This is a genomic window from Thioclava sp. F1Mire-8, assembly GCF_002213165.1.
In the GTDB taxonomy this organism is placed as follows: domain Bacteria; phylum Pseudomonadota; class Alphaproteobacteria; order Rhodobacterales; family Rhodobacteraceae; genus Thioclava; species Thioclava nitratireducens.
In genome coordinates this window covers 331,608-386,922 of sequence record NZ_NBNY01000003.1, presented here as the reverse complement: position 1 = coordinate 386,922, position 55,315 = coordinate 331,608, and the positions used below count along the sequence as shown (strand labels likewise).

Genomic DNA, 55,315 nt, shown 5'->3' with positions numbered 1-55,315 from the left:
CCCTCGCCGTGATGGGCAAATCCGGAGTTGCCGCCGCATGAATTCGGAAGCCGCGAAAGCGGCAGACGACGAGCACTACAGTGATCACGCCCCGTTCCGAGCCAGGAAACGGGGCGTCATTCCGTTTTTCGACGGGCTTGGCGTGCGCCTCGCCTTCATGTTGGCGGTTGCTCTCTTCCCTCTGCTGATCATCGCCGTGCTGCAATCGACCTCGGTCGTGCGCGAAGCGCAGGCGCGGTCCGAAGCCGCCCTCATGGGCGAGACGATGCGCGCCGTCGCCGGTGAGACGCGGGTGATCCAGCACGCGCAGGACGCCGCGCGCGTCCTCGCCAGCACGGTCCAGCCGCTCGTGGGCAATGCCGAGGCCTGCTCGAACTGGATGCGGCAGATCTCAGGGGCCTTTCCGGAGTTCTCGCTCGTCTCCTTCATCCCAGACAGCGGCAAGATGACCTGCTCGAATTCGGGCAAGAGTTACGACTTCAAGAACCAGGACGTCTTCGAGAAGATGCTGACTGCGGACCGCACCAGCTTCTACGTCAACCGCGATGCGCCGGTGTCGGGTACCTCCGTGCTCGGCGTGGCCCATCCGGTCTACAACGCGGCGGGCGATCATATCGGGATCATCGCGATCTCGATGAGCCACTCCTCGCTCTCGCTGGCCAAGGATGGACCGAAGCTCGCCGATGACCGGCCGCTGGTGATCATGACCTTCGACCGCGAAGGCACGATCCTGACCTCCTCGGACGGGCTATCGAACACCCAGTCGCACCTGCCGGTGGACCGCTCTCTGAAACTGCTGGCGGGCAATGGCGCGGTGACTTTCTCGGGGGACTCCAACCTCGGAATAGAACGGGTCTATTCCGTCGTCGAACTGGTGCCCAACCAGCTCTACGCGCTTGGCAGCTGGCCTGCACAGGCGGCCTCGGCGCTTAGTCCCTTCGCTGATATTTCGCCTGTGCTGTTCCCAGCCCTGATGTGGATGGCGAGCCTGCTGGTCGCCTACTTCGCAATGCAGAAGCTGGTGATCGGCCATGTCCGCAAACTGTCGAGTGCGATCTCCAGCTTCGCCACCGGCAGCCGGATCGTGGGCAATCTCAACCTGTCGACCGCACCGTCAGAAATCCGCGACCTCGCCGAGGCCTATGACCGGATGACAGAAACCATCCTGCATGACGAGGCCGAGCTCGAGGACATGGTGCACCACAAGGAAGTGCTGCTCCGCGAGGTCCACCATCGGGTGAAGAACAACCTCCAACTCATCGCCTCGATCATCAACATGCAGATGCGGCAGGCGCGCACGCCCGAAGCCAAGGGGCTTATGAAATCGCTCCAGGAGCGGGTCATCTCGCTCGCCACGATCCACCGCGGCCTCTACCAGACCTCAGGCCTCACCGACATTCAGGCGCAGGAACTGCTGCCCGACATCGTGCGCCAGATCACCCGGCTCGCGACCGGGCCGGGCCGCCATATCGCGGTCGATTGCAATATCGACGACATCCACCTGACCCCCGATCAGGCTGTGCCCCTCTCGCTTCTGCTGACCGAAGCGATGACAAACGCGATGAAATACGCCTCTGCCCGCGATGGCAAACCGCAGCTCGACATCTCGCTGCGCAGACTCGAAGGGATGCAGGCGCGGCTCTGCGTGCGCAATACCGTCGATAGGGATGCCCCGCCGCTGGAGGCCGTCGAAGGCACCGGGCTCGGTTCGCAACTGCTGAACGCCTTCGTGCAGCAGCTGGGCGGCTCGATCGAGATTCAGACCGACGAAGACGAGTATATGCTCAGCGCCGCGTTCGCACTGCGCCCCCTCGTCGAGAGCGAATTGCGTCACGAAGAACGCTTGAAATCCGAGACGCCCGAAACAGTTTCTGATGAGAGCCATTGAATGAGATACCAGCCGCGGCGACCACAGGTCACCCTCGCGGCCGTTCAACCCAACGAGCCGCATGGAACGTCTTAAACAAGCCGGAGTTCACGCCGAGAGCCGCGTAAAGCTGCTTTTGACCGCAGCAGAGGCCTATCCCGTACTCGAGGATGCCTTTCTCGACGCGCGTCATTCCATTCATTGCTCCTTCCGCGTCTTCGATCTCAACACCACACTGAAATCCGACCGCGGGCGCGCGATCGGCAAGACATGGTTCGACCTGATCATTCACATGCTGAAGCGCGGCGTGAGGATACAGATCGACCTGACCGATTTCGATCCCTGCGCAAAGCCGGATCTTCACCGGATGACATGGTCGTCGATCCGCATGTTCTGCGCCGCGCGCGAACTGGCGGGCGGTCCCAAGGCGAAGCTGAAATTGCGCGCGCTGATGCACCCGGCACAATCGGGCATCGTGCCGCGTACGATCTTCTGGCCCTATGTCTATCACAAGCTCGGGCAGCACACGTCGTGGCTCAACGACATGGACGAGGCCAAGCGGCTGACCGCGATGCGCGACATGCCGGGGCTGCGGGAATATCTTGAGGCCGGATCGGATTGCAAAATCCGCCGCAAGTTCGTCGCGACGCCGCCGAAGCTGTTCCCGGCGACACACCACCAGAAGCTCGCCGTGTTCGACGACAAGAAGCTCTATATCGGCGGGCTGGATCTCGACAACCGGCGCTTCGACACCCCCGTGCACGAGCGCGACGGCGAGATGACATGGCACGATGTGCAGCTCATGATGACCGGCCCCGTCGTCGCCGAGGCGAAGGCCCATCTCGAGAGCTTCCACGAAAGCTGCTCCGGCGAAAACCGCGCCAAGCCGCCGCGTCGCCTGCTGCGCACCCTGTCGCAGCGGCGCAAATTCGCGACCTTCCGCATCGGGCCGAAATTCTATCGGACCGAGATCGAGAACGCGCATGAGATGCTGATCGCGCGGGCGCAGAAGCTGATCTATCTCGAGAGCCAGTTCTTCCGCTCGCGCACTCTGGCGCACCACCTGGCCCGGGCGGCGCGGGAGAACCCCAATCTCAACCTGATCCTGATCCTGCCCGCCGCGCCCGAAACGCTGATGCTGGCCGATCGCCCGACCAGCGACGTGCGCTATGGCGAATATCTTCAGGTGCGCGCGCTGGATACGCTCCGCGAAGCCTTCGGCAATCGCCTGTTCATCGGCTGCCCGGCAGAGCCCTGCCTTGCCGACCCCGGTGATGAGGGGGCGCTGCGCACCGGCGGCGCGCCGCTGATCTACGTCCATGCGAAGGTCTCGATTTTCGACGAGGACGCCGCGCTGATCACCTCCGCCAATCTCAACGCGCGGTCGCTGCATTGGGACAGCGAGGCGGGTGTCTATCTACGCCGCAACGACGGCATCCCGGCCATGCGTCGCCGCCTGATGCGCCATTGGCTGCCGCCCGCGCCCGAAGAGGCTTTCTTCGACCCGACGCGGGCAGTCTCTGCCTGGGCGGAGCTGGCCCGCGCGAATGCCACGAAAGCCCCCGAGGATCGCGAGGGCTTCGTGCTCCCCTATGACGTGGAGGCCGCGCGCAAGATCGCGCGCAAACTGCCGTTCATTCCGGAAGAAATGGTCTGATCCGTCGCCGCGACCCGCCGGTTCAGTCGGCTTCGAGCTTCTGCTCCGGCTCGGATTTCGGGTCGGGCAAGCTGTTCGTCAGCACCAGCGCCCAAAGCAGCAGCGGGATCGCCACGATCCCGCCCAGCGGCCCCCAGAGCCAGATCCCGAAGGTCAGCGACAGGAACACCAGAAGCGGATTGAGGCGCATCTGCCGCCCGATCGCGGCAGGGGTCACGAACTGGGCTTCGGTCGCGTTCAGCACGATATAGATCAGCGGCGGCAGGATCACGCGCACCCCGTCGAACGTGGCCACGCCTGCGAATCCTAGCGCGATGATGAGCGCCGCGGGGCCGAGATAAAGGATGTAGTTGATGAGGAAGGCCACAAGCCCCCAAAGCGGCGCGTTCGGGAGCCCGATCAGCTGCATCGCGACGCCGACCGCCAGCCCGAGACCGCCATTGACCACTGTGATCGTGAGGAAGTAGCGCGACACCCGTGTCTCCGCCTTGCGCAACCGTGCAGCCGTAGCGCCGCGGCTCGAAGGCTCCGCGAGGTGCTTCGCGATCCAGTTGTAGATCTCGCCGCGCGAAAGCTGGAAGAAGAACAGCGCCCCGACATAGATCAGCGCCTGTGCGATGATGGACGGCGCCAGCATCACGAGATCCTTGGCATCCGGCACGGCGCTCTTGTCGCCATTGCCGCCGCCATCCTTGGCGCCATCCGTCGCCGGCGTGATCGCGTCGCTGACCTCTTTCGAGGCGTCCTGGATGCCTTGGAACATGTGGCGCATATGAATGATGGTGGAGCGCATGTCGTCCATCACCTTCGGCGCCTGTCGCATCAGTTCGGAGACGACCGGCTGGATCACGAGGACCAGCAGCACGGCGATCATCAGCGAGATCACGAGCGAGGTAAGCGCCCCCCAGACAGGCGACAGACCTCTTTTCTCCCATGCATCGGAAATCGGTGAAAGCACGATCCCCACGACGAGCGCGAGCACGACGGGCGCGAGTAGGCTTTCCACCTGGCTCAACGCAGCCACGACAGCGATTACAGCGATCACGATCATGGCGATGCGCGACAGGGTCTCCAGGCGATGCATTTCGAGAATTACTTCCCTCTTGGTTTCGCGATCTAACGCCGTCGGACGATAGCGGGTTCCCTGTTTTTGTGCTGCCGTGCAGAGGAACATCGCCCCCGGCGAAACGTTGATGAAAGACGCCTGAACCCGCGTCTTCATCTTGAAAGGAGCGACGCCATGAATTGGGATCAAATAAAAGGCAACTGGAACGAAATGAAGGGCAAGGCCCGCGAGAACTGGGGCGAATTGACCGACGACGAACTTCAGGAGGCCGCAGGTCATCGCGAGCAGATGGTCGGCCTGATCCAGAAGAAATACGGCAAGACCAAGGAAGACGCCGAGCGCGAAGTCGACACCTGGTCCAGCTCGATCTGATCTTCAGAAACAGACCCTGTTTCAGCGTAAAACATGCAAACCGGCGCCGTAGAGATCGCGGCGCCGGTTTTCTTTTGGGTGTCGGTCTCGCATCCCCACCGATAACCGCGCAAAGAAAAAGGCCGGGCGCGATGCCCGGCCTTTCTGCATACTGCCCCACCGTTCAGTGGGTGGCCTTCGAACTCGACGACGACGCGCTGCCCCCGCCGGTCGAGCCGGCGCCGGACGAGCCGGAACCAGTCGACGAGGTGCTCGACGAAGAGGACGAAGAATGGTTCGCCTTCACCTTCTCGGCCGCTTCGTGGGTCTTCGCCTCGGCCTTGGACGCCACATCCTCGGCTTTTGCCCGCGCGGCATCCTTGGCTTCTTGGGCTCCGGCGCGGACCTCGTCTTCGCCTTTCTGCAGCGACTGACCGACATCGCGCAGCGCGCGATTGGCTTCCTCCGCCAACTGGCGCGAGAGGCGGTCGATCAGCTGCTCTCCGGCAGCCATCGCCTGATCGCCGAAATCGCGTGCGGCGCTGCGCGCCTCGTCACCGGCCGAGCTCATCACCGAGCGGGCGGTCCGCTTCAGTTCATCGGTGAACTGGTCGGCCACCTTGCCCGCACGACGCTTCTCGTCGCGGTACAGACGCTCTGCCTCGTTGAACAGGCGGTTGGCGCGCGGCCCGAAGCTGCGGCGGCTGACATTGACGTCCGGCTTGGGCACCGCGTTGAAGATCGCGGCCCCGACGGCGAAGCCGATGGCGGCAGCGATCAGCGGGTGATCCTTGACCATCTGCTTGCTGGTCGACCCGGCATGGGTCGCCCCGTCCTGCAGGCGAATCCGGGCGGAATAGGCTCTTTCGCGGGCCCGCACCACGCGATCGCGCGCATCCTCGTTGAGGTCGCTCAGACCCGAGGACAGCGTGTTGCGCAGGTCGCTCGCGAATTTCTGCATCACCTCGGAGCGCTCCTTGACGAAGTCGCGCGCCTTGTCGGTCGAGCTGCGCTGCTCGGCTTCGAGATCTTCGAGACGGACCGAGGCGTCATGGCGCAGCGTGTCGATCTCGTCGATCCAGCCGTCGGCACCCGCGTCGCTCGGCATCACGAGCGGATCGGCATCGGCCACCAGATCTTCTTCCTCGATGCTCTCCGAGTTGCGCTGGCGCAGCAGGAACCATGCGATACCGGCGCCGGCGAGGGCGAAGGCCACCGGATTCTTGCGCACGGCCTGTTCGGCGCTGCGGGCGGCAGGCGCGGCGTAATCGCGCACGGCCTGCGACACCTGCTCGGAGAGGTAATCCGGCGCGATACGCGCGGTCAGGTCGCCGAGCGTCGATGCGAGATCGGCGCGGTCTTGGCGCAGTCGGTTCTCGATGTCCTGAATGGTTCTCTTCTCGGTCATTTGAAGCTCTCCTTTAGCGCCTGCGCGTCAGCAGACAGGTTTTCCTTGAGACGGGTGGGCGGGCTCGACACTTTGCGCAGCTTCGACGCGGCGATCAGCGCCGCGAGGATGGCGAGGATCAGTAGCACCGCGCCGACGATCAGCGTCGCGGGGCCCCGATCGAGGCCGGCCCATTCCAGCCCGTAGATGGCGGATTGCGTCAGGGGGAAGATCGCGCCGAGGGCGAAAACCAGGGCGACCCCACCGAGAATCGCGGCATTGCGTGCCAGACCAGCCCGGTGGGCCGCTTCAGCGCGCACCAATTCCGCTTCGGTCCGTGCGATCTCGCGCGTTTGCTCGATCACGCGGTTCAGCAAATCGCTCACCGTCCCGCGGCCCTCGTGGCCGTCAGAATTCTCGGTATCGTGGTAATTCATCGACCTCTCCCAAACATGTCGCGACTTCTCGCCGCGATTTCTGTGGTTCCAACGCGGGTTGCGGAATGCGGTTCCGTGACGGCCGCTGCCTCCACCACCCCCGATTTCGTCATTTCGAAGCGCGCGGCCCGGCCACCAGCCAGATCAGGAAACCGATCAGAGGCAGGAAGAAGACAAGAAGCGCCCAGAGCACTTTCTTCCCGGTGCTGGAATTCGACCCGATGATCGAAACGAGCGCCCAGATATCGAGTGCCAGTAGGACGATACCCCAAAAGCCACCGAGGCCAGTCATATTCATTTCCATGTCGCCATCTCCCTTTTTCGTGAGCTCATGAATCGCGCCCCAAACGCCGGAAAGCGTTGGATGTTCCTCGGAATCACTGACCCAGGGTAATGGAACTTTCGTGAAATGCGCACGTTTGGATGCCATGAAGGCGCAGCACTCAGCGCTAATGTACGCAACATCCGAAGGAGAATACCCATGCTTGGTTGGGCTCTGACTTTTCTCGTTATTGCGCTGATTGCCGCAGCGCTCGGTTTTGGCGGCATCGCAGGCGCATCTGCCGGGATCGCACAGATCCTCTTCGTGGTTTTCCTGATCCTGTTCGTGGTGGCCATGGTCGCCCGTGCGGTAAAAGGCAAACCGCCGGTGTAAGTGCGAAGACGCTAGGAATATTTCAGGCCGCTCCCACCGGGGGCGGCCTTTTTCATGCGCCGGGCGCCGCGCTCGCGCGCGCCTGCGTCAGCATCGCATCGAGATTGTCGGCGATGACGCGGCATATCTGCGCGGTTTCCGATTCGCCAATCTCCGTCCAGCCCATCTTTCGGCGCACGATTTCCGCGCCGAGCCGGAAATAGAGGACCTGACCACTCATCGCAAGAACCCTGAGCGCTGCGTCAGCGAGGCCCCGAAAAAGCAAGCCGCACGGGCGACCCATGCGGCTTGGCTTCTCGTGACTCGTAGGAAGCTTTGTCCCGATCAGAAGGGATCCGATCAGAACGGGAACGTCACCCGACGGGTCAGCATCAGCGAGACCGAGCTCTGTTCGCGCGAGCCCTGCTGCACGATCGGGCTGTTCGCCGCATCGCCCTGCAGGCGGTCGTAGTTCAGCTTGCCTTCCACCGCCCAATTATTGCCGAGCTGATAGGTCGCCGACAGTTCCAGACCGGTCGAGACGAGGCCGCCATCGGGCGAATAGGCTGCCAGACCGCTCGCCGTCGATTCCGACGGGCTGATGCCGAAATAGGTGCGGTTGTAGAGCCCGGAGCCATAAAAGATGCGCGGGCCGATGCTCAGCTTGAAATTGTCGGTCTTGATCGGCTTCCAATCGGCGCCGATTTCCGCGACGACGGCGTTATGCCCGACCACGCCGTAGCGCATATCCGCGAAAGCGCCCCATTGCGGCGCCTGGTAGCCAAGCCCGAGACCCAGTTCGAGCGAGGTGTCGACATCGTCGAGACCCGCGATTTCGGAATAATCGCTGGAATTGCGCCCGCCAACGAGCCGGAAGGAGCCATGCACGTTCGGGCCCAGCTTTTCGTAATTCGGATCGTCCGAGCCGAAGCGCATCCCCTGCAGCCTGAAGCTGTTAAGCTTCACCTTCGCGGTGGGCTTGGTGTCGTAGTGATCCGCGCCGAAATAGGACGGCGCATAGCGCGCGCCCGCACCGATGGTGAAGGTCACGCCACTTTCTGCCTGCGCGCTCGCCGCGGTGCAGACAGCAGCGACCGCGATGGCGGCGCTTGCGGAAAGTTGGCGGATGACTTTTGCCATGGTGGCGCTCCCGAAAAAATTTCCCGATTTGTGCGAACACTGCCAATTGACGGCGAAAAACGCAATCGGCCGGCGCAGATTGCTGCCGATTAGCGGCGCTTATACCACGGCTGGGCGATTTCCTCGATGCCTGTCGGCTGATCCTGCTCCACTTCGCGCCAGACCGTGCCGTCGACCGGGGCGATGGTCGCATCGCGGCCTTGGGTGAAACTCTGGTCGCGCACGATCATCCGGTAGGCTGCGTTCAGCGCATCGGCACGCTCCGGCGAAGGCAGGATCAGCGGGCCGATATCCTCGGCCAAGGCCGCCTCTTTCTCGGGCGGCAACTTGCCCGCTTTCAGCCACGCCTCGATCACTTCGGCATTGGCGCGGAACTCGTCCCCTGCCCCGTTGGTGCGCAGGTAATGGGCGTAATCGCCGCTGCCGTCGGCGCGCGCCCGGTCGGGGGTACCCGCGAGTCCCTTCTGCGTCCAGTGATACCAGCCGCCGCGATAGGCCTCCTTGCCCAGCTTGCGGGCGAAGGCAAAGGTGGAGTCGTCGTTCACGCCCAGCGTGCCGTGACAGCCGACGCAGAACACGGTCTCCTCGAAGCTCTGCGGGCGCAGATCGCCCGTCGCATCCTCGATGAAGCCCTGCAGCCGCCAGCCGAACGTGTTGGGCACGCCGGTCTCGGAACTGCCGAAGAACTGCTTGGTGCGATCCGGAAAGGCGTTGTCTTCCTTCAGCTCGGCCAACGCGGTCTCTTCCAGATCGGCATAGGTTTCCCAATCCGTCTTGACCATGTAGCGGAGCTCTTTCAGCCGCGCGGCCATCTGGATGCCCTCGGGGGTCGGGTCGATATAGCGCACGGAATGCACGAATTCGGTGCCCTCCGGGTAAAGCCCGGCGGCAAGCTCGGCGCCGTCCACGCCCGCGCGCCCCGCCCAATGCATCGTGATCCCGTCGAGCGGCGCGAAGGCGAATTTCACCACCTCCGCCTGCCCCATCACCCCGTCGCGGTCCAGATCGACGCCCATCGCGGCCTCATCTGACGGCTCGATCGCGACATCGGCACGGGTGATGAGCGCCTGCACGATCGCGAGGTTGGTCTTGTAGGTGGCAATATCCTCGACCCCGTCGGCATTCTGACGGAACGCCTCCGGCAGACGGATCATCACGTCGTCTGTCGAGCCATTGGTCGGCCAGAACGTGCCGGGCAGCGGCTGATAGGCGAAGGCGCGCCAGCCGGTCAGGCTACCGTCGGGCCTGCGGTCAAAGCCCTCGTCGTCGAAGGCGAATTGCACGTCGGGGATATAGCCGTCCCACGCCCCGTTGCCGTTCACGTCCCAATCCGCGGGCGGATCGGCGAGCTTGGCGGCCAGGGCGATCCCGCCCGCCGCATCGTGATAATTGTCCTGCCGCACATAGGCGCGGATTTCCGCGCTGTTCGTCGCGGCCACCTCGGCGCGGCGATCCACGAAGAGGTTGCGCCACGGGTTCTCGAGCGCCGGGCCCGGAAACGCATATTCGGTCTGCAGATCGGCATCGCGCACGTAATTCGGATGGCGCGGATAGGTGTGACAGGTCTGGCACGGGTTATGCACCTCGCCCGCCGTGTCTTCCGTCTTGGTATAGCATTGCGGAGGAATATAGGCCGTCGGATTGTCCAGCACTGTGGTCTTCAGATCGACCGCCCCCGCCATCGTCGTCATGCTCAACAGCGCCAGTATCGAAATCCGCAGCATCCGTCAGTCCTCAGTCTTGAAAGAAAGGCGAGGCCCGGGTGCCGCCGGGCCTCGCCAGAAGTGTCTCGCGAGCGCCCGTTACTGGGTCTTCACGGTGTCATCCATTTGCGGGAACGGGCCGACGTAACCCACATAGGCACGCGCCTGCGCCGGGTCGGTCAGCTTGTCTTCGTCGCTCTCGCCGTAGGGGTGCTGGATCACCGCCATCAGGTAGCCGTGGCCGTTGACGTTCGGGTACCAGTAGGTGGAGGTGGTTTCCGAACCGTAGGGCGTCGACAGGATGCGGGTAAGCTCCTTGGTGTCGGTGTTCATTGCCCAGATCACGTCGTTCTGGTGGCCCGAGCCGGTGTCCTCACCGATGATCAGCGTGTTGTAGCCCGGCATGTAGGTGATGTTGTCCGGGTTCGCGATGCCGTCGATATCGCAGCTGTTGTTCTCGGTCTTCTTCGGCATGCCCGAGATGAAGCCCGAGATTTTCGTCGCGTCGTAGTTGTCGTCGAGCGACAGCGCGTAGACCGTGCCGCACTTGTTCTGCGGCAGGCGGATCGCGTTCATCCCGCCCATGTCCTGCTTGGCGCCATCTTCCATGCCTTTCTCGACCGAGGACATCGAGAGGTACATCTGGTGCTTGTCGGAGTCGTAGGTGATGCCTTCCATCTTCCGGAACTCGGTCGTGGCACCCTTCATCGAGGCGTAGCGACGGGTTTCCAGACGCGAGGCGATCGCATCCATACCGTCCTTGACCTTCAGGCACTCGGCATTGCCTTCGGCGTTCGCGGCCGAGAAGCCCGCCGGGCAGGAGCCGTCATCACCGATTTCGGCGGTCTCGAAGAGGTCCGAGAACCGGGTGCCGGCTTCGATCGCCTTCTGGATCGTCGCATCGTCGGCATGGCCCAGATCGACCCATTCCAGATCGGCAGCGCCGCCATCCTGATCCGAGGTCTGGTTCCACTTGGCCGCGTAGAGCGTACCGGCGCTCAGGTCGCCTGCCTTGTCGGCTTCAAAGCGGAACAGGCCGACATTGGTGCCGTCATCCGAGATGTAGGCGGTTTTCTGGTCGGGCATGACATAGGCCAGCTCGACAGCCACGCGGCCCATTGCGAAATGCTTGTCGGCCTTGGCCGACCCGTCTTCCGAGACGGTGATCTCGGTCGGATAGCCGTAGCGATAGGGCTTGTAGGCGTCGCGGAACTGCTCGAGCGACATGCCCTCGGGGTTCACGCCCGCATAGCGCACCATCGGGAAATCGTAGTCGTCGATTTCGTCGAGCGAGGTCGCCGCTTCGATCGCGCGTGCATCGGCCGGGTATTCTTCCGAACCCAGATGCGTCTCCCACGGCGTCACCGAACCCGCGCAGGGCACCCAGAGACCGTGATATTCAGAGAAGTCGATCGGCTTGGTGGAGACCAGCTTCAGGTTGCCATCGGCATCCTGGCTGACTTCGCTGAGATACATCGCACCGGGGCGCGACTCGAAATGCGTCACCGAGTAGAGCTTGTCGCCCTGACGGATGAGCGAGGTGAAATCGGCGGATTCGGAGATGTGCTCGGAGCCGTCGGCCGACTTGACCGGCTTGCCGTCCTTGTCGGTCAGCAGCGCGAAGGTGTTGTCACCGATCTTGTCGCCCGAGCGCGCCATCACGTGATAACCGATCTTGTAGTCCTTGCCGTTGACGGTGACCGTGTCGGAGGCGATCGCCTCACGCTTGGCCGCGTCGTCCGTGGCGAAAGGAACGGACGAGAAGGAGATATCGCCGGCATGCGCCGCGAGCGGCAGCACGGCAATTGCGGTGGCTTGGAGGAGGGTGGTGCGAAGCGACATGGCTGATCCCTTGGCTAGTTGCGTTCACGACGCTCCTAACGGCGAAGTGATTCCCTTTTGTGACAATGTCGCGTTTGCGTGAACGGGCGCGCCGCCATTCGCCGGGGGCGCGCGGGGCGCCAGCAGCACCGGCGGCCCCTGCTCCAAAACAGACCCTATTCCACCCTGTTTTCCGCATTTCGCCTCCCCCTCGCCCTAGGCATGCCCCGCCCGCCCGACGCCAAGCGCCTGTGGCGCAACAGCTTTCAGCAAAGCGCGGGCCGCGCGTTGCGATCACGCGGGGCTTGCGCGATGGTGGGTGAAACGAGGAGTGGCGCGTGAGAGAAACGGCGAAATTCGCGGTCAGCCTGTTCGGGCGGCTATTCGAGTCGAATATCACCCTCGTCTCGGCGGGGGTCGCCTTTTATTCCATGCTCGCGATCTTCCCCGGCATCTCCGCAACGATCGCATTGTGGAGCGCCTTTGCCGATCCGACGGTAATCCGCACCTACCTAAACGTGGCCGACGATTTCATACCGCCCGAAGCCTATGGGCTGCTCAACGAGCAGATCCAGAGTTGGCTGATCGGGCCGCGTGCATCAATCGGATTGGGCGTCGTGCTCTCGGCCGCCGTGACCCTGTTCTCCGCCCGCGCGGGCGTCGCGGCTTTGGTGCTTTCGCTCAACGTGATCCACGGCACGCGGCCCCGCGCGACGATCTGGAGCTTCATCATGGGCTACCTGATGACGATCGCGCTTGTCGGCGTGATGCTGGCCGCGATGGCAACGGTCGTCGTCGTGCCCATCGTCATCAATTTCCTGCCGTTCCACGAATATTCAAAGATCCTGCTCTCGGGCTTGCCCTGGGCGGCGATGCTTTTGCTGATGCTCACAGCGCTTGGCATCCTCTATCGCTACGGTCCCAATACGGTGGGCAAGCGCGATCCGATCCTGACGCTCGGCGCGGTGTTGGCAACGGCGCTCTGGGGGCTGAGTTCGATCGGGCTGACCTTCTACCTGTCGAATTTCGGCAATTACAACAAGATCTACGGCTCGATCGGGGCGGTGATCGCCTTGCTCATCTGGCTCTATCTGAGCGCTTTTTCGGTGCTGATGGGGGCTGCGCTGAACGCCGAACTCGCCGCCTTCCGCAAGCGCCGCACGCAGGAAAAATTGCGCGACGCGATCGAAGGCGACGCCGAGCCCGGGGGCGAGTAGTCATGGGTTTCACTTATTTCCCGGGGCGGAAATGAAGCGAAACTTATCGCTCAGTAGTTCTTCTCGAAATAGAGGCCGATCCCGCTCTTGCCGTCGGAGCCGACGGTGCCGCGCGCGGTGAGGCTTTTGGTGACATCGAGATTCAGGTTGATCTGCGAGGAGCCGTCGCCGCCCACCGTGACATCGGTATAGATATTGTCCGACAGGTATTTCCCGACCTTGAGCTGGGTATTGCCCTGCGCATCGGTCGAGACGTCGAAATCGTCCAGCCCGAAATTCTTCCGCAGCTTGCCGATGATCCCCTCGCCACCCTTGCCGGCGAGCGTCGCGACCGCCGAGGCCAGCTGCGCCGCCTGCAGAGGCGAGAGATTGTCGATCGAGCGTCCGAAGATAAGCCGTGCCAGAACCTCGTCCTGCGGCAGCTCCGGAGAGGAGGTGAAGGTCACCTTCGGCTCGTTCGCCTGTCCCTGAATGTTGATCGAGATCGTGTAGTCGTTCTGCGTCGTGGTCGCGGTGAAGTCGATATAGGGCACCAGCGCGCCCTGCAGCGCGATCCGGCCCTGATCGAGCGTGAAGCGTTGCCCGAGAATGTCGAGCCGTCCGCGCACGAGCGAGAACTGCCCGATCGGGATCACGTTCGACGTGGTGCCCGAGACCCGCAGCGAGCCGCCAAGTTCCGCATCCAGACCGCGGCCGCGCACGAAGATGCCGCGCTCCGAGGCGATGGTGACGTCGAGCGGATAGGACGGGCCCGAAGCCTTGGCGCCGCCGCTCGCATCGCTCTGGCCGTTGTTCAGCAGGTTGGCGCGCTTGAGCGTCTGGCGCACCGCGCCGCTTTCGCCGACATGCTCGATCCCGGCGGGGACCGAGGCGCCGCCGCCGACGCCCGAAGACGGCACCCGCAATTCGGTATCGCTCAGCGTGATGCGCCCGGCGATCTTCGCACCGCCCGCAAGCGGCCCGTCCATCGTGATCGTGCCCGAAGCGCGCGTGTCGTAAAGCTCCGGATCCTTCAACCGCGCGCGGTCGAAACGGATCGTCAGGTTGCCGTTGTAGGGCGCCGACAGGTTGATCGGCCCGTTGACCGTGATCTGCCCGCCCGTGCCGAGCCGCCCGGTCAAACCGAGCTGCGCGGCGCCGTTCGACAGCTGCACCTGGGTATTCACATCTTCCAGCACCATCCCGAGGTTCGGTGCAACGACCTTCGTGCCATTCGCCGAGACCGTGCCCGACAGCGCCGACAGCCCCGGCTTGCCGTTCAGCCGCAGATCGAAGCTGAGCGGGCCCTGCACCGAGCGCGGCTCGATGAAGCTGTTGGCGAGCGCGGTCTGTGCCTGTCCAGTTATCGAAAGATCGGCATCGCCGAAATTCGACGCCACGCGGCCGGAGACTTTCGCATCGGTGCCACCCGGGCCGGTGCCCGAAAGGTTCAGCTGATAGCCGCTGCCGTCATCGACCACCGTGCCCGACACCGTCACCGGCCCCGGAAAGCCCGGCGCGAACAGGGCCGCATTCGCCAGACGTGCGTTCAGGTCGATCTTGCGCGACCTCTCGCCCGCCGTCCCTTTCGCCGAGACGTCGAGCTGCGGGTTGCTCAGTTTGAGGCTTTGCACCTCGACCGCGCCGTTGGCGTAGCTCGCCTGCAGGTCGAGATTGGTGGTGCCGGCCAGAAGCTTGTCGGCCTCGGGCTGCCCGATCGCGAGGGATTTGCCGGTGCCCTTCAGCTTCACCCCGTAGCGCTCTCCGTTCAGCGTCACCGTCGCATCGGCCGCCAGCGCGCCGCGATAGCCGCCGCCCAGCACCGAAAGATCGTTGGTGTCGAGCGTGGCGGTCAGCTTGCCATCCTGGCTCGCCAGCGTGCCCTGCGCCTGAAGCGTGCCCGCCCGCGTCTGCACGTTAAGCGAATCCAGCGTCACCCCGGTCTCGTCGCGCTTGGCCGAGATCGCGATCTCCGACCGACCCGCCAGCGCACGATCCGCCTGCGGCTGGTCGATCGAGACGTCCTGACCGACGAGGTTGAGATTGGCGTCGAAGGCGCCGCTGAGGACGGTGTATTTCCCCGCGACCGTCATCCGCGCCGAACCGCCGAGCTTGCGCCCCGCCAGATCGGACAGCATCGCGAGGTTGGAATGGTCGATCTGCGCCGCGCCCTCGACGGTGATACCTTCGCTGATATTGTCGATCGTCAGGTTCGAATTCAGGCTGTAACCGGTGCCTTTCAGCGCCAGTTGCGACAAGCGCAGAGGCTTGTCCTGCTGCCACGAGAACACGGTGCGCAGGGTTACGGCGCTGCCGGCCGCCGCGCTCAGCTTCGGGTCGGAAAGCTCCAGCCCGTTGATTCCCAGCAGAACCGTGCCACCGACCGAGGGTGGCGAGGCCTGCCGGATACGGCCCGAGCCCGAGAGATTCGCGGTCAGCATCTTTGTGCCATCTTCGCGGCGCAGCTGGTTCAGGCGGCCCGAGAGTTTCCAGCCGTCGCCCTCTGCCTTGTCATAGCCGAGGTCCAGCTTGCCCGATTGCACGTAGGTTTTCGGCCCCGAGATCGGAAGCAGCACTTCCTGCCCGTTGCCCAGTCCGAGGTCAGCCTTCAGGTCGAATTTCACCGGCATGTTGGTCGCGCCGATCTGCGCCGAGCCGTTCAGCTGCAGCGCGCGCGATTTAAGATCGAGCGTGTTGAGGGTGGTCTGCCCCGAAGCCGTGCGGGTGCCATCCGCGACCAGCGCAACCTCGTTGCCGAAGAACTCGTGGTAATCGGGTGGCAGAAGCGGGCGGATATCGCCGCCCAGCGCGACGGAGAATGTCGTGACCGGCGGACTGCCCGCCGGAGCGCCGTCGGGCGTTTTGCTGCCTATGGAGACCTGCCCCGCCAGACGCTGCTGGCCATCGGTGCTCAGCACGATGTCGGAGGTGAAATCGTCGAGCGGCCCGCTTCCGGACACTGCAAGCGTCATCGCCGGATTGCCCGGCAGGCCGATCTTCTGGACGATGATGCCGTTCTTGCCCTCATCCACCAGCAGATCGAGGCCTAGATCGCGGGTGCCGTTGTCGTAAGACGCGGTGAGGGAGAACTTGCCCTTCTTGGTGTCGATCCGGGTGATATCGAGCTTCGCCTTGCCTTCGCCGCCTGCGAGCGACATCGACCCGGTGACTTTCACCGTCGCCTCCTGCCCGAGAATCGGCTCGCCGAGGATCACCTTCTGCGCGTCGATCTTGCCGATCTTCACCGAGACCGGGAGGTCGGGAAGCTGGAAGGGCTTGGCCTCCGGGCTGGGGGCGGTCGAACTGCTCTGGGATGTCGGCAGGCGTGGCAGGTCGATCTCGGCGGCGGAGAGCTCATCGATCTCGATCTTGCCGGTCAGCAGCGCCGAGCGGTTCCATTGGATCGCGCCATCCTTGATCGTGATCCATGCGCCATCCTTGTCGGAAATCGTCAACTGATCGAAGGTCGCGCGCGAACTCAACGCGCCCGAAAACCCGTCGAGCCGCACGGTGCGCCCCGCGCCCGAGAGGTTATCCTCGATCAGCCCCGTCAGGTAAGAGCGGTCGCGCTGCGTCTGCTGTTCTGTCGCGGCCCCTGCCCCGTCCGCAGCTTGCGGCGAGTTGTCCTGCGCCGCAGCCATCAGAGGCGTCAGGCAGAAAGCGAGAAGGATGGCGAAACGTTTCATCAGAAGGCCTGCCCAATACCGATATAGAGTTGCGCCCCCGATCCGGTGCCGCCCGAGACCGGGAAGCCGACGTCGAGACGGATCGGGCCGATGCCCGTCTTGTAGCGCAGGCCGAGACCTGCGCCTGCCTGCGAGCCCGATTGCCCGCCGCCTGCGACATAGCCGTAGTCATAGAAGGCGACCGCGCCAATCTTGTCGGTGATGCCGATGCGCGCTTCACCCTGGAAACCCACGAATTCGGTGCCGCCGGTTTTCAGCGTACCGCCTTCGAGCACTTCAACGCCGAGCGACTGGTAGGGCTGGCCGCGCACGGTGCCGCCGCCGCCCGAGTAGAAAAGGTAGTCGCGCGGGGTGTTTTCGAGGTTCGAGCCGTAGACGCCGCCCAGTTGCACGCGGCCCGCCAACACGAAGCGATCGTTCTGCCCGAAGCCCTTATAGGCGCGCAGATCGCCCGTGACCTGTGCCCCGGTGCCGGTATCGCCGCCGATCCCCACGAAAGGCGTCACCCCGGCCTGAATGTAATAGCCTTTGGTCGGGTCGAGCGCGTTGTCGCGATCGTCCCAGGTGAGTTTTGTCGGCAGATAGACCTGCCGGAAATAGGTCTCGCCGGAATCGTCGGTCACCTTGGACCAGCCGTAATTGATCGAGACGTCGCCAGTCAGCTTGTCGTTGAATATCCGTGTCAGACCGAAGCCGATATCGAAGGCGTTCTCGGTGTAATCCTCTTCGTTCTTCTGGCTGATCTCGGTGGTGATGTAGGCGCTGGTTTCCGGGTTGAAGGTGGCCGGGCGGTCGATCCGCGCGCCGATCGAGTAATCCGTGCCGCCCGTCGCGCCGCCGATGCCCGAAATGCCCGCATCCACGCGAAAGCGCTCGCCGCCGCCGAAGAGGTTTCGATGCAGCCAGTAGCCGTTGAGGCCGAGCCCGTCGCTGGAGCTGAGTTCCGCGCCGAGGCCGATCTTGCGCTTCTTCTGCTCGACCACGGCGAGATTCACGTCGAGACTGTCATCGGGGTTGAGCGTCTTCGCCTCGGTAATCGCGACAGAGGAGAAAATCCCGGTGCGCTGCAGCCGCGACTGGACCTGATCGAGCTTCTTCGGATCATAGACCTCGCCCTTGGGGAAGCCCGCTATCTCGCGCAGGCGTTTCGTGCGCAGGCGCTTGTTGCCGGAGGTCTCGAGCCGGCCGAAGGTTACCAGCGGCCCCGGAGCCAGGCGCACATCGGAGGCCAACTGATTGGCACGGTGATCCGCGACGATGTTCTGATAGGAGACTTCGGCCTTCGCGTGACCCGCATCGCGCCAGCCGGTCGTGGCGGCGCTCGCGGCATCGACGATCACGCCCGATTTCGCGACCTTGCCGACCTTGTAGCCCTCGGGCAGATCGGTTTTCGGCGCGACCGGCGCGATATCGGCGCGCGAGAAGGTGAATTCGGGGCCGGGCGTCACGGTTACGACGACGTTGTTCACCGTAGAAGGCGCATCGAGCGGCGGGATCGAGGCCGCCTCGCGCCCGTCAAGCTTGATCGACACGGTGCCGGAATAGCGCCCCTCGCCGAACAGCGCCGAAACGATACGGTTGTAGTCGGCCCGCGCCTCGGCAAGCACGTCCTGCGCGTCCTTGCTCTTGTCGTCTGCGGATTGCGCCAGAAGCGACGCGCCCTGGATCGTGTTGCGCAGATCGTCGGATGCGCCGGGAGTATTGAACTTCAATGAATATGCGAGTGCCGGGGTCGCGAGGATCGCAAGCGCCGCCACGCTCAGATGAAATACTCGGATGGTCTTCGGTCCCATTACTCATGCCCCCGCCCAATCGGAAGCAGAGTTACAGGTAAGCGAAGTGAAAGCTAGGGCAAGCGCGGAATTCCGCGTAGCATCTGAAGGTGATCGGCAGAAATCCCCGCCGCTCAGCAGATCAGTGCGGGCAGAATGCGGGAGACATGTTCTTGCATGTAGAACCGCAGCCAGCGCGAGAACCGCTCGGGATAGCGTTTCACCTCCGCACCGAGATCGTAAAGGCTTAGCCAGCGAGTCTCCGAGACAAGCTCTGGATCGGGGGTCACGGTAAGGCCACGCTGCGCATAGGCGATGTAGATGTCGGTCACCTCGTGCTCGATCAGGCCGTCGCCGATATCCATGCGGTATTCGATACGATCTGCATGAGCGGGATAGAGCCCATCGATGCCCAATTCCTCGCGCAGCCGCCGCCGCGCGCAGGTTTCGGGGCGCTCCCCCCAATCGGGATGGCTGCAGCAGGTATTCGACCAGAGACCGGGGGCTTGCAGGCAATGCGTCGAGCGCTTCTGCAGAAGAAGCTTTTCGCCATCCATGACAAAAATGGAGACCGCCCGGTGGCGGAGCCCCTCGCGATGTGCGTCCATCGCGTCGACGGGGGCGAGCGCGCCCCCGATCCATGCCTGAATCTGGCCCATGAGTCCTCTTTTGCATCCGGTGATCCCGCCCGGCTTGCAGGCGGGTCACGCAGTGCAAAATGGAGCCGTGACCGGACAGAGTCACGGCGTCAGCTTGTCCCTGAGGCACGATGCCGCGCCCCGGGCCCGCTTGACGGATCAGGCCGTCGTCGGCGCCTCGGTCTGCTGACGGCGCGCCAGTTCGTTGCGATAAAGCGCGACGAAATCGACGATCTCGAGGTTGAAGGGCGGGAAGCCACCATCGCGCGTCACGTCCGAGACGATCCGGCGCACGAAGGGGAACAGCTGGCGCGGGCATTCGATCAGCAGGAAGGGATGCAACTGATCTTCCGGCACGCCCTCGACGTGGAAAATGCCGCCGTAATCAAGCTCGAGCAGGTAAAGCGTCGCCCCGTCGGATTTGTTGTTCGCCGTGATCTTGAACTTGGTGATCACCTCGTACTGGTTCTCGACGCTGCGCTTCTTGGCGTCGAGCGAAACCTGCACCTGCATCTCGGGCTGGATGTCGCTGGTTTGCACGCCCTTGGTGGCGACATTGTTCTCGAATGACAGGTCGCGCGTAAATTGCGCGAGGATGTTCATGCGGAGCCCTTGTTGCTCTTGCTGCGGATCCGCGGCGCCGTTGGTCTCGCCATTTGCTTCGTCAGTCATCGACCTCTCCCAAAATTAATTGTGCGAGGTTTAGCACCGGCTGGGAGAAGCCTCAATTCTCAATGACGCGTCCAGCCGGACGGCCCGTCGGAGGGCTTGCCGTTCGGGTGGTCGCGATGGGTCATTTCCTCGACCTCGTCAGCGTCGAGGATCTCCGGATCGCGCGGACGGCGCGGCGCATCGCGGCGGGGGTCGTACTGGTTGGACCGGTAGGCGCCGCCCATCTCGAAGCGCTGCACCTTCACCCGGCTGCCCACGGCCTTCATCAGCGCGTCGCGAATGCCAGGGATCAGCAGCAGGATACCGACCGTATCGGTGAAGAAGCCCGGCGTCAGCAGCAGCACCCCGGCAACGAGAATCATCGCACCATGCGCCAGCGGCCGCGAAGGATCGCGCAATTCATTGAGCGAGCTGCGCAGATCGTCGAGCGCCCGCGCGCCTTCCCGACGCACCAGCGACGTACCGACGATCGCGGTCAGCAACACGATCCCCAGCGTCGGCCAAAGGCCGATCAGCCCACCCACTTGAATGAACAGACCGATCTCGATCAGCGGCACGGCCACAAAGGCCAGAAAGATCCACATGGCATCCTCTTTTATCGCGTCTTCCGGCAAGCTGCGCCGGTGGACTTGAACTGGTTGACGCCTTACATAAGTAGCGATTGACCTAGAAACAAACACGAAGCCAAACACAGGGGTCTCGATGTCCGGTGCCGTCATTCAGCTTATCGTCCTCGCGGCGATTGCGATCTTCCTGATTTTCAAGCTGAAAAGCGTGCTCGGGACCCGTGAAGGCTATGAAAAGCCGATCGCGCCGGAAACGCCCGCGACGCCCGCACCGAAGCGTGACTTCGACGTGATCGAGGGCGGGCCTGATCACGACATCATCGATCATGTTCCCGAAGGCTCGACCTCCGCCGTGGCGCTGGCCGCGATGAAGCGCGTCGAGCCCAGCTTCTCGGTGTCGCAGTTCCTGCAAGGCGCACGTGGCGCCTATGAGATGATCCTGATGGCCTTCGAGACCGGCGATCTGGAAAAGGTGCGCCCCTTCCTGTCGCCCGAAGTCTACGAGGCCTTCGAAGGTGCCGTGGAAGCGCGCAAGGAGAAGGGCCTCGACGTTCAGGCAGAATTCCTCGGCCTGCGCGAACTGGTGCTGAGCAATGCCGATTTCGACCATTCCACGAACGAGGCAGAGGTGACCGTGCGCTTCGGCGCAGAAATCATTTCGGTGGCGCGCGATGCCTCGGGTGAGGTCGTCGAGGGCGATCCCAAGACGCCGCGCAAGCAGCGCGACATCTGGACATTCGCGCGCAAGATGGGTGCGAAAGACCCGAACTGGCAGCTCGTCGCCACGGGCGGCTGAGGCTAGTGCTGTCCTTCGAAGATATTCCCGGCTGGGCCCGGGACGATCACGCCGCCGCTTGGGCGGCGTTTTGCGTTACGGCCGATCTCTACGGGATGGACACCGCCGGGCTGGACGACGCCCGAGCCGCTTTCGAGACCTATTTCGCCCCCTATGAAATAGCGCCAGAGGGCGCTGCCCATTTCACTGGGTATTACGAACCCGAACTGCCCGGCGCGCGCGAGAAATCCGACCGCTTCGCCTGGCCGCTTTATGCGAAACCGGCTGAAATAGGGTCTAATTCGCCTTGGTACACCCGCGCCGAGATCGCCGCGGGCGATCTGCTGGCGGGGCGCGAGCTGGTCTGGCTCGAGAGCCCGATCGAGGCCTATCTCGCGCAGGTGCAAGGCTCGCTGCGGGTGCGGTTTGCGGATGGCGACAGCCTGCGGCTCGGCTTCGACGGCAAGAACGGGCATCCCTACCGCTCCATCGGCAAGGAGCTGATCGCGCGCGGCGCGGCCCCGGCCCAGGAGATGACGCCCGAGTTCATCCGACGCTGGGCCGCCGAGAACCCCGATCAGTTGCAGGAGCTGCTGAACCACAATCCGTCTTTCGTGTTCTTCCGGGTGCTGGATATCCCGGGTGATACCGGCCCCCTGGGCGCGATGGGGCGTCCGGTGAGCGCAAGACGCAGCCTCGCCGTGGACCCCGAGGTCGTGCCGCTGGGCAGCCCGGTCTGGATCGACTGCCCTGGCTTCGGGCAGCGGTTGATGGTGGCGCAGGATGTGGGCTCTGCGATCAAGGGCGCGGGACGCGGTGATCTCTTCATCGGCACCGGCGCGGATGCCGGGCGCATCGCAGGCGCGATCAACACCAAGGGCCGGATGATCGGCTTGCGGAGGCGCGCATGAGCCGCAAACGCAAACTCAGCCCCGAGGAGCGCGCGCTTTGGGATCGCGTTGCGGCGACCACCGAGAATTACCGCCCCAAAAAGGTCGATCGAGCCGAACTAGAGTCTTTTCTTGCGCCCAAACCCAAGCCGAAACCGAAGGCCGAAGGTCTACGCAGCTTCGAGCTGGGTCAGCACGCAAAGCCTTCGTCCAGCCGTCACGATCTGGCCCCGGAGCCGGGCGAGCATCTTGCGCGCCAACCGGTCACGATGGACCGCAAGGCGCATAAGGCGATGACCCGCGGCAAGCTGAAACCCGAAGGGGTGCTCGACCTGCACGGGCTGACTCTGGCCGAAGCGCATCCCGAACTGATCCGCTTCATCCTGAATTCGCAAAGCCACGGCAAGCGGCTGGTGCTTGTGATCACGGGCAAGGGCAAGCGGGGCGACGATGACGGCCCGATCCCGCGGCGGGTGGGGGTTCTGCGCCATCAGGTGCCGCACTGGTTGCGGATGATGCCGCTCGCGCCCGCTGTCATGCAGATCAGCGAGGCGCATCTGAAACATGGCGGCGCGGGCGCCTATTACGTCTATCTGCGCCGGATCCGCTAACCGCCCGAGATCGGCGCGAGGATGATCTGCGTCGTGTTCTCGACCGTCAGCACCACCGCATCGCCCAGCCCCGTGCGTCCCAGCTGTTCCACCTCGAGCACCTGCGCCACCTGCTGCGCGCTGTCGAGCAGCCGGATCAACGCGGGCGACGTGACGACGTTGAAATGGCCGTCCCCGGTATTGAAGGCCGAGACGTTGATCACCGTCACCCTGTAGCGTGCGATGCGGGAGACATCTTCTAGATTGCCGAGCCGGTCACGCTTGCCCGTCAGCCGTGCCGACAGCTGCAGCGCTCTGTCCTTCGAGGAGGTGAAGATTATGAACGGCGTCGGCAACGTGCCGATCGCGTCGGCCTGCGTCTTGAACACATCCACCGCAATGTCGGGCGAGATCAGGACCACCCCGGAAATCGTCGAAAATCGACCCTGTTTATGCGCAATCGCCTCCTGACGCAGCACCTCCATCACCAATTCCGAGCCCAGAGAATGCGCTACGATCAGGATGCGTTTCGCCCCCGCCGCGTTCAGATCGTCGATCAATTCCTCCAGCCCGTCGCGCGCGAAGAGCACCGAGTCCCGGTCGTAGGCATAGCCCAGCACATTCGCCCGCGACGGCCAGGAGTAATGCACCATCACGCCGGGCAGATCGAAATCCGCGCCCATCTGCGCCATCCGGTACAGGCCTTCGGCGAAGGAGTTGTTGAAACCGTGGACGAACAGCACCGCCTGTCCGTCATGTTTGCGCAGCGCCGTGCGCAGCTCCGACTGGAAGGCGGATCGAGGCATATCGATCTCGGATTGCGAGACGAGGAACTGCTTGTCAGGGTCGACCGGCGAGGTGTCGGTCATCGGATAGGCGATCTCGGCCACCTTGCGATCCGGCGGTGTGGCGACATCGAACCGCGCGAGCCGCAGATGCTGACTGCGCGCGGTGCCGAAGGGCTTGCCGGTCTGCAGGTCAGGCGCCCGTGTCGAGCCCACGAAAATAGACCGCGCATCGGCGACCGGGCGATCGAGATAGGCAAGCCGCCCGCGCGGTGCGCAGGCGGCCAAGCTCAGCATCAAGATTATGATTAGAAACCGCGCCATCGCCCGTGCCTTGCATCATCCCGCAGGAGGATACCAGAGCGCGCGCGGGGTGCCAGTGCCCTAGAGGACGTAGCGGCTCAGATCGGTGTCGCGGGTCAGATCGCCGAGCTCTTTCTCGACGAAACCCGCGTCGACGGTGACGCTTTGTCCGCCACGGTCGGGCGCGGTGAAGGACAGCTCCTCGAACACGCGTTCCATGACGGTATAGAGCCTTCTGGCGCCGATATTCTCGACCGAGCGATTGACCTCTGCCGCGATCCGGGCGAGCGCCGCGATACCGTCCTCCGTGAAGGCGACCTCGACCTCTTCGGTCTTCATCAGCGCCTGATACTGCCGGGTCAGCGCGTTGTCGGTCTCCGACAGGATGCGCGTGAAGTCCTGCTCGGTCAGCGCCTGCAACTCCACGCGGATCGGCAGACGACCCTGCAATTCAGGCAGTAGGTCGGACGGCTTTGCGATATGGAACGCGCCCGAGGCGATGAACAGGATATGGTCGGTCTTCACCGGGCCGAGCTTGGTCGAAACGGTCGTCCCTTCGATCAGCGGCAGCAGGTCGCGCTGCACGCCTTCGCGCGAGACATCGGCCCCACGCGCATCCGAGCGCGCCGTGACCTTGTCGATCTCGTCGATGAAGACCATGCCGGAATGCTGAACGGCTTCGAGTGCCGCGGTCTTCACCGTCTCGTCGTCCAGAAGCTTGTCGGCCTCTTCCGAGATCAGCACCTCGTAGCTTTCCGAGACGGTCATCTTGCGCCGCGTGGTGCGATTGCCGCCGAAGGCTTTGAACAGGTCCTGAAGCCCCTGCATCTGCTGCTCCATGCCCGGCTGACCGCCCATCATCCCGAGCGGCATGCCGCCGGACTGATCTGCCACATCGAGCTCGATGATCTTGTCGTCGAGCTCGCCATCGCGCAGCTTCTTGCGGAACATCTCGCGGGTGCTTTCGCGCGCATCGGTGCCGGCGAGCGCGGCGATCACGCGATCCTCGGCGGCCTGATGCGCCTTCGCCTTCACCTCTTCGCGCATATACTCGCGGGTCTGGACCATCGCGACATCGGCCAGATCGCGGATGATCTGCTCCACGTCCCGGCCGACATAGCCCACTTCGGTGAACTTCGTCGCTTCGACCTTCAGGAACGGCGCGCGGGCCAGTTTCGCCAGACGGCGCGAGATCTCGGTCTTGCCGACGCCGGTCGGGCCGATCATCAGGATGTTCTTCGGATAGACCTCTTCGCGCAGATCGTCGGGCAGTTGCTGACGGCGCCAACGGTTGCGCAGCGCAACGGCGACGGCGCGCTTGGCGTCCTTCTGGCCGATGATGAAACGGTCGAGTTCCGAGACGATTTCGCGGGGGGTCAGATCGGTCATGGATTACTCCGTGGCATAGGGCGGCAGGCGATGCTTGCCGGGGAAATTGGGAAGCGCGCGCATCAGGCGCGTGCGCAGCTCGGTCCAGAACGAGCCGAGCGCGGTGAGAAAGAGGCCGATCAGGATCAGCGTGATCCACCAGCTGCGCGGATCGGTGGCATTGCCGAAGGCATAGAAGCTGAGAAAGATCATGTAGCCGATCCCGGCCGTGAAGAAGGAGCGCCGGTCGATGATCAGCGCCAACGCGGCGAACACGGCCAGCGTGGCGAGCAGCAGCACATAGCCCGTCCCCGGCCCCATCTTGTAGAAGGTCAGCGCGAGCGTGTTGACCAGCGCGGGGGCCGCCAGAACGTGCAGCCAGAAGCCCGAGGCCGATTGCCGACCCAGCCGATGCGGGTCGCGCATGTCGAACCAGATGCCACCTGCGAGCGCCAAGAGCCCGAAGACCAGCATCGCCAGCGACAGCGCCGAGCCGTTGGACAGATCGAACAGGTCGACCGTTTTTGAGATCGGCGCCTCGGGGTCGAAGCCCTTCGCGAAGGACAGCAGCAGGCCCAGCCCGCAAAGCCCCACGAGGAACATCGAGAACGGCACCCGGTAGCGCAGGAACCACGCGATCAGCGCCACGGCGGTCGCGACCAGTGCGAGATCGAAGTTCGGGTCTTGGGTGACAAAGCGCATCCCGAGGATTGGAATCCCGAGGAAGCTCGCCAGAACTGCCCCGCCCAGCGTGAGCGTCAGCAGGATCGAGGGCAGCACCATCCGGCGCTTGCGGGTGAAATATTCCCCCAGCAACGCAATCAACGGGATCAGCATCGCGTAACCCAGCTTGCCGCCCGCGAAGAGTAGGAAGCCGAACGACCCGAAGATCAGGATGCCGAGGCCGACGGTCACGAAGATTTCGGCAAAGCCTTTGAACAGCTCGAAGGGTTCGTCCTCTGCGGGAAGGGCCGCGCGACCGGCGAGGCGGTTGCTCGCCAGCGCCATCACCGAGGCGGCCTGCGCCTCGCTGATATGGCCAGCCGCGACCGCCGCACGCAGATCGTCGCGCGTCAGCTCAGCCACCGATGCTCTCCACCGTCAGGTTGCCATTGGTGTAGACGCAAATGTCCGACGCGATCTCCATCGCCTTGCGGGCCACCGCCTCGGCGTCGAGATCGGTTTCCATCAGCCCGCGGGCCGCGGCGAGGGCGAAGTTGCCGCCCGAGCCGATCGCGGCGATGCCGTGTTCCGGCTCCAGCACGTCACCCGCGCCGGTCAGGACGTAAAGATCCTTGCCATCGGTCACGATCAGCATCGCTTCGAGATTGCGCAGATATTTGTCCGTGCGCCAATCCTTCGCGAGTTCAACGCAGCCGCGCATCAGTTGACCGGGCGAAGCCTCGAGCTTCTTCTCGAGCCGCTCCAGTAGGGTGAACGCATCCGCGGTCGAGCCTGCGAAGCCCGCGACGATGTCGTGACCGCCGGGGCTCAGGCGGCGCACCTTGCGCGCCGAGCCCTTGATGACGGTCTGGCCAAGGCTGACCTGCCCGTCGCCCGCGACCACCACTTTACCACCCTTGCGGATGCCGATGATCGTCGTGCCGTGCCAGCCCGGGAATTTCTCTTCGGCCATAATAGTCCTCCGTTTGCGCCAAAGATATGTAACCCGCAGGCCGGGGCTGCAACCCCGCTTGCCGGTGCGGGAGCCTGCGGCTAGCGTCACCGCATGAGCGCGCAGCACCTTTCGATCTATCTCGATGACTGGATTCTGGAGCAGGTCCGGGCTGGCGAACACAATTTCTTCAAGCGGCTGATCGGGGCGGTGGAGGCGGCGGATTGGACCGTCAGCCTGCATCGGACCGGCCCCGAGGCGCGCGCTGCGGCCCCCGCGTGCGAGGGCTATGCGCTCTACCGGATGGAGCCGCCGACCCATGCGCGGGCGCTGACCTGCCGACGGACCTATGTGGGGGCGTTCTGGCATGTCGAGGGGGCGGCGGAACGGTGGGATTGGCCGGTCGCTCAGGCGGCGTTCGATGCCGATGAGGTGGATGGAGACGCCGCCGCGCAATTCTTCTTTTCCACGCGAAATAGGCTCTATCCCGGCGCAAAACCGTCCGATAAGGAGGATCTGGCCTTCATTCCGCTGCAAGGGCGACTGCTGGACCACCGCTCGTTCCAGTCGGTGAGCCCGGTGCAGATGATCGAGGAGGTGCTGGCCCGTCATTCCGGCCCGGTCGTGGCCACGCTGCACCCGAACGAGGATTACACAGCGCGCGAAATCGAGGCGCTGGAGGCGATCGCGGCCCGTCACCCACGCTTTCGCTTCCAGTCAGGCGGTTCCCCCGAACTGCTCCGCCGCTGCCGCTTCGTCGCCACCCAGAATAGCGCGCTCGCGCTGGAAGGGTTCTTCCTGCGCAAACCGGCGATCCTGTTCGGCCTGTCGGATTTCCACCACATCGCCGGATCGGTGCCGCGCGACGGGATCGAGGCCGCTTTCGAGAAACTGCGCGAGACGCCGCCGGTGGCGCGATACCTCTACTGGTTCCTGCAACTCCAATCGCTCAACGCAGGCCGCCCCGAATTCGAGGACCGTCTGCGCGCAAGGCTGCGCCATTTCGGCTGGCCGATATGAAAAAAGGCGCCCGAGGGCGCCCTTTTCCGTCAAACCTGATCCGCAGATCAGATCGATTCGTTGATCCAGCTTTGCAGCGCCGCTTTCGGGGCTGCGCCGATCTTGTTCGAGACGACCTCGCCATCCTTGAACAGGAACAGGGCGGGGATGCCGCGAACACCCAGCGTCGCCGGGCTGTCGGGGTTCTCGTCGACGTTCACTTTCACGACCTTGATCTTGCCGGACATTTCCTCGGCAATCTCTTCGAGCGACGGGCCGATCATGCGGCAGGGGCCGCACCATTCAGCCCAGAAATCCACCACGACGGGAACGTCGGACTTACGCACTTCCTGATCGAAAGTGGCGTCGGTAACAGCAACGGTAGCCATGTCAGCCTCCTGAATATTGGGTCGGCAAGGAAGGTAAGTTCCGCCCCCGGCGGCGTCAAGATACAGTGGGCGTGCGCAAGCTCCCGTCTAGCTGTGCATCTGCGAGCGGCATGATCGTTCCGTCCTGTGTCCACAGGATCGCGCAGGTGACGGTGCGTCCGGGGTGAATCTGCCGCAATGCCGCGCGATAGGCGGCCATCTGTCGCACGATCCCTTCGGGCACCTGATCGGGCGACGCGGGGACAGCGCGATTGGATTTGTAATCGAGAATGTGAACCCCTTCGGCATCAATCCGCAGACGGTCGAGGAAACCGTGAATTCGCTGGCCGCCGAATTCCTCCAGCGCGGCGGTGATCTCGACCTCCGCCAGACAGTCCGGCCCCAGCCAGGCCGCCATGCCCGGCGCTTCGAGCACGCGAACAGCTTCGGCCAAAACAGGCTCTATTTCACCCGGAAGCAGCGCATCCTCGCCCTCGGACAGCAAGAGTTCGGCAAGGTCTTCCCACTGGTCGCGCGGCCGTTCCGGCAGATGCTCGAGAAGCCGGTGCAGGTTGCGCCCGTGCCGCAGCGCCTCGTCTTCGTCCATCGTCTCGCCATCACTGAACAGAGCCTTGGCTCCGCCCAGATCGGAGGGCGAAAGCGGGCGCGGCGGGGGCTCGATGGCAGCTGCCGGCGTTAGGCTCCATGCGGGTAGATCCAGTCGCGTGACCTCCTCCGCGGCTGCTGGCGCCGCAGCGTTTTCGGGCCATGTGCCGGTCGCGTGGCGAGGGAACTCGCCCAGTTCTTGCAGCGGTTTGGAAAGGCCCGTGACGTCCTCGGTCCCGGCAGCTTCGAGGCCCGATTTCATCCGGCTATACCAGGTCTCGTCGCCCTCGCCGACCTCGCCCGCTGCGGCCACGATCAGCCATTTCTCCGCCCGCGTCATCGCGACGTAGAGAAGTCGCTGCGCCTCTTCCGCGCGGGCGGTCGTCTCTTTTCCCGCGGCGGAAAGCTGGGCCTCCGGCGCGTCCGGTGCGGGCTGCCGCAGCCCCGCGACGCCATTGTCCAAACGCAGGATTTTAGGCGGATTAGGCTCTTTTTTCTTCGCCGTATCGGGCAGGATGACGATCGGCGCCTCGAGCCCTTTCGAGCCGTGGACCGTCATCACCCGGATCGCGCGCCCTGCCCCGTCTAGCTGCCGCTTCACCTGCACGTCATCCGCATCGAGCCAGCCGAGGAAGCCGGTCAGGCTCGGCACTTCATTGCGCTCGAACGCCAGAGCCTGCGAGATCAGCTCGTCGATCCCGTCCTCCGCCTCGGGGCCAAGCCGCGCCAGAAGCCGCTCGCGCCCGCCATGCCGGGTGAGCAAGCGCTCTATCAGCTCGAATGGCCGCAGGAAATCCGAGTGATCGCGCAGATCTTTCAGCATCTCCTGCGTATCGGGCCGCATCTCGCCACGGCGGAGCGCCTCCCAGAGATAGCCCTTCCGGGGCTGCGCGAGTTGGTAAAGCTCCTGCTCGGACCAGTTCAGCAGCGGCGAGCGCAACGCCTCCGCCAGCGACAGATCGTCCTCCGGCGTCGCGAGGAAGCTCAGTAGCGAGCGGATGTCACGCACCGCAAGCTCCGCACCGAGCTTCAGGCGATCCGCCCCCGCGACCGCGAGCCCGATCGACTTGCAGGCGCGAATGATCTCGGAAAACAGTTCCGAGCGGCGCCGCACGAGGATCAGAAAATCGCCCTCATGCACCGGGCGGGCGCCGCCGGACGCCTCGTGATCCGGGATTTGCACACCTTGCGCGATCATCGCGGAAATCTCGGCGGCGATCATGCGCGACAGCTGCGAAATCGCAGATTCCGCGCTGGTCAGATCGACAGGACTCTCCCAATCGTCCTCGTCATCGGTCTTTACCGACTCGATCGCGGGCCACAGATCGACGCGGCCCGGAAGCGCCTCATGGAAGGCGATATGCGAGGGCGCCCCGCCCAGGCCCTGCTCGGCCCCGCGCGCGAATGCTAGGTCCACGGAACGCAGCACAGCGGCGGATGATCGGAAGGAATGTTCCAGCTCCAGCGGCGCGAGCGCGCGCCCGATATCCGCGAATTTTCGGGCAAAATGGGCGCGCATTTCCTCGAATTGCTGAAGATCGGCCCCTTGGAAGGAATAGATCGACTGCTTGCGGTCGCCCACCACAAACAGCGTGCGCTCGCCCTTATGCGCGCCTTCGCCGGAGGTGAATTCCTCGGCGATCCGCTCGATCACCCGCCACTGTCGGGGGCTGGTATCCTGCGCCTCGTCGACGAGGATATGGTCGATCCCGCCATCGAGGCGGAACAGCACCCATTGCGCCACCGACGGCTCATCCAGGAGCGCCGCCGCGCGGTCGATCAGGTCGTCGAAATCGAGCCAGCCGCGCGCGGCCTTATAGGCGTCGAGCCGCGGCAGGAAGACCTGCGCAAAACGGTGCAACGCATGGGCGCGCTTGGCCGCGACAAAAGCGAGACGGCGGGGACGGTTCTCGGAGACCCGCTCGGACAGATCGGACAGCGCCGCCATCGTGCCGTCGCCCAGCGATTTCGCAAGCGCCTTGGTGGCGACCTTGTCGAGCTTGGGCTGATAGGGCGGGCCCTCCTTCGGTTTCTTGACGCAAAGCACGTCTTCCAGCGCCTGCACAGCGTCCAGATCGCGGGTACGCGCCGCCGCCAACCCCGCGCCGACGCGCTGATCGTTCTTTGAACTCGCGAGGAACGCGGGCGCGACGTCGCCGATCATTTTCAGATCGCCGTCGTCGAAGACCTCGGACAGCAGCGCCTCTTCGGTCATATCCCGCGGCAGATCGTAGGCTTCCAGCAGATCGGGCAAGCCCAGATCGCCTGCAAAACCGACCCTATTCCGGCTTATTTCGGCTGCGAGGGTGGTCAGGTCCTCACCGGAATAGACGCCCAGCAACGCATCGAGCCGGTCGCAATCCGGGCCGGTCGCGATCTCCTCGAGGATATCCTCGCGCATCAATTCCCCGGCGCGGTCGTCCATCTCCGAGAATCCGGGCGAGACTTTCGCCTCGAGCGGGAAGCGACGCAGAAGCCCGGCGCAGAAGGCGTGGATGGTCTGGATCTTCAGGCCGCCCGGCGTCTCGATCGCCTTGGCGAACAGCCGCCGCGCTTTCGCCAGATCCTCGGCCGACAGCGCCTCGTCGGCACCCAGCGCCCGCAGCTTCTCGCGCAGCTTCGCCTCGTCCATCATCGCCCAGCCGCCCAGCAAACCGAGCAGACGGTTCTGCATCTCCGCCGCGGCGGCCTTGGTGTAGGTCAGGCACAGGATGCGCTGAGGCTCTGTTCCGGCCAAAAGCATGCGCGCGACGCGGTCGGTCAGCACCTTGGTCTTGCCCGAGCCCGCATTCGCGGCAAGCCAGACCGAGCTGTCCGGTTGCGACGCCTGATGCTGTCTTAGGCTGGCCGGATGGGTCATGACACGTCCTCCCCCTCGGCCTCATCGGTGACATCCCATTCCCCGAAGCGCGAAACCTGATCGTAATCGGAGCGCGCCCGGGCCTTCTGCGGAGCGCGCCGCGCGGTGAAGCCCTGCGTCGGCTCGAAATAGCGCGCGATCAGCTTGCGGAATTTCTCCCAGCTCTCCTCGGGCGTCTCGCTGCGATCCCCGGATTTGCCCTTGATCTGCGTGGTGGCGCCGTCGCCGCCCAGCCGCACATAGGACATGCCCGCGACCTCGCGCGGTCCGATCGCCTCGAAGGCCCCGCGCCCGACCATCGCCGCCTCCAGAAGCATCTGTTTGTTGAAGGCCATCACCTCTCGCTCGGAAGGTGGCGTGCCGGTTTTGTAGTCGTAGATCCACGCGCGCCCGTCCTCGAGAATGTCGATCCGGTCGGGCTTCGCGGTCAGAGTGAAAATCGGCTTTTGCAGTGAAACAGAGCCTTTTTTTTCTATCACCATGGGCGCGCCTTGCGCGCGCCGCTCGGCCTCGGCCCGGCAAAAAGTCTCTGCGATTCCCCGGACCCTTGCGAGCCAGATGCGCTGCGCACTGGGCCACGGAATGTCTCGGGTCATCACCTCCTCGGCGATCTCCATCAGACGCGCCTGCGCCGCCTCTATCGTGGCCGCCTCGTCATAGGTCTTCACGAAGGTTTCGACGATCTGGTGCAGCACCTGTCCCCGCAGCAAGGCATCGGGCTCGGGGCGCAGCGGATCGAGCACTCGCAGCTTCAGGATGCGCTTCGCGTAAATGTCGTAGGGGTCGCGGATCAGGGTGTCGATCGCGGTGACAGGCAACTCGCGCGGGCGCACGTCGACCGGCGGACGTGGCGACGGGCGTTTGGCAGGCTGCAGCGTGATCCGCGGCGTCTCGAGCGCGTCCGCCAGGTCGAGCCAGCGCTTGCCGCGCCCGCGCATCTCGGCCAGCGCCTCGGTGCCGCCTTGATCGGGCAGGCCGTCGACTAGGTTCAAAAGTCGGTTGAGCCAGCGTGACGGGATCGTCTGCGCCTCCGCATCCCGCGCGCATCTCGACAGGATTACTTGCGGCCCGGCGACCGCTTGCTGGAAGTCGTGCGCGGACAGGCCGACCTGCCTTTCGGGCAGCAATAGACCCGATTCCAGCCGCATTTGCCGGCTGAACCATGGATCGGGAGCTGGCGCCTCCGGCCAGCTTCCCTCGTTCAGCCCGCCACAGATCACCAGTTCGGCCCCCTGCGCGCGCGCTTCCAGCGTCCCCCAGATCGCGATCAGCGGGTGCGCGGCGAGCGTCTGGCGCACGAGCCCGCTCTGAAGGTGCCGGTTGACAAGATCGGCGTAATCGAGCGCGCCGAGATGCCCGCCGAAGCCGGACTGGCTACGCAGGTCTTCCATCAGGCGGCGCGCCTCGCGCCCTGCGGCCTCGCGCCACAGCTCGCTGATCTCGGTCGCGGCACTCGGGCCGGCCGCGATCCGTTCAGCGAGACGGAAATGCTGCTCCACATGATCGGACAGCGCGGCCGCAGAAGGTGCGGCGAAATCCTCGAGAATATCGCAGAGCCAATGCGCCCAGGATTCCCGTGAGTTGGGGTCTTTTTCTGCCCATTTCGTGAGACTGTCCCGATCCGGAAAAGCGGGCCCGTAGCGGCGCAGGCGAAGCTCCAGTTCGCGCGTGTTGCGCAAGTGCGGCCCGCGTTCCGCGTCACCGGTCGCGGTCAACGGATGTTTCAGCAGCGCGATCAGATCGGCGATCCCGACGGGACGCGCCCGCATCGCCGCGACCTGACGCAGGAAGCGCCCCGCCGCTGTCTGCTGCAGTGGCTGACCCGCACTGTCGTCGGGCACCAGGCCCCATCGGTCGAGCGCCGCCGCCACGCGGCGCGCCAGAAGACGGTCCGGCGTGATCAGGGCCGAACTGACACCACGCTCGACCGCATCTCGCAGCGCGAGCGCAATCGACAGCGCCTCATGGCGCGGATCGCGTGCTTCGATCAGCGACAGCCCCTGACAGGCTGGAACGAGCGGCCCCAGCCCGGCGCCTTCGCGCCGCCATTGGTCGGTAACCGGCGCCGGTCGCAGCGCCAGCGAAAGGAGGCGATTGCGGTCCGGGTCCGGCGCGGAGATCTCGTCCCAATCGACGACGTCCTCCGCCGAGAGCCCGAGCTTATCGAGCAAGCTGCGATAGCGGAACTGCGGGTGGTCCTCGAGCGGAAATGGGCCGGAATAGAGACTATCCCACGCCGCCTGCGTCATGTCGCGGTCGAAGCCGGGGAGCACGATCGACCCGTTTTCCAACCGCACGACCGCCTGCATGAAGAGCGAGGTCGCCCCGTGCGAACCGGTCGATCCCGCGACGATCACCGGATCGGCAGGCGGGCTTTCGCGCCAACGCTCGATTACTGCCTCGACGACCATCCGCTGACGGCTCTCGCGGTCCAGTTCGACTTCGTTTTCGAAATAGCGCGCAATGATCCGGATGAAGCGCAGGCTCTCCTGCCAGTGCCGGGCATGGGTCTCAGTCAGTTCGAGCTGGTCGAGATCGTCGATATGGACGCCCTCGCTCTTCATCTCTGCGAGGAGAGAATAGAGGCTCTCGGCCAGCGCGAACTGGCTCGCGCCGGCTTCGAATTCAGGCATGGCGCGGGTGAGTTGCTCGACGAACTGGGCCAGTTCCAACTTGCGGCGCAGCGGGGGCACGGGCAGCGGCAGACCCGCGAGCGGATCTGCCCCGAGATCGCTCACCAATAGCAGCCGCGGCAGGTAGAGCGCGCCGCTTTCGAGGAAGACCTCCCGCACACGGCGGCGCATCCGTCCGGAGTTCAGATAGAGCGTGACACGCGCCAGTGCCTCGGGCGGCTTGTCGGCGAAGCGCGCTCGTAGGCCCGCTACCAGCGCACGGGGGAAATCGACGCCGGGCGGGAGGGCGTAGACGGAGGCAGCGCCGTCACTCATCGAGCATCGCCTCGGCCAGCGGAATAGACTCGGGTCGTCCGACATCGCACCACCCCCCGTCATGCACGAGCCCGAAGACACGCCCCGCCGCGATCATCTCATCCCAAAGGAGGTTCAGCGAGAATTTCTGCTCGGAGATAGACCCTATTCCAGCAGGATTCAGCATCTGCGCGCCGGTATAGACATAGCCCGGCCCGCGTCTCAGCCGGCCGGTTTCATCCATTGCGAAATCGCCCGCACCCGCATGGCCGCGGGCATTCTCTGGCCGCACCAGCATCAGAAGCGCCGACATGTCCTCTGGTTGCCAGGCTTCGCGCAGCCGGGCCACGGGGTTCTCGCCGGTCCAGACCGCATCTGTATTTAATGTCATCACCGGCCCTTCGCCCAGCAGCGGCAGCGCCTTGCGCAGCCCGCCGCCGGTTTCCAGAATCTCGTCGCGCTCATCCGAGATCGCGACGTCCTGACCGGCCAGATGCGCGATCACCTGATCAGCAAGGTAATGGACATTGGCCACGAGCCGCCGCGCCCCGCCTGCCCGCGCAAGGTCGAGCGCGTGATCGATCAAGGGACGCCCCGCGACTTCGACCATCGGTTTCGGCCGGTTTTGCGTCAGCGCGCCCATGCGCGTGCCGAAACCGGCGGCAAAGAGCATCAAGGCGTCTGGCTGGTCGGGCATTTTCGTCTCAAATCAGCAATCAAATTCGGGTCGGGCGCAGGATAGGCGGCGTGGAAGAGCTCTGCCAGATCCGCAAGAGCCGGACTGGAGAGGTTACGCGAGATATAGTCGTAGACGCGCGGCATAAACTCAATATATTGCGGCTTTCCATCCCGGACACAAAGCCGCGCGAAAACTCCAAGAATGCGCATGGCACGTTGAAGACCGAGCAGCCGGTAGGCGAGGTGGAACGCGCCAGTGTCGGCCTCGGTCAGCGCGCAGTAGTGGGCAACTTCGGCTTCCTCGACCTGCGGGCTCACATCGCGGCGCGCGTCCTGCAACGCGGAGACCAGATCATAGGCGGGATGGGCGCGCAGCGCGTCCTGATAGTCGAGAAGACCGAGGCGACGCAGGCCCGGACGATCCAGCAGAATGATGTTCTCCGCATGGAAATCTCGCAGGCACAAAACCGGCTTCCACGCTGGAATAGTGTCGAATTTCCGAGTGATCGCCTGTTGCAGCCTATCCGCGGCGGCGCGGTCGGTGCAGGGATAGAACTCCGGCACCAGATCCAGCAGTTCGGCCAGTGCCGACCCGTCCAGCAGCGGCAGGTCTGCGGGCGGCGCGTGGTGGCGCAATTCGGCGAGGAATTCTGTGATCAGGGCATAGAGCGCGGCCTCATCCTCGGGTGTCGCATCAAGGTGACGGGCCGCGAGCGCGTCGCCGAAATCTTCGAGCAACAGCAGACCCACCGCATCGTCGCGCGCGAGCACCCGCGGAGTCGAAAACCCCGCCTCCGCAAGCCAGCCACCGATCCGGGTGAAGCGCGCGATCTCGGAGCCGTTCGGGGCCTTCATCAGCACGGCGCGATCTGCGCCGCGGGTCAGGCGTTCGTAGCTGCGGGCGGAGGCATCTCCGGCGAGCGGGCTGCGGGCGGCGTCCTGCCATCCGGCGGCGGCGAGGAAGCGATGAACCTTGGCTTCGTCAGCCATTCCATGCCTCCAGAACTTCCTGCGCGAGAGGCGTAACGGTCTCGAAACAGACCCTTCGCGCCGCGCCGTCTTCGGTTTGCTCGAAGCGCAGCCGAAGCGCCCCTTTCGGAGCGGCGGAGCCCAGCCGGTCGGGCCATTCGATCAGGCAGATCGCGCTGTCGAACGCCGCATCCAGCCCGAGTTCGAGAACTTCGTCGGGGTCGGTGAGCCGATAGAGGTCAGCATGCCAGATTTCGCAATCGGCCTCGTAGGTCTGCACCAGCGTGAAGGTCGGCGAGGGCACGTCTTCGGCCACGCCGAGCCGCGTCTGGATCAGGGCCCGCGCGAAATGGGTTTTGCCGGCGCCGATCTGGCCATCGAGGAGCAGCACATCGCCCGGCACGGCGAATTCGGCAAACAGCGCGCCAAGCCGCTCTGTCGCCTCGGGATCAGGGAGATCGAGACAGGGCATTTCGGTTGAAACGGGGGCGTGCGTCGGCGCGGGCATGGGTTGCTTCTAGCGCGCGCATCGCCCTTTTGCCAAGCGGCTAGCCTTACTGAGCGATGATGGCCTCGGCCTTACGTGGCGGCGGCGTGTCGGAAGTCTCAACAACAGCGAAACGCAGCAGGAACGCCCCGCCCGAGAGCGTCTCGAGTCGGCAGGTTACCCGCCGACCGTCGAGCAACGTAATCTCTTCGGTCAGGTTCTCACGTGCGCCGATTTCGCGCGCGAGGTTTTGCAGCCACGACCAGAAAGCGCTGGGTTCGGCGCAGGCCTGCCATTGCTTTACAGCATCGAGTAACGTCACCCGGCCCAACGACGCCTCGGGATCGACGCCCCAGAGCGCGCCATAGGCAGCATTCGATATCGCCAATTCGCCGGAAGGACGGAACACCGCGATCGCGTCCCCGATCCTGTCCAAGATCTCCTGAGACATTTCGATTTCACCGCGAAACTGCCGGGTTAGGGACGCTTCCGAGGAGATGTCTTCGAACAGGAACGCCACCGCCCCGTCCGGATGCGGGCGTCCGGTGACGCGATAGGTCTGCCCGCCCGGCAGGTTCCATGTTTCGGCGTGGAACCCCGAAGCGGCCGCCCGCTCCAGCTCGGTCATTTCCTGCCGCCAGCTTCGGTAGTCCTTCGGCTCGGGCACCATTTTGGTCTCGCGCAGCCTGTCGAGAAAGGCGTAGAGCGTAGGGCGCGTAGCGAGGAATTCCGGGCCAAGCTGAAGCAGGTCGCTCAGTGCGGGATTGAACAGCCTCAGCTGGCGGTCCCGGTCGAAAATGGCGAGCCCGGTCGGGAGATCGGCAAAGGTCTTGGTCAGGGTCTGGACGAAATCGCGCAGCGCCTGCTCGGCCCGGACGGCAGCCTCGGCGGGGAGCGCGAAATGGAGCGTACCACCTTCGAGCACAACGGAATGACAGTCGAACCAGGTCGCGACATCCGAAGCTCCTGGCGCGGGCGAGGTCAGCTCGAGCCGGTGGGGCCCGCCGCCGCTGAACGCGTCCGGCGGCAGCGTGAACAGCTTCGGCAGCGGCCAGCCGAACCCCTCTTCATCCGCGTCGAAGGCGCCTGCGCGCAGGAGGTAGGCTCTGTTCGCCCAGGTCAGCTCGCCATTTTTCTCGATCCGCCAGATCAGAACGGGGGAACGGTCGAGCGTGGCGCGCATCATCTCCAACTCGTCCTCCATCGCCCGGAGCGAGAGGTTGTCGACGCGCTGGCCCTGCCCTTCGCCCTCCGGATCGATGAGGGTGATCCGCGCCAGGCCGCGCAGGTTTTCGGCAGTCAGGCGCAGTCGCGGTTTGTCGCCGCGGGTCGCGGTTTCTGTCATCTCGAGCCGCGCGAACTCGGAGAGCCGCGCGATCCGGGACTGAAACTCCGGAAACCGCGGCGCGGCGAAGGCGGTGAAACGGGCCCAATCGGTCACCCCGACGGGCATCGTTTCCAGCAAGCGCCGCGCCGGCGGCGTCGCATCCACAAGCGCCTCATCATCGAACAGCAAGGCCACCTCCTCGACGTCCTCCCGCGCGGCGGGGGTGAGCTTGCGCCTCGGCCCGCGCCCCACGGCAATCCATGTCAGCAGCAATCCGACCAAAGCCGCGCCCACCGAGGTAAGCGCGATCATCGCCGCCTCGAGCCATGCAGTCCTCATATCCTTCGGCCTTTCAAACCTGTCGCGAGGTCGAAGGTGCGGGAGAATCGTTAAGCCGACGTTAACTCGCGTCGAGCATGCAGGCGTCGATGGGGATCAGACCGCGATCGGTTGGTTCAGGCCAAGCCCTGCCTCGTCCCGTGCCAGAAGGCGGGTAGCGGGCCAGACGACCTCCACAACCGCGCCGGAGCGCACAGGCGCTGCGGCGCGGGGCGCAAAGGGTACGTCCCCGTTGGAAAAGGTGAGCCGCCCGCCGGTCCTCTCGATCAGGGTCTTCGCGATGAACACGCCAAGCCCCATCCCCTCGTAACCTTTGCGTTCCGCCGCGTTTGCCCGCGGTTGCAGGAAGGGATCGCCGATCCGGTTGAGCACGCTCGCTGGATAGCCTTTGCCGTCGTCACTGATCCGCACGGTGATCTCTTCGTCATCCCATTCCGCCTCGACCCAGACGGTGGATTGGGCAAAATCGACGGCGTTCTGGATGAAATTGCGCAGCGCATGGATCAGTTCGGGATAGCGGTAGATCGTCGGCTGACGCTCCAGCCCCTCGACAATCGGATGGGCGTCGAAATGAATTTCGATCCCGCGCTCCATATGCGGGTCAGCCGCTTCGCGCAGAACGGCGACGATCGGCGCACTGCGCATATGCAGATCGTCCTTGCCGATCCGACCCATGGAATGGAGGATGTCGCGGCACCGATTGGCCTGCTCGCGGATCAGGAGCGCGTCGTCGCGCAAATCGGGGCTGTCTTCGAGCTCGTCGGCCAGCTCCGAACTGACCAGCTTGATCGTCGCAAGCGGCGTGCCCAACTCATGCGCGGCGGCCGCGACGACGCCGCCGAGATCGGTCAGCTTCTGCTCGCGCGCCAAGGCGAGCTGCGTCGCGCGGAGCGCATCGCCCATGGAGCGCACTTCGCTTGCCACCTTATGGGCATAGGCCCCGAGGAAGGCGACGCCGATGATGATCGAAAGCCAGTAGCCGAATTCGAACACGTCCGGCACCGCGATCACCTCGCCGGTCTTGCTGACCAAAGGTAGGTAGACCACGGCGACGATCGAGATCATCACCATTGTCGCGAGACCGAGAAGGATCGTGGCCGATCTCTCCAGTGCGGTCGCCGCTATGGTGACGGGCACCAGAATGAGCAACGCGAAGGGGTTGTTCATCCCGCCAGTAATCGACAGCAGCAGCGCGAGCTGCGCCATGTCGAACATCAGCGTCGCCGCCGCTTCGGGCTGGGTGAGGCGCTTGGTGTCGGGAAACAGGAAAATCGCCACGAGATTGGCCGCGATCGCTGCCGCCACCGTGGCGAGGCACAGCGCCAGATCCAACGCGATATCATAAACGAAATAGGCCACGAAAATCGCGCCAAGCTGTCCCACGATCGCGGTCCAGCGCAGGAAGATCAGCGTCCGGAGGCGCACCCAGTCGTGGTGAATCTCGGCCGGGCCGGGTTGGGCCTCGAGGCGTTGAGCCATGTCGTCTCCCGCGTCCAAAGCGCACATCGCCGGAATTGGCGGCATGAAAGCATTGATAATCGCCGCCCGCCGCGCGATCAATGCAGCCGTGAGAGGAGTGACAATATGAACCGTATTGCGAAAATTTCCGCCATCGGCGCTTCGGCGATCGTGGTCATCGGCCTTGGCGTTACCTGGTTCGCGGCGACCCGCAGCCAGGACGACGATATTTTCGCGCAATGCCGCCAGAGTGTCGTCGCAGGCGGCGCGGGCGAGATTGGCGGTCCTTTCACGCTGACCGACGAGAACGGTAAGGAGGTGACCGATGCGGATGTCATCACCGAGCCGAGCATTCTCTATTTTGGCTATACCTACTGCCCCGATGTCTGCCCGCTCGACAGCGCACGCAACGCCGAGGCCGTGAGCCTCCTCGAAAAGCGCGGATATTCGGTGACGCCGGTCTTCATCTCGGTCGATTCCGCGCGCGACACGCCGGAGCTTATTAAGGAATTCACCGATTTCATGCATCCGAAAATGATCGGACTGACCGGCACGCCGGAGCAGATCAAGAAGGTCTCGCAGGAATATCGTACCTATTTCAAAGTGCAGGATCCGAACGACCCCTACACGCTGATCGACCACTCGACACAGAGCTACCTGGTCTTCCCCGATTCCGGTTTCGCGGAATACTACAACCGCGACACGACGCCGGAGCAGATGGCCGACAGCGTCGCCTGTTTCGTCGACGCATGGAAAAAGGCCAATCCCGACGGCGCAGCCGGAAATTGACCGAGTAGGCGCGCGCGTCTAAAACCAATCAAACGTTAAACTCGACGACAGGGAGTTACGATAATGGCTGAAGACATCAGCGCGGATATCGGTCCGGACAAATCGCTTCTGATCGTCGATGATGATGTGCCGTTTCTCACGCGGCTGGCGCGCGCGATGGAGAAGCGCGGCTTCGAGACCCAGACGGCCGAAACCGTGGCTGCAGGCCGCGCCATCGTGCAATCGAACCCGCCCGCCTATGCGGTGATCGACCTGCGGCTCGAGGACGGAAATGGGCTCGATGTGGTCGAGGCGCTTCGTGAAAAGCGTGCCGATGCCCGAATCGTGGTTCTGACCGGATACGGGGCGATTGCGACCGCTGTGGCCGCCGTGAAAATGGGGGCGACCGATTATATCGCGAAGCCTGCCGATGCCACTGACGTCACGAATGCGCTATTGGCGAAAGGCGAAGTCGCCCCGCCGCCGCCGGAAAACCCGATGAGCGCGGATCGCGTGCGTTGGGAACATATTCAACGTGTGTACGAACTTTGCGACCGGAATGTCTCGGAAACCGCGCGCCGTTTGAATATGCACCGCCGGACCCTTCAGCGGATTTTGGCCAAACGGAGCCCCCGCTGACGTTTTGGTCAGGTTGTTAATTAATTTACGTTTCTATTTAATGCTCCGGAATATGCAATTCGGAGCATTAAAATGAATCTAGATGATATGTCCCTCGACGAACTCAAGGCTCTTCGCAAGCAAGTCGACAAGGCGATCTCCAGCTACGAGGATCGCAAGAAGAAAGAAGCGATCGATCAGCTTGAGCGCGCGGCCCGCGATATGGGCTATTCGTTGGCGGAATTGACCGGTTCGGGCTCGGCCAAGCCGCGCCGCACCGTGCCGCCGAAATACGCCAATCCCGACAATGCCAGCGAAACCTGGACCGGCCGTGGCCGCAAGCCGCGTTGGGTGCAAGCCGCTCTCGATAATGGAAAATCGCTCGATGATCTGAAGATCTGAGTCTCGAGTTGGATACCTTTATGCAAGGCCTGCCGAAATGGCAGGCTTTTCGCATTACAGCTCTGCCAGAAGCGCTTCGTGGCGTGCGGCATAATCAGCGCGCACTTCCGACGGTGGCCGCAGGTGTATTTTAAAGGTCTCGGCATATTCGGGCGCGAGTTTGCCGAAAACCTTGTCGGATTCCGCCTTGGAAAATCCGGCGATCTGTTCGGCCTCCAACCGCGCCGAAACGATATCCGCCTTTTTGATAGCGCGTTTGATTCGTACGGGAAGCGCTGCGGGTAGACCAAACCGTATATGCACCGCCGCAATCAGACGATTATCGAGCGCGCCGTAGCCTTCGCCGATCGCCGCTTTCACCGGGCTGATCATATCGCCCAGTACATATTCCGGCGCGTCGTGCAAAAGCGCCGCCAATTTCCATTTCGCCGCGATCTTAGGATTCTGGTGGCAGAAAATCTGCTCCACCAGCAGCGAATGCTCGGCCACCGAATAGGGCCAGTCACCGAAGGTCTGCCCGTTCCAGCGGGCCACGAAAGCCAGACCATGCGCGATATCCTCGATCTCGATATCGACGGGCGTCGGGTCCAGCAGGTCGAGCCGGCGTCCCGAGAGCATCCTTTGCCAAGCGCGTTTCATATGATCACCGTATAGTCGTCGGGAGAACGCGCGAGATAGCGCGCCATCTTGTTTCTGTTGATGAGACGCCGAACGAGCATTTTCTTCATCAGCTTGCTGCCCGGCCAAAGCGTGGCTGCGGCGTCTCGGGTCGCGCTTTACACGGGTTCGTCGGGCCGATGTCATCCGCAAAAATCTGCGGGAGCATCTGCCGCACATACATGACCGAACCGCGTCCGCGATCCGTCGAAAAGCCCGCGAATATCGGCTCCGGATCGAAACTGCACCGCCGCAGACCCAACGCCTCGGGCGAATCCGGAAGCGTGACCGGCTCGGCGCTCACGATGCAGATGTCGAAATCCCGATCCGGATGGAGCGCGGCAATCTGGGCGGCCGCATGCGCCGCATAAGGCGGGTAAGCGCCGTCGCAGCAAAACGCGATCGCATTGCGGTGCTGCGCCGGTTTCGAGCAGGCCAGATCGATCTCCATTCGCTCCTCTCATGCAGCGCGTATCTGTGACTAGCCAAAGCCAATCCGGCTGTAAACGTCACAGAAAGAGGAACATTTCCGCGCATGGCGAGTTCTCGGGTTGACACGGAGAGAAAAAGGGGAAGCGAAAATGCAAACCTCGAAAACCACGTTTCTTACCGCCGGGATCGCCATCATTTCGATCCCCGCGACCATCGCCATCGCCGCCGTGCGCAGCGACGAGGCTGTGACGCCTGCCCAGCATCCCCAAGCGGCGCGGCAGGTCATGCTCGACGGCTACGAGGGCAACGGGCGCCCGATGGAGGATATCCCCTCCGAAATTCCCTATGGCGATCTGTCGGCCTTCGACGACGTCACCGCGATCGGCGAGGCACAAAGCCCCAACCAACCATATTGCGACAAGCGCGCGAAGCTGGTGGATTCCCTCAATCACGATTTCGCGGAGAAGCCCGCGATGACGAAACAGCTCGGCGATCACCGCAAGGTCGAGCTTTACGCGTCGAGCCTCATGGGCACCTGGACTGCGGTCTATACCCGCGCCGACAACGTCTCCTGCATCGTGTCCTCGGGCACCGACTGGAAGCGTGGCAAGAACCCGGTGGCGCTTCTGCATCGCGAGGGGATTCTGCCCGCCACCTGATCGTGATCGGCCTTCATTGCCGCTTTACGGTCCCGGTGCTACATAGCTCCCAAATCAGATTGGGAGCCGCGCATGGCCGATTACGTAATCAAGGATATCGCTCTGGCCGAATATGGCCGCAAGGAGCTCGACATCGCCGAAACCGAAATGCCGGGTCTGATGGCCTGCCGCGCAGAATTCGGCGAGAGCAAACCGCTGAAAGGCGCGCGCATCGCGGGGTCGCTGCACATGACGGTGCAGACCGCGGTGCTGATCGAAACACTGAAAGCGCTTGGCGCCGATGTGCGTTGGGCCTCGTGCAACATCTTCTCGACGCAGGATCACGCGGCCGCGGCTATTGCTGCGGGCGGCACGCCTGTCTTCGCGATCAAGGGCGAGACGCTCGCGGAATACTGGTCCTATACCGACCAGATTTTCCAGTTCGAGGAAGGCACCTGCAACATGATCCTCGACGACGGCGGGGATGCGACGCTCTACATCCTGCTCGGCGCGCGGGTCGAGAACGGTGAGACCGACCTGATCGAAGTGCCCACCTCGGAAGAGGAAGAGGCGCTGTTCGCTCAGATCAAGAAGCGCATGAAGGAAAGCCCCGGCTGGTTCACCAAGCAGCGCGACGCGATCAAGGGCGTCTCGGAAGAGACCACGACCGGCGTGCATCGCCTTTATGATCTGCACAAGAAGGGACTGCTGCCCTTCCCGGCAATCAACGTGAACGACTCGGTCACCAAGTCGAAGTTCGACAACAAATACGGCTGCAAAGAGAGCCTCGTTGACGGCATCCGCCGCGCGACCGACGTGATGATGGCCGGCAAGGTCGCCGTCGTCTGCGGTTACGGCGATGTGGGCAAAGGCTCCGCCGCTTCGCTGCGCGGTGCAGGTGCTCGTGTGAAGGTCACCGAAGTAGATCCGATCTGCGCGCTGCAAGCTGCGATGGACGGGTTCGAGGTCGTCGTGCTGGAAGACGTGGTCGACAGCGCCGACATCTTCATCACCACCACCGGCAACAAGGACGTCATTCGGATCGAGCATATGCGCGAGATGAAGGACATGGCGATCGTCGGCAATATCGGCCATTTCGACAATGAAATTCAGGTCGCGAACCTGAAGAACCACAAATGGACGAACGTCAAAGAGCAAGTGGACATGATCGAGATGCCCTCGGGCTCGCGCATCATCCTGCTGTCGGAAGGCCGCCTGCTGAACCTGGGCAACGCCACCGGCCACCCGAGCTTCGTGATGTCGGCGTCGTTCACCAATCAGGTGCTGGCGCAGATCGAGCTGTGGACCAAGGGCGATGACTACGCGCCGGGCGTCTACATCCTGCCCAAGCACCTCGATGAAAAGGTCGCCCGCCTGCATCTGGACCGGATCGGCGTGAAGCTGACCCAGCTCAAGCCCGATCAGGCGGAATATATCGGCGTCACGGTCGAAGGCCCCTTCAAGCCCGAGCATTACCGCTACTGACCGGATCACATCGCAATTTCGAAGGCCGCGCGGCAAGGCGCGGCCTTTTTACGTGCAACGCGGGCGGTGATCGGTTTTCCTTGGGACAGGAGGAGAGCGATGACACCCGAAGACCTTGCCGCGCGATTCAAACCGCAGTTGGAAGCGGAGCTGGCAGAGCTGCGCACCGCCTCGCAGGACACCGCGCAGACCCGCAAGCCCGTCGAGCTGGACCAGCAAAGCGTCGGTCGGCTGTCGCGCATGGACGCGTTGCAGAATCAGGCGATGGCCAATGCGGTCGACGGTCGCCGCAAGCATCGGATCACAGCGATAGAGGCCGCGCTCCAGCGTATCGAAGAGGACGAATTCGGCTATTGCGACAGCTGCGGCGAGCCGATCCCCGAGAAGCGCCTCGAACTCGACCCGACCTTCACACAATGCGTTTCCTGTCGCGGCGGAGGCTGAGGCGCGACAGGTCCGGGATTTACACTTTGTAATTTCCCTATCTGGGCTTAACCTGCGCCTGCCTTCATTTCTGGGCAAAGCAACCTGATAGGTGGGACAGATGGGTAAAAGAGACGAGCTGATTGAGAAATACGCCGAGGATCTGAAATCCAAATGCGGCATGGCCCCTGACATGGAGCTTCTGACCAAGGTGACGATCGGCTGCGGCCCCTCGATCTACGATGCGGATGCATCGACCGTCGCGGCCACGGACAAGGGGGAGCTGGAAACCGTGAAGGACAACTTCCTCGTCAAGAAACTCGGCCTCTCCGACGGCCCCGAACTGATGGATGCGATCGACAGCGTGATCGAGACCTACGGCCGGTCCGAGCGCAACAAGTATCGCGCCGTGATCTATTACATGCTCACCAAGCATTTCGGCAAAGAGAGCGTGTACGCCTGATCGCGACAGCCTCGCGTAGAATGTGACGCCCCGCGGCCCGGCCTGTCCGGGCCGTTCGCTTTAGCGGATCAGCGCCTTGATCCCCGCGACATGCGCAGCCCGCGCACCCAGCGCATCGGCAGCGAGCGTCGCGACCGTCTCGTCCAGCGTCTCGCGCGGCACGATCCGGTCGATCAACCCCCAGCTCAAGGCCTCTTCGGCCTCGATCTTCTGCCCCGCCATCAGGATCATCTTGGCCCGCGCGGGCCCGACCAAAGCGACCATGCGCGCCGGGTCCGAGGGCTGCGGCAGGAAGCCGAGCTTCATCACCGGGTAGAAGAATTTCGCGCCCGGGACGGCGATGCGCAGATCGCAAGCGAGCGCCATGCCCATCGCGCCCCCGGCCAAAGTGCCGTTCAGCGCCGCGATCGTCAGGCAGGGCAGCGAAGCGATCGCGCCGGAAAGCCGTTCCCAAACCGGGTCGGTCGCGAGCGTTCCCGTCTTCGCCTCTGCCAGATCGGCCCCGGCGGAGAACACCTTGCCGGTCCCGGTCAGCACGAAAGCCCGCGCCTCCTCGCGCCCCGCGCGCTCGGCCAGATCAGCGATCTCGCCCAACATCGCGCCGGTCAGCGAGTTGGCTTTTTCAGGACGGTCGATGGTCACGCGCCACAGCCCGTTCTCGATCTCGTGGCGGATCATCCCCAGCCTCCTCACAACTCCCGTGAAACCCCTCTAGCAGCCCCGCGAAGGCTTGACCATCGGCCTGACCCAAAGGAGGATGGCCGCGACTTGGTTCTCAGTGGAAAGGTACCCTCTTATGGCATGGCTCAAAACCGTCGGTTCCGGCGCCGTCGTGGTTTCGCTGCTGTCCACCACGGCCTCTTTCGCGGATGTAACCGCGGAGCAGGTCTGGCAGGCGTGGCAATCCGAATACCAGACCTACGGCTACGAGGTGATGGTCGGCGGTCAGAACCGAGAGGGCGACACGCTCATCGTCTCCGACGTGAAGATGGTGCGCAATGTCGACAATATGAGCCTCACGCTCGACGTTCCCGAACTGAAGCTGCGCGACCGCGGCGACGGCACGGTGGAGACCATTTTCCCCGAGAAGATGACCGGTGACATGACCGGAAAGCCTGGCACCGACACCTCGGACGTCGCCATGAAGATGACGATGACCCAGACCGACAGCAAGATCATCGTTTCCGGGTCGCCGGGCGATCTGACCTACGATATCGACGCGCCGAAACTGACCGTGGATCTCGACCAGACCGTCTCCGCCGAGGGGCAGGATGTTCCGATCAAGATGTATCTTGCGCTGAAGGACACCAAGGGCAATTACCACGTCGTCGACGGCGATATGCATTCGGTCGACTCGAAGATGGCGATCGGCACGCTCGACCTTACCGCCTCCGGGGCCGATCCCGAGGGCAGCGGCACGTTCAACATGAACGGCCAGATGAACGATCTCTCCTACGAGGGGAGTTTCGCGATGCCCAAGGACGTCTCCTCCGAAAAGCTCGACGAAGCGCTCAATTCCGGTGCAAACCTCGATCTGTCGATGACCTATGCCAGCTCGAACTGGGCGACCACCGCCGACGGACCCAACGGCAAGGTCGATCAGAAGACCACCGACGAGGGCGGGAAATTCGACGTCACGATGTCGAAGGACGGTCTGTCCTTCGGCGGTCAGAGCAACAACGGCCACATCGAGATCGCCACGCCCGACCTGCCTTTCCCGATCACCGCGGATATCCAGTCGGCGGACATGACCTTCGCGGTGCCGGTCGCAAAAGCGGATACGGCGCAGGACTACAAGGCGAAGCTCGGCTTCAACGGCGTCTCGGTCTCCGACAACATCTGGGCGATGTTCGATCCTAACGGCGATCTGCCGCATGACCCGGCGACGCTGCAGGTGGATCTCTCGGGCAAGATGAAGCTCACCGAGGATCTGTTCAGCCCCGCCGCCGCCGCGATGGACTCGCCCCCGATGGAGGTCCAGACCGTCGACATCAACAACATCAAGCTGTCGATGGTCGGCGCCGATCTGAACGGCAAGGGCGCGCTGGAGCTGAAGAATGGCGGGCCGATGCCGATGCCCACGGGCAAGATCGATCTGACGCTGACCGGGGCGAACGCGCTGATGGACAAGCTGGTCTCGATGGGCCTCGTGCCGCAGGATCAGATCATGTTCGGGCGGATGATGCTGGGCCTCTACGCCAAACCCACGGGCGACGACGCCTACGCGTCGCAGGTCGAGTTCAAGGATGGCGGGGAAATCCTCGTCAACGGCCAACGCGTCCAGTAAACACTGAAACCCACGGCGCGAAGCCGTCCGGATCTCCGGGCGGCTTCGCGTTTTTCTCACGAGGTGGAAATGACCAAGCCCTCCCTCTCCGATCTGACCCAATCGCTGCTCGAGGCCGCGAAGCGCGCAGGCGCCCCGGCCGCCGATGCCATTGCAGTCGATGGGCGCTCGGTTGCGATCGATGTCCGCGAAGGCCGTCTCGAACAGGCCGAGCGGTCCGAGGGCGTCGAGATGGGGCTGCGTGTCCTCCTCGGTGGCAAGCAAGCCTGCGTTTCCGCCTCCGATATTTCCGCGCGCACCTTCGAGGAAATGGCCCAGCGCGCGATTGCGATGGCCCGCGAAGCGCCGGAAGATCCGTTCATCGGCCTCGCCGATCCCTCTCAGCTGACCGACCGTCGCGATGCCGACGGAATGGAACTGGCCGATCCGAGCGCCGAACCCTCCGCCGAGGCGCTGCAAAGCGACGCGCTCGAAGCCGAAGCAGCCGCGCTCGGTGTCGAAGGCGTCACGCAAGTTCAATCCGCCTCCGCCGCCTATTCCTATCGGCGTGTCCATGTCGCCGCCTCCAACGGTTTCGCGGGCGGCTACGACCGCAGTTCGCGCGTTGTCTCCGCCGTCGCGATTTCCGGCGAGGGGCTTGGGATGGAGCGCGACTGGGCCGCCGAGAGCCGTGTTTTCCAGTCCGACCTGCCAACTGCGCAGGAGATCGGGCGACTGGCCGGTGAACGCGCTGCCGCCCGTGCCAATCCGCGCCGCCCGAAAACCGGTGCCTATCCGGTGCTGATCGACGAGCGCGTCTCGGGCAGCCTGATCGGGCATCTGCTGTCCGCGGTGAACGGGCAGGCAATCTGCCGCGGGGCCTCGTGGCTGCGCGACGCTCTGGACGACCAAGTGCTGCCCGACGGCCTGTCGCTGATTGAGGAGCCGCATCGCAAACGGGTCTCCGGGTCGCGCCCCTTCGACGCGGAAGGGCTCGCTACCGCGCGCCGCGCCATCGTCGAGAACGGCGTGCTGAAAAGCTGGACGCTCGACCTCGCCTGCGCGCGCAAGCTGGGGCTGCAATCGACGGCAAATGCCAGCCGCGGCACCTCTTCTCCGCCCTCGCCCGGCATCGGTAACGTGACCCTGACCCAAGGCGACAAGACCCGCGAGGAACTGATGGCCGAAATGGGCACCGGACTTCTGGTAACCTCCTTCATCGGGGCGACGATCAACCCCAATACCGGTGATTACTCGCGCGGGGCCTCGGGCTTCTGGGTCGAAAACGGCGAGCCGGTCTATCCCGTCAACGAGTGCACGATCGCGGGCAACCTGCGCGACATGCTCCGCAGCATCCGACCCGCGAATGACGCGCGGATGCATCTGAGCCATATCGTGCCCTCGCTTCTCCTCGAAGGGATGACGCTTGCCGGAGACTGATCTTCCCCTGCTCATCGAGACCGCCAAAGAGGCCGGTGCGCTCGCGCTCACATACTGGAAAAAAGCGCCCGAAGCCTGGGACAAAGGCGACGGGGCCGGTCCGGTGTCCGAGGCCGATCTAGCGGTGAACGCGCTACTGGAAGAGCGCCTGCGCGGCGCCCGGCCCGATTACGGCTGGCTGTCCGAGGAAAGCACCGACGATCCGGCCCGTCTTGCGGCGCGCTCGACCTTCATCGTCGATCCGATCGACGGCACGCGCGCCTTTCTCGCCCATGATGGCGGCTTCGCACATGCGCTGGCCGTGGTGCGCGATGGCGCGGTCGTGGCGGGCGTGGTGCATCTGCCGGTGCACGATCTCACCTATTCGGCATCGATCGGCGGTCCGGCTTGCCTGAACGGGGAGCCGCTGCGGCCCGGTGCACAAGAAGTGCTGTCCGGCGCGACGGTTCTGACCTCGAAACTCTCCGACAATCCAAGCTTCTGGCGGCACGGCCAGCCGGATTACCAGCGCCATTTCCGCTCGTCACTGGCGTGGCGGCTGTGTCTGGTGGCCGAGGGGCGATTCGACGCGACGATTTCGCTGCGTCCGGCGTGGGAGTGGGACATCGCCGCCGCGAGCCTGATCGCCCAACGCGCCGGGCTTCTGGCAACGGATCGCAATGGACGCGCGCTGCGGTTCAACCGCTCCCCGCCGCAATCGAGCGGGCTGGTCGTCGCCAACCCGGTCCTGCATGAGAAATTCATCGAGAATCTGGCGTTTTGGCCTGATTAGGGTCTACCAGCGCAGCACGCGCTTCCCGAGCAAAGCACCCACAAGCATCACGACGACGATCCCCGCGCCATACCACGTGACGTAGAACAACGGGCTGTCCTCGGTGCAGTGCAAGGCGTAGATCGCGGTACCCATTCCTCCGGCGGCGAGCCCCGCGAGCGCCCCGGCCCGCGCCGGGCGCGTCACCGCCCCTTTGCGCAGGCTCACGAGAAGCGCGGCCAAGGCCGGGAAGGACAGCATCGGAACGGAGATCAGACAGGGCAGGATCGTCTCACCCTTGAAATCCGCCATCCGCTGCCCGTCGGGCGTGGTCAGGTAGGCATAGACCAGAAGCGCGGCCCCGAGTGCCGGGAAGATCCAGAGCCACCCGGTCGACACCTTCGTCGTGGGCCGTCCCAAGCGCACTGCCATCGGCGTCACGAGCACGGCCAAGACCAGCGGCAGGTAAAATTTCGGGGCGATTTCCGGCGTCATAAGGGTCTGTTGCAGCGGAAACCGCAAACCATAGACCGAAATCACGAACAGCGCTGACAGGAAAAGCGCCGGCACAAGCCAGCGGCCCAGCACCTGTTTCGGGCGGGGTTCGTGCAACGTGTCCTGTTGCAATACGAATATCAGGTCTTCGGTCTTCATATCTCGATCAGCCTCTCGCGAAGCGCGGCCAGTTTTTTCAACGAACGATGCAGCATGACCCGCACCGCTCCCTCACTCATATCTAACGCATCGCCAGTTTCCGCGATGCTTTTCCCTTCGAGCCCGATGGCGCGCACCAATTGTGCTGCGCGGGGCTCAAGATGGGTCAAAAACGTCTCTATATCGGCCTTTTCTGTAGGATCCGCCTCAGGCGCGGCGGGCAGCACCTCGGCGAAGTCCTCGACCGGAAGATGGATACGTCGCCCGCGTTTGCGAAAGGCGTCGACCACCTTGTGCCGGGCGATTGCGTAACACCACGGCGCAGCAGGCTCATCTTCGCGCCAAGTGTGACGCTTCAGATGGATGGCGAGCAAAACCTCCTGCACAACGTCCTCGCAATCAGCCTCTGACAACCCTCCGCCACGCGACCGCACCACCGAGCGAAGCACGGGGGTCACGGCTTGCAGGAACAAGCCATAGGCGCGCTTGTCGCCCGCATTCGCAGCCCGCAGGAGCTGCGACCAATCTGCCCGCCGATCATGCATCATCGCCGTCCCTTCGTTCGCGATCATGCCTTCGTTACAGCCGGAGCGAAAAACTTTTTTCGTTCACGCTGGCGTGAGCATCGTAACGACGCCGTGACCTCTCGCGAACGGTGATCAGGGCCGCAAGAGGCCCCAACCAATCAGGGAGACTACCATGAAGACCGAAACTACCCTTGGCTTTGCCGCTGCTCTGACATGCGCGATGGGGCTGGCCAGCGCCGCCCATGCCGAAGATCAGGCGATGGAGAAATGCTACGGCGTCGCGATGGCCGGGCAGAACGATTGCGCCGCCGGCCCCGGCACCACCTGCGCCGGCACCGCGACTATGGATTATCAGGGCAACGCCTGGAAACTCGTCCCGGCAGGCACCTGCACCGAGATCGAGACGCCGCACGGCATGGGCTCGCTCGAACCGAAAGAGATGTGACGCCAAGCGGGGCGTGCGGTCGGCGTGCGCCCCGTTTTCTCATCAATGGAGGCTGCCATGACACTGCCACGCAAAGCGGGCCTCGGCTTCAAGCCAGAGCACTTTCCCGCCATATCAGAGACGAAACCGGACCTCGGGTTCTTCGAAATCCACGCGGAAAACTATATGGGCGCGGGCGGGATGCCGCATGCGATGCTGGAGCGGCTGCGCGCGGACTACGCGCTTTCGGTGCATGGCGTGGGCCTCTCGATCGGCGGGCCCGATCCGCTGGATCGCGACCACCTCGCGCGGCTCAAGGCGCTCTGCGACCGATACGACCCCGAGAGCTTCTCGGAACACCTCGCCTGGGCAAGCCATGGTGGCGTCTGGATGCACGATCTGCTGCCCCTGCCCTACACTGCGGAAACGCTCGCGCTGATCTGCGATCACGTCGATGAGGTGCAGGAGCATCTCGGCCGCCGGATGCTGCTCGAAAATCCGGCGACCTATGTACTCTTCGACAATTCCGAGATCCCCGAGACCGAGTTTCTGACCGAGATCAGCCAGCGGACCGGCTGCGGATTGCTGTTGGATGTGAACAATGTCTTCGTGTCCTGCGTGAACAACCGACAGGATCCGCGCGCCTATCTCGAGGCGTTCCCGCTGAACCGTGTCGGCGAGGTCCATCTGGCAGGTCATGAAGAGGAAGAGCTGCCCTCCGGGCCCCTGCTGATCGACAGCCACGGGCGCGAAGTCGCTGAACCGGTTTGGGCGCTTTACGCCGAAACAGTCTCTAAATCTGGGCCGCTACCGAGCCTTACCGAATGGGACAACGACGTGCCGGACTTCGCTACTTTAATGGCCGAGGCCGAGCGTGCGTCGATGATCCTGTCGGGAGACCACCATGCCCTCGCATCGTGACTTCGCCCGCGGTTTCCGCGAGGGCCTGACCGGAGGGCCCGCGCCGCAAAACGCAACCGCCCAAGATCCAGCCGAGATCGAGCGCCGCTTCGACGTTTACCGCAACAACGTGGCGCATGGGCTGACACAGGCCCTCGCGCGGCATTTCCCGGCGATCGAGCGGCTTCTTGGCGCGGATTGCTTCAGGGGGCTCGCCCGGGCCTATATCGCCGAGCACCCGCCGCACACGCCCGTTCTGACCGAATGGGGCGGCGCGTTTCCGGCCTATCTGGCAGATGAACCTTCGCTGCAATCGCTAAGCTATCTGCCCGACGTCGCCCGCATCGAATGGGCGCGCAGCCGGGCCTATCACGCAGCCGATTCAGAGCCTATTGCGCGGGAATGCCTGCAAGAGACAGCCAAACGCGCGGGCACTGATCTGTGTCTCGATCTGCATCCGTCGGTGCAAGTTCTTCAGCTCCTGACACCTGCGGGTTCGATCTGGGCCTCGCAACAACCAGGTGGCCCCGCTCCACCGCGGGCGACCGAATGGAGGCCGGAGACACTGCTGATTGCGCGGCGCGGGATCGCTCATGTAATCACGTCCGTCGTTCGTAGCTCGACCGGTCGCTTCATCTCGACCCTCTGTGCAGGCGAAACCGTCGCCCGCGCACAAGACCGCGCGGGAGCGGATTTTGACCTCAACGCAGCGCTTCTGCTGCTGCTGGAGAATGCGCTGATCGTCGGCGCGGGCATCGAAAGAGGACACGACTCATGACCGATGCGATCGAGATGAAAACGTCAAAACAGGGTCTATTCAGGCTGTATCATCGATTTTCCGATCTAGCCCAGCGCCTACCGGAGGAGATTGTTCTGATCGGAGCGCGGCTTTTTCCAGCGATGGTGTTCTGGATGTCCGGTCGGACGAAGGTGGAAGGGTTCATGATCAAGGATTCCACCTTCACCCTCTTTCAATACGAATACGACCTGCCCCTCATTCCGCATCAATGGGCGGCGGTGCTCGCGACATTCTCGGAGCATTTCTTCCCACTTCTGCTGATCCTCGGCCTTGGCAGCCGACTTGCAGCGCTCGCGCTTCTGGCAATGACGCTGGTGATCCAGATCTTCGTCTATCCCAGCGCATGGGTGACGCATGGGCTTTGGGCAATCGCGCTTCTGACGGTTCTGATGAAGGGCCCCGGGCGGCTTTCTTTCGACAAGCTCCTTGGATTGGAACGCTGAGCCTTGCTCTCCCCGCCTGCACGATTATGTGTGAGCGCAAAGGAGAGCGGATGCGCGAGAGCGACGATATCGAAGCGGCCATGAACCATGCCGAAAGCGACGGTCGCGGCCACCAGCCCGATCCGGCGAATACGCGGTTGTTGCGCGATGCGCTCGCGCAGTTCGCGACCGGTGTGACCGTCGTCACCGCCTGCGCGCATGACGATGCGCCGGAGCCCGTCGGGATGACGGTGAACAGCTTCGCCTCGGTTTCGCTCGATCCGGCGCTGATCCTTTGGTCGGCTGCGCGCTCCTCGTTCAGGCATGCGCATTTCACTGCAACCGATGCCTTCGCGGTGCATGTGTTGCGCTACGATCAGGAAGCGCTGGCAAAGCGGTTCACGAAGCGCGGCGAGGGGTTCGAGGGGCTATCCTACAGGCTGAACGCGGCGGGTGTACCGCTGATCGACGACACGCTCGCCCGGTTCGAATGCATCACCGAGGCGCGCCACGACGGCGGCGATCACACGATCATCATCGGCCGCGTCACCCGCTTCGTTAAAGGCGCAGGGACTGATCCGCTGCTCTTTGCGGGCGGCCAGTTCGGGCGGTTCCTTCCCGATCAGCGTAGCTGAGCGATCTGCCGCGCAAGCTGCGTCACCGCCGCGCTGTTCGCTTTTGCGATGGCCTGCGGTTCCTGAGAGCCGACCGGCACCGTGAAATCGAACCGACGCACCGTTTCGCCGCTGCGCTCATAGCCGTTCGCCGAGACGAAATAGACGCCCGAGACATGCAGCAGACCATCGGCGCCCGGCAGCATCTGCTCGATCCGGACCTCGATCTTGCGCGTGGGCGGATCGGCGAGCGGCCACGGCTCGGAGATCACCGTCGCGCCGGAGAGAGACGAAATCTGCCGCGCCAGCGCCAGCGTCACCGAACGCGCGGGATCATCCGCCCAGAGGTTGTCCGGGTTCGAGCGCAGCGCCCCGTCCGGGGTCTGGAAGGCGATCTCCTGTCCGCCCGCGTAGTCCGGCAGCGACACCTCGCGCAGTTCGGCCCGGCCAAGCCGGTTCGGCAGCGCCTTTTCAGCGGTGGGCGGGTCGATCGGATAGCGTGCGATCTTCTCGGGATCGGAACAGGCCGCAAGGCCCAGGAGGCATAGCGGGATCAGGCTCAGAGCTTTCATCGTCATCTCCTGTTAGCGGCCCAGAATGAAGGACTGCGGATTTCGTTCGATCATACGCGCGAGCGAGCCGATGTTCGAGATCGCCCGACGCAGCTCACGTAGTGTGCTGAGGGTTTCGTTCGA

The 55,315-nt window shown here is 63.9% G+C and carries 57 protein-coding genes (2 of these 57 only partly in view); 25 read left to right on the top strand and 32 right to left on the bottom strand.

Annotated features, from left to right (window positions below; all coding sequences use genetic code 11):
• From B6V75_RS13320 to B6V75_RS13310, 3 genes are all read left to right on the top strand, one after another.
• On the top strand, positions 1-41 hold the final stretch of the coding sequence (locus tag B6V75_RS13320; RefSeq protein WP_075776650.1) for an RNA polymerase sigma factor. The gene continues 565 nt to the left of window position 1, outside the view; the window shows 41 of its 606 coding nt (coding positions 566-606); its start codon lies off the left edge, out of view; the stop codon is at positions 39-41.
• Positions 38-1,888 (top strand): sensor histidine kinase, encoded by a 1,851-nt coding sequence (locus B6V75_RS13315; RefSeq protein WP_077701063.1) that lies wholly within the window; start codon positions 38-40, stop codon positions 1,886-1,888. Before B6V75_RS13320 ends, B6V75_RS13315 begins: the two co-directional genes overlap by 4 nt.
• 61 nt (positions 1,889-1,949) lie before the next feature.
• A complete protein-coding gene (locus tag B6V75_RS13310; RefSeq protein WP_088720003.1) occupies positions 1,950-3,524 on the top strand; it encodes a phospholipase D-like domain-containing protein in 1,575 nt (524 codons plus the stop codon).
• A gap of 22 nt (positions 3,525-3,546) precedes the next feature.
• On the opposite strand, the gene B6V75_RS13305 is transcribed toward B6V75_RS13310, so the two are convergent.
• The gene (locus B6V75_RS13305) at positions 3,547-4,608 is read right to left on the bottom strand and encodes an AI-2E family transporter (RefSeq protein WP_158275111.1); all 1,062 of its coding nucleotides are present in this window, start codon (positions 4,606-4,608) and stop codon (positions 3,547-3,549) included.
• Positions 4,609-4,764: 156 nt separating this feature from the next.
• Between B6V75_RS13305 and B6V75_RS13300 the strand changes: the two genes are divergently transcribed.
• Positions 4,765-4,962: a CsbD family protein gene (locus B6V75_RS13300; RefSeq protein WP_075776653.1), complete on the top strand. Its 198-nt coding sequence runs from the start codon at positions 4,765-4,767 to the stop codon at positions 4,960-4,962.
• A gap of 163 nt (positions 4,963-5,125) precedes the next feature.
• On the opposite strand, the gene B6V75_RS13295 is transcribed toward B6V75_RS13300, so the two are convergent.
• The 3 genes from B6V75_RS13295 to B6V75_RS13285 all read right to left on the bottom strand — a co-directional run bounded on the left by B6V75_RS13295 (position 5,126) and on the right by B6V75_RS13285 (position 7,069).
• Positions 5,126-6,349, bottom strand: a complete 1,224-nt coding sequence (locus B6V75_RS13295) for a hypothetical protein (RefSeq protein ID WP_088720001.1) — start codon at positions 6,347-6,349, stop codon at positions 5,126-5,128.
• Complete coding sequence (locus B6V75_RS13290; protein WP_088720000.1) at positions 6,346-6,765, bottom strand: phage holin family protein; 420 nt, start codon at positions 6,763-6,765, stop codon at positions 6,346-6,348. The genes B6V75_RS13295 and B6V75_RS13290 overlap by 4 nt, the downstream gene beginning before the upstream one ends.
• 109 nt (positions 6,766-6,874) lie before the next feature.
• Positions 6,875-7,069, bottom strand: coding sequence for a PLD nuclease N-terminal domain-containing protein (locus B6V75_RS13285; RefSeq protein WP_088719999.1), 195 nt, complete (start codon positions 7,067-7,069; stop codon positions 6,875-6,877).
• A gap of 177 nt (positions 7,070-7,246) precedes the next feature.
• On the opposite strand from B6V75_RS13285, the gene B6V75_RS13280 reads away from it, so the two are divergent.
• Entirely contained in the window at positions 7,247-7,420 is a 174-nt protein-coding gene (locus tag B6V75_RS13280) for a DUF1328 domain-containing protein (protein ID WP_075776656.1), read from the top strand.
• 52 nt (positions 7,421-7,472) lie between these two features.
• Here the strand turns inward: B6V75_RS13280 and B6V75_RS13275 are convergent, their stop codons facing one another.
• The 4 genes from B6V75_RS13275 to B6V75_RS13260 form a co-directional block, all read right to left on the bottom strand.
• Positions 7,473-7,703: a CerR family C-terminal domain-containing protein gene (locus B6V75_RS13275; RefSeq protein ID WP_088719998.1), complete on the bottom strand. Its 231-nt coding sequence runs from the start codon at positions 7,701-7,703 to the stop codon at positions 7,473-7,475.
• 56 nt (positions 7,704-7,759) lie between these two features.
• Positions 7,760-8,539, bottom strand: coding sequence for a MipA/OmpV family protein (locus B6V75_RS13270; protein ID WP_088719997.1), 780 nt, complete (start codon positions 8,537-8,539; stop codon positions 7,760-7,762).
• Positions 8,540-8,628: 89 nt separating this feature from the next.
• Positions 8,629-10,263 (bottom strand): hypothetical protein, encoded by a 1,635-nt coding sequence (locus tag B6V75_RS13265; RefSeq protein WP_088719996.1) that lies wholly within the window; start codon positions 10,261-10,263, stop codon positions 8,629-8,631.
• Positions 10,264-10,341: 78 nt separating this feature from the next.
• Complete coding sequence (locus B6V75_RS13260) at positions 10,342-12,084, bottom strand: alkaline phosphatase PhoX (protein ID WP_088719995.1); 1,743 nt, start codon at positions 12,082-12,084, stop codon at positions 10,342-10,344.
• A 317-nt stretch (positions 12,085-12,401) separates the two neighbouring features.
• Here B6V75_RS13260 and B6V75_RS13255 point away from each other — a divergent pair, with 317 nt between their 5' ends.
• A complete protein-coding gene (locus B6V75_RS13255) occupies positions 12,402-13,280 on the top strand; it encodes a YihY/virulence factor BrkB family protein (RefSeq protein ID WP_075776660.1) in 879 nt (292 codons plus the stop codon).
• A gap of 50 nt (positions 13,281-13,330) precedes the next feature.
• Here the strand turns inward: B6V75_RS13255 and B6V75_RS13250 are convergent, their stop codons facing one another.
• From B6V75_RS13250 to B6V75_RS13230, 5 genes are all read right to left on the bottom strand, one after another.
• Positions 13,331-16,945: a translocation/assembly module TamB domain-containing protein gene (locus B6V75_RS13250; RefSeq protein ID WP_088719994.1), complete on the bottom strand. Its 3,615-nt coding sequence runs from the start codon at positions 16,943-16,945 to the stop codon at positions 13,331-13,333.
• Complete coding sequence (locus tag B6V75_RS13245) at positions 16,945-18,738, bottom strand: autotransporter assembly complex family protein (RefSeq protein WP_088719993.1); 1,794 nt, start codon at positions 18,736-18,738, stop codon at positions 16,945-16,947. The genes B6V75_RS13250 and B6V75_RS13245 overlap by 1 nt, the downstream gene beginning before the upstream one ends.
• Positions 18,739-18,851: 113 nt before the next feature.
• Positions 18,852-19,376, bottom strand: coding sequence for an NUDIX domain-containing protein (locus B6V75_RS13240; RefSeq protein WP_075776662.1), 525 nt, complete (start codon positions 19,374-19,376; stop codon positions 18,852-18,854).
• 138 nt (positions 19,377-19,514) lie between these two features.
• A complete protein-coding gene (gene secB / locus B6V75_RS13235) occupies positions 19,515-20,027 on the bottom strand; it encodes a protein-export chaperone SecB (RefSeq protein ID WP_075776663.1) in 513 nt (170 codons plus the stop codon).
• Positions 20,028-20,086: 59 nt separating this feature from the next.
• Positions 20,087-20,611, bottom strand: coding sequence for an FxsA family protein (locus tag B6V75_RS13230; protein WP_075776664.1), 525 nt, complete (start codon positions 20,609-20,611; stop codon positions 20,087-20,089).
• Positions 20,612-20,729: 118 nt separating this feature from the next.
• On the opposite strand from B6V75_RS13230, the gene B6V75_RS13225 reads away from it, so the two are divergent.
• From B6V75_RS13225 to B6V75_RS13215, 3 genes are read left to right on the top strand one after another with little or no spacing between them, the layout of a single operon-like run.
• Entirely contained in the window at positions 20,730-21,389 is a 660-nt protein-coding gene (locus tag B6V75_RS13225; RefSeq protein WP_088719992.1) for a Tim44/TimA family putative adaptor protein, read from the top strand.
• Positions 21,390-21,394: 5 nt separating this feature from the next.
• A complete protein-coding gene (locus B6V75_RS13220; protein WP_240496964.1) occupies positions 21,395-22,279 on the top strand; it encodes an MltA domain-containing protein in 885 nt (294 codons plus the stop codon).
• Positions 22,276-22,869 (top strand): Smr/MutS family protein, encoded by a 594-nt coding sequence (locus tag B6V75_RS13215; RefSeq protein ID WP_088719991.1) that lies wholly within the window; start codon positions 22,276-22,278, stop codon positions 22,867-22,869. The genes B6V75_RS13220 and B6V75_RS13215 overlap by 4 nt, the downstream gene beginning before the upstream one ends.
• Here B6V75_RS13215 and B6V75_RS13210 read toward each other — a convergent pair.
• The 4 genes from B6V75_RS13210 to hslV are packed head-to-tail and all read right to left on the bottom strand — an operon-like array spanning position 22,866 to position 26,940.
• Positions 22,866-23,957 carry an alpha/beta fold hydrolase gene (locus B6V75_RS13210; protein WP_088719990.1) on the bottom strand — a complete coding sequence of 364 codons (1,092 nt, stop codon included), beginning with the start codon at positions 23,955-23,957 and terminating at the stop codon, positions 22,866-22,868. The two genes, B6V75_RS13215 and B6V75_RS13210, sit on opposite strands and share 4 nt — an antisense overlap.
• A 60-nt stretch (positions 23,958-24,017) precedes the next feature.
• Complete coding sequence (hslU, locus tag B6V75_RS13205; RefSeq protein ID WP_075776669.1) at positions 24,018-25,325, bottom strand: ATP-dependent protease ATPase subunit HslU; 1,308 nt, start codon at positions 25,323-25,325, stop codon at positions 24,018-24,020.
• Positions 25,326-25,328: 3 nt separating this feature from the next.
• Positions 25,329-26,390, bottom strand: coding sequence for a hypothetical protein (locus tag B6V75_RS13200; protein WP_088719989.1), 1,062 nt, complete (start codon positions 26,388-26,390; stop codon positions 25,329-25,331).
• Positions 26,383-26,940 carry an ATP-dependent protease subunit HslV gene (gene hslV, locus B6V75_RS13195; RefSeq protein ID WP_075776671.1) on the bottom strand — a complete coding sequence of 186 codons (558 nt, stop codon included), beginning with the start codon at positions 26,938-26,940 and terminating at the stop codon, positions 26,383-26,385. The genes B6V75_RS13200 and hslV overlap by 8 nt, the downstream gene beginning before the upstream one ends.
• Before the next feature lie 93 nt (positions 26,941-27,033).
• Between hslV and B6V75_RS13190 the strand changes: the two genes are divergently transcribed.
• Positions 27,034-27,939 (top strand): hypothetical protein, encoded by a 906-nt coding sequence (locus tag B6V75_RS13190; RefSeq protein WP_088719988.1) that lies wholly within the window; start codon positions 27,034-27,036, stop codon positions 27,937-27,939.
• A gap of 47 nt (positions 27,940-27,986) precedes the next feature.
• Here the strand turns inward: B6V75_RS13190 and trxA are convergent, their stop codons facing one another.
• From trxA to B6V75_RS13150, 8 genes are all read right to left on the bottom strand, one after another.
• Positions 27,987-28,307 carry a thioredoxin gene (gene trxA / locus B6V75_RS13185; RefSeq protein WP_075776673.1) on the bottom strand — a complete coding sequence of 107 codons (321 nt, stop codon included), beginning with the start codon at positions 28,305-28,307 and terminating at the stop codon, positions 27,987-27,989.
• Positions 28,308-28,362: 55 nt separating this feature from the next.
• The gene (gene addA, locus B6V75_RS13180; protein ID WP_088719987.1) at positions 28,363-31,752 is read right to left on the bottom strand and encodes a double-strand break repair helicase AddA; all 3,390 of its coding nucleotides are present in this window, start codon (positions 31,750-31,752) and stop codon (positions 28,363-28,365) included.
• Positions 31,749-34,700 carry a double-strand break repair protein AddB gene (addB, locus tag B6V75_RS13175; RefSeq protein ID WP_088719986.1) on the bottom strand — a complete coding sequence of 984 codons (2,952 nt, stop codon included), beginning with the start codon at positions 34,698-34,700 and terminating at the stop codon, positions 31,749-31,751. The genes addA and addB overlap by 4 nt, the downstream gene beginning before the upstream one ends.
• Complete coding sequence (locus B6V75_RS13170; RefSeq protein WP_075776676.1) at positions 34,693-35,376, bottom strand: nucleotidyltransferase family protein; 684 nt, start codon at positions 35,374-35,376, stop codon at positions 34,693-34,695. The genes addB and B6V75_RS13170 overlap by 8 nt, the downstream gene beginning before the upstream one ends.
• Entirely contained in the window at positions 35,352-36,347 is a 996-nt protein-coding gene (locus B6V75_RS13165) for a phosphotransferase (protein WP_088719985.1), read from the bottom strand. The genes B6V75_RS13170 and B6V75_RS13165 overlap by 25 nt, the downstream gene beginning before the upstream one ends.
• Complete coding sequence (gene tsaE / locus B6V75_RS13160) at positions 36,340-36,834, bottom strand: tRNA (adenosine(37)-N6)-threonylcarbamoyltransferase complex ATPase subunit type 1 TsaE (protein WP_077701059.1); 495 nt, start codon at positions 36,832-36,834, stop codon at positions 36,340-36,342. Before tsaE ends, B6V75_RS13165 begins: the two co-directional genes overlap by 8 nt.
• A 46-nt stretch (positions 36,835-36,880) precedes the next feature.
• Positions 36,881-38,479 (bottom strand): PAS-domain containing protein, encoded by a 1,599-nt coding sequence (locus B6V75_RS13155; protein ID WP_088719984.1) that lies wholly within the window; start codon positions 38,477-38,479, stop codon positions 36,881-36,883.
• Between the two features lie 96 nt (positions 38,480-38,575).
• Positions 38,576-39,958, bottom strand: a complete 1,383-nt coding sequence (locus tag B6V75_RS13150) for an ActS/PrrB/RegB family redox-sensitive histidine kinase (RefSeq protein ID WP_088719983.1) — start codon at positions 39,956-39,958, stop codon at positions 38,576-38,578.
• A 105-nt stretch (positions 39,959-40,063) separates the two neighbouring features.
• Between B6V75_RS13150 and B6V75_RS13145 the strand changes: the two genes are divergently transcribed.
• The 3 genes from B6V75_RS13145 (at position 40,064) to B6V75_RS13135 (ending at position 41,725) form a co-directional block, all read left to right on the top strand.
• Complete coding sequence (locus B6V75_RS13145) at positions 40,064-40,726, top strand: SCO family protein (protein WP_088719982.1); 663 nt, start codon at positions 40,064-40,066, stop codon at positions 40,724-40,726.
• Between the two features lie 63 nt (positions 40,727-40,789).
• Positions 40,790-41,344, top strand: coding sequence for an ActR/PrrA/RegA family redox response regulator transcription factor (locus B6V75_RS13140; protein ID WP_075776681.1), 555 nt, complete (start codon positions 40,790-40,792; stop codon positions 41,342-41,344).
• Between the two features lie 66 nt (positions 41,345-41,410).
• Positions 41,411-41,725 carry an H-NS histone family protein gene (locus B6V75_RS13135; RefSeq protein ID WP_168174483.1) on the top strand — a complete coding sequence of 105 codons (315 nt, stop codon included), beginning with the start codon at positions 41,411-41,413 and terminating at the stop codon, positions 41,723-41,725.
• Positions 41,726-41,779: 54 nt separating this feature from the next.
• Here the strand turns inward: B6V75_RS13135 and B6V75_RS13130 are convergent, their stop codons facing one another.
• Complete coding sequence (locus tag B6V75_RS13130) at positions 41,780-42,364, bottom strand: hypothetical protein (RefSeq protein WP_088719980.1); 585 nt, start codon at positions 42,362-42,364, stop codon at positions 41,780-41,782.
• 88 nt (positions 42,365-42,452) lie between these two features.
• Positions 42,453-42,833, bottom strand: a complete 381-nt coding sequence (locus tag B6V75_RS13125) for a hypothetical protein (RefSeq protein WP_088719979.1) — start codon at positions 42,831-42,833, stop codon at positions 42,453-42,455.
• A gap of 130 nt (positions 42,834-42,963) precedes the next feature.
• On the opposite strand from B6V75_RS13125, the gene B6V75_RS13120 reads away from it, so the two are divergent.
• From B6V75_RS13120 to B6V75_RS13105, 4 genes are all read left to right on the top strand, one after another.
• Positions 42,964-43,473, top strand: a complete 510-nt coding sequence (locus B6V75_RS13120; protein WP_075776685.1) for a hypothetical protein — start codon at positions 42,964-42,966, stop codon at positions 43,471-43,473.
• Positions 43,474-43,545: 72 nt separating this feature from the next.
• Entirely contained in the window at positions 43,546-44,937 is a 1,392-nt protein-coding gene (gene ahcY, locus B6V75_RS13115) for an adenosylhomocysteinase (RefSeq protein WP_075776686.1), read from the top strand.
• Between the two features lie 99 nt (positions 44,938-45,036).
• Complete coding sequence (locus B6V75_RS13110; RefSeq protein ID WP_075776687.1) at positions 45,037-45,381, top strand: TraR/DksA family transcriptional regulator; 345 nt, start codon at positions 45,037-45,039, stop codon at positions 45,379-45,381.
• Positions 45,382-45,481: 100 nt separating this feature from the next.
• On the top strand, positions 45,482-45,823 hold the full coding sequence (locus tag B6V75_RS13105) for a DUF2853 family protein (RefSeq protein ID WP_075776688.1): 342 nt from the start codon (positions 45,482-45,484) through the stop codon (positions 45,821-45,823).
• Between the two features lie 60 nt (positions 45,824-45,883).
• On the opposite strand, the gene B6V75_RS13100 is transcribed toward B6V75_RS13105, so the two are convergent.
• Positions 45,884-46,501, bottom strand: coding sequence for an enoyl-CoA hydratase/isomerase family protein (locus B6V75_RS13100; RefSeq protein ID WP_088719978.1), 618 nt, complete (start codon positions 46,499-46,501; stop codon positions 45,884-45,886).
• A 118-nt stretch (positions 46,502-46,619) separates the two neighbouring features.
• Between B6V75_RS13100 and B6V75_RS13095 the strand changes: the two genes are divergently transcribed.
• From B6V75_RS13095 to B6V75_RS13085, 3 genes are all read left to right on the top strand, one after another.
• Complete coding sequence (locus B6V75_RS13095) at positions 46,620-48,110, top strand: DUF2125 domain-containing protein (protein ID WP_168174480.1); 1,491 nt, start codon at positions 46,620-46,622, stop codon at positions 48,108-48,110.
• A 69-nt stretch (positions 48,111-48,179) separates the two neighbouring features.
• A complete protein-coding gene (locus B6V75_RS13090; RefSeq protein ID WP_075776691.1) occupies positions 48,180-49,529 on the top strand; it encodes a metallopeptidase TldD-related protein in 1,350 nt (449 codons plus the stop codon).
• Positions 49,516-50,301, top strand: coding sequence for a 3'(2'),5'-bisphosphate nucleotidase CysQ (locus B6V75_RS13085; RefSeq protein WP_088719976.1), 786 nt, complete (start codon positions 49,516-49,518; stop codon positions 50,299-50,301). Before B6V75_RS13090 ends, B6V75_RS13085 begins: the two co-directional genes overlap by 14 nt.
• 3 nt (positions 50,302-50,304) lie before the next feature.
• Here B6V75_RS13085 and B6V75_RS13080 read toward each other — a convergent pair whose 3' ends face one another.
• Both B6V75_RS13080 and B6V75_RS13075 read right to left on the bottom strand, forming a co-directional pair.
• A complete protein-coding gene (locus B6V75_RS13080; RefSeq protein ID WP_088719975.1) occupies positions 50,305-50,934 on the bottom strand; it encodes a DUF1109 domain-containing protein in 630 nt (209 codons plus the stop codon).
• On the bottom strand, positions 50,931-51,506 hold the full coding sequence (locus B6V75_RS13075; protein ID WP_233243067.1) for a sigma-70 family RNA polymerase sigma factor: 576 nt from the start codon (positions 51,504-51,506) through the stop codon (positions 50,931-50,933). Before B6V75_RS13075 ends, B6V75_RS13080 begins: the two co-directional genes overlap by 4 nt.
• 127 nt (positions 51,507-51,633) lie before the next feature.
• On the opposite strand from B6V75_RS13075, the gene B6V75_RS13070 reads away from it, so the two are divergent.
• From B6V75_RS13070 to B6V75_RS13050, 5 genes are all read left to right on the top strand, one after another.
• Positions 51,634-51,906 (top strand): DUF2282 domain-containing protein, encoded by a 273-nt coding sequence (locus B6V75_RS13070; RefSeq protein ID WP_088719974.1) that lies wholly within the window; start codon positions 51,634-51,636, stop codon positions 51,904-51,906.
• 57 nt (positions 51,907-51,963) lie between these two features.
• Positions 51,964-52,806 (top strand): DUF692 domain-containing protein, encoded by an 843-nt coding sequence (locus B6V75_RS13065; protein WP_088719973.1) that lies wholly within the window; start codon positions 51,964-51,966, stop codon positions 52,804-52,806.
• Complete coding sequence (locus B6V75_RS13060) at positions 52,790-53,563, top strand: DNA-binding domain-containing protein (protein WP_088719972.1); 774 nt, start codon at positions 52,790-52,792, stop codon at positions 53,561-53,563. Before B6V75_RS13065 ends, B6V75_RS13060 begins: the two co-directional genes overlap by 17 nt.
• Complete coding sequence (locus B6V75_RS13055) at positions 53,560-54,027, top strand: DoxX family protein (RefSeq protein WP_206185785.1); 468 nt, start codon at positions 53,560-53,562, stop codon at positions 54,025-54,027. The genes B6V75_RS13060 and B6V75_RS13055 overlap by 4 nt, the downstream gene beginning before the upstream one ends.
• Positions 54,028-54,107: 80 nt before the next feature.
• Complete coding sequence (locus B6V75_RS13050) at positions 54,108-54,641, top strand: flavin reductase family protein (protein WP_240496970.1); 534 nt, start codon at positions 54,108-54,110, stop codon at positions 54,639-54,641.
• On the opposite strand, the gene B6V75_RS13045 is transcribed toward B6V75_RS13050, so the two are convergent.
• Entirely contained in the window at positions 54,629-55,192 is a 564-nt protein-coding gene (locus B6V75_RS13045) for a PqiC family protein (protein ID WP_075776698.1), read from the bottom strand. The genes B6V75_RS13050 and B6V75_RS13045 overlap by 13 nt on opposite strands.
• A gap of 12 nt (positions 55,193-55,204) precedes the next feature.
• A protein-coding gene (locus tag B6V75_RS13040) for an MlaD family protein (RefSeq protein WP_088719970.1) crosses the window boundary here: on the bottom strand, positions 55,205-55,315 show its final stretch. 1,914 nt of this gene lie beyond the right edge of the window; only the last 111 of its 2,025 coding nucleotides appear in the window; its start codon lies beyond the right edge, outside the window; it ends in the stop codon at positions 55,205-55,207.

Coding starts and splice junctions, on each gene's coding strand:
- B6V75_RS13105 (WP_075776688.1), top strand. CDS start 45,482: ATGGGTAAAAGAGACGAGCTGATTGAGAAATACGCCGAGGATCTGAAA.
- ahcY (WP_075776686.1), top strand. CDS start 43,546: ATGGCCGATTACGTAATCAAGGATATCGCTCTGGCCGAATATGGCCGC.
- B6V75_RS13290 (WP_088720000.1), bottom strand. CDS start 6,765: ATGAATTACCACGATACCGAGAATTCTGACGGCCACGAGGGCCGCGGG.
- B6V75_RS13130 (WP_088719980.1), bottom strand. CDS start 42,364: ATGAAACGCGCTTGGCAAAGGATGCTCTCGGGACGCCGGCTCGACCTG.
- tsaE (WP_077701059.1), bottom strand. CDS start 36,834: ATGCCCGCGCCGACGCACGCCCCCGTTTCAACCGAAATGCCCTGTCTC.
- B6V75_RS13145 (WP_088719982.1), top strand. CDS start 40,064: ATGAACCGTATTGCGAAAATTTCCGCCATCGGCGCTTCGGCGATCGTG.
- addB (WP_088719986.1), bottom strand. CDS start 34,700: ATGAGTGACGGCGCTGCCTCCGTCTACGCCCTCCCGCCCGGCGTCGAT.
- B6V75_RS13275 (WP_088719998.1), bottom strand. CDS start 7,703: ATGGGTCGCCCGTGCGGCTTGCTTTTTCGGGGCCTCGCTGACGCAGCG.
- B6V75_RS13090 (WP_075776691.1), top strand. CDS start 48,180: ATGACCAAGCCCTCCCTCTCCGATCTGACCCAATCGCTGCTCGAGGCC.
- B6V75_RS13075 (WP_233243067.1), bottom strand. CDS start 51,506: ATGATCGCGAACGAAGGGACGGCGATGATGCATGATCGGCGGGCAGAT.
- B6V75_RS13285 (WP_088719999.1), bottom strand. CDS start 7,069: ATGGAAATGAATATGACTGGCCTCGGTGGCTTTTGGGGTATCGTCCTA.
- B6V75_RS13250 (WP_088719994.1), bottom strand. CDS start 16,945: ATGAAACGTTTCGCCATCCTTCTCGCTTTCTGCCTGACGCCTCTGATG.
- B6V75_RS13125 (WP_088719979.1), bottom strand. CDS start 42,833: ATGGAGATCGATCTGGCCTGCTCGAAACCGGCGCAGCACCGCAATGCG.
- B6V75_RS13110 (WP_075776687.1), top strand. CDS start 45,037: ATGACACCCGAAGACCTTGCCGCGCGATTCAAACCGCAGTTGGAAGCG.
- addA (WP_088719987.1), bottom strand. CDS start 31,752: ATGACCCATCCGGCCAGCCTAAGACAGCATCAGGCGTCGCAACCGGAC.
- B6V75_RS13215 (WP_088719991.1), top strand. CDS start 22,276: ATGAGCCGCAAACGCAAACTCAGCCCCGAGGAGCGCGCGCTTTGGGAT.
- trxA (WP_075776673.1), bottom strand. CDS start 28,307: ATGGCTACCGTTGCTGTTACCGACGCCACTTTCGATCAGGAAGTGCGT.
- B6V75_RS13295 (WP_088720001.1), bottom strand. CDS start 6,349: ATGACCGAGAAGAGAACCATTCAGGACATCGAGAACCGACTGCGCCAA.
- B6V75_RS13270 (WP_088719997.1), bottom strand. CDS start 8,539: ATGGCAAAAGTCATCCGCCAACTTTCCGCAAGCGCCGCCATCGCGGTC.
- B6V75_RS13055 (WP_206185785.1), top strand. CDS start 53,560: ATGACCGATGCGATCGAGATGAAAACGTCAAAACAGGGTCTATTCAGG.
- B6V75_RS13095 (WP_168174480.1), top strand. CDS start 46,620: ATGGCATGGCTCAAAACCGTCGGTTCCGGCGCCGTCGTGGTTTCGCTG.
- B6V75_RS13280 (WP_075776656.1), top strand. CDS start 7,247: ATGCTTGGTTGGGCTCTGACTTTTCTCGTTATTGCGCTGATTGCCGCA.
- B6V75_RS13265 (WP_088719996.1), bottom strand. CDS start 10,263: ATGCTGCGGATTTCGATACTGGCGCTGTTGAGCATGACGACGATGGCG.
- B6V75_RS13140 (WP_075776681.1), top strand. CDS start 40,790: ATGGCTGAAGACATCAGCGCGGATATCGGTCCGGACAAATCGCTTCTG.
- hslV (WP_075776671.1), bottom strand. CDS start 26,940: ATGGCCGAAGAGAAATTCCCGGGCTGGCACGGCACGACGATCATCGGC.
- B6V75_RS13190 (WP_088719988.1), top strand. CDS start 27,034: ATGAGCGCGCAGCACCTTTCGATCTATCTCGATGACTGGATTCTGGAG.
- B6V75_RS13080 (WP_088719975.1), bottom strand. CDS start 50,934: ATGAAGACCGAAGACCTGATATTCGTATTGCAACAGGACACGTTGCAC.
- B6V75_RS13210 (WP_088719990.1), bottom strand. CDS start 23,957: ATGGCGCGGTTTCTAATCATAATCTTGATGCTGAGCTTGGCCGCCTGC.
- B6V75_RS13050 (WP_240496970.1), top strand. CDS start 54,108: ATGAACCATGCCGAAAGCGACGGTCGCGGCCACCAGCCCGATCCGGCG.
- B6V75_RS13165 (WP_088719985.1), bottom strand. CDS start 36,347: ATGGCTGACGAAGCCAAGGTTCATCGCTTCCTCGCCGCCGCCGGATGG.
- B6V75_RS13230 (WP_075776664.1), bottom strand. CDS start 20,611: ATGTGGATCTTTCTGGCCTTTGTGGCCGTGCCGCTGATCGAGATCGGT.
- B6V75_RS13225 (WP_088719992.1), top strand. CDS start 20,730: ATGTCCGGTGCCGTCATTCAGCTTATCGTCCTCGCGGCGATTGCGATC.
- B6V75_RS13155 (WP_088719984.1), bottom strand. CDS start 38,479: ATGAGGACTGCATGGCTCGAGGCGGCGATGATCGCGCTTACCTCGGTG.
- B6V75_RS13120 (WP_075776685.1), top strand. CDS start 42,964: ATGCAAACCTCGAAAACCACGTTTCTTACCGCCGGGATCGCCATCATT.
- hslU (WP_075776669.1), bottom strand. CDS start 25,325: ATGACCGATCTGACCCCCCGCGAAATCGTCTCGGAACTCGACCGTTTC.
- B6V75_RS13240 (WP_075776662.1), bottom strand. CDS start 19,376: ATGGGCCAGATTCAGGCATGGATCGGGGGCGCGCTCGCCCCCGTCGAC.
- B6V75_RS13070 (WP_088719974.1), top strand. CDS start 51,634: ATGAAGACCGAAACTACCCTTGGCTTTGCCGCTGCTCTGACATGCGCG.
- B6V75_RS13060 (WP_088719972.1), top strand. CDS start 52,790: ATGCCCTCGCATCGTGACTTCGCCCGCGGTTTCCGCGAGGGCCTGACC.
- B6V75_RS13150 (WP_088719983.1), bottom strand. CDS start 39,958: ATGGCTCAACGCCTCGAGGCCCAACCCGGCCCGGCCGAGATTCACCAC.
- secB (WP_075776663.1), bottom strand. CDS start 20,027: ATGACTGACGAAGCAAATGGCGAGACCAACGGCGCCGCGGATCCGCAG.
- B6V75_RS13100 (WP_088719978.1), bottom strand. CDS start 46,501: ATGATCCGCCACGAGATCGAGAACGGGCTGTGGCGCGTGACCATCGAC.
- B6V75_RS13300 (WP_075776653.1), top strand. CDS start 4,765: ATGAATTGGGATCAAATAAAAGGCAACTGGAACGAAATGAAGGGCAAG.
- B6V75_RS13170 (WP_075776676.1), bottom strand. CDS start 35,376: ATGCCCGACCAGCCAGACGCCTTGATGCTCTTTGCCGCCGGTTTCGGC.
- B6V75_RS13310 (WP_088720003.1), top strand. CDS start 1,950: ATGGAACGTCTTAAACAAGCCGGAGTTCACGCCGAGAGCCGCGTAAAG.
- B6V75_RS13315 (WP_077701063.1), top strand. CDS start 38: ATGAATTCGGAAGCCGCGAAAGCGGCAGACGACGAGCACTACAGTGAT.
- B6V75_RS13245 (WP_088719993.1), bottom strand. CDS start 18,738: ATGGGACCGAAGACCATCCGAGTATTTCATCTGAGCGTGGCGGCGCTT.
- B6V75_RS13305 (WP_158275111.1), bottom strand. CDS start 4,608: ATGCATCGCCTGGAGACCCTGTCGCGCATCGCCATGATCGTGATCGCT.
- B6V75_RS13045 (WP_075776698.1), bottom strand. CDS start 55,192: ATGAAAGCTCTGAGCCTGATCCCGCTATGCCTCCTGGGCCTTGCGGCC.
- B6V75_RS13260 (WP_088719995.1), bottom strand. CDS start 12,084: ATGTCGCTTCGCACCACCCTCCTCCAAGCCACCGCAATTGCCGTGCTG.
- B6V75_RS13065 (WP_088719973.1), top strand. CDS start 51,964: ATGACACTGCCACGCAAAGCGGGCCTCGGCTTCAAGCCAGAGCACTTT.